Genomic DNA, 57671 nt, shown 5'->3' on the forward strand with positions numbered 1-57671 from the left:
GCGGAACCTGGTGATCCCGCCGGCCTGGCGGGAGGTGTGGATCTCGCCGCACCACAACGGGCACATCCAGGCCACCGGGATCGACGGCGCCGGCCGCAAGCAGTATCTCTACCACCCGCAGTGGCGGCGCAACCGGGACGAGGCGAAGTTCGACCACGTGCTGGAGGTCGCCCACCGGCTCCCGGTGCTGCGCGAGCGGGTGGAGCAGGACCTGTCCGGCCACGGGCTGAACCGGGACCGGGTGCTCGCCACGGTCGCCCGCCTGCTCGACATGGGCATGTTCCGGGTCGGCAGCGACCAGTACGCGGTCGGCGACGACGCCACCTTCGGCGTCTCCACGCTGCGCCCGGAGCACGCCCGCAGCCGGCGGGGCTGCGTGGTGTTCGAGTTCCCCGCCAAGGGCGGCATCGACCAGGTGCGGCGGATCGAGGATCCGGAGCTGTGCCGAGTGCTGATCAACCTGCGCCGCCGGCGCCGGCGGGCCGAGCGGCTGTTCGGCTACTGGGACGGCCGGGACTGGCGGGACGTGCGCAGCGACGAGGTCAACGAGTACCTGCGCGCCGCCAGCGGCGGTGAGATGACCGCGAAGGACTTCCGCACCTGGCACGCCACCGTGCTGGCGGCCACCGAGCTCGCCACCCGCGGGCCCGCCCGTTCCGTCACGGCCCGCAGGCGGGCGGTGGCGGCGGTGATGCGCGAGGTCGCCGAGCTGCTCGGCAACACCGCGACCGTGGCCCGTACCTCCTATGTGGACCCCCGGGTGGTCGACCTGTTCCACGACGGGGTGGTCGCCCCGGTGGAACCGGGCACGCCCCGGGCGGAGGTGGAGCGACGGGTGCTGGAACTGCTGGAGGACGCCTGACCGGCCCCGCCGACGGTCCTGGGGGGAGAGCGACGGGGCCGGAGCCGGTGACCGACGCACGGGGATCGCCGCGTCGCGCGGCTGGGGACGCGGACGGACGGCACCGGGCGGTCGCCCGCGACGGTGGGTCGCGGACGCCTCGCCACGGCCCCCGTTACGTGTGGGCCCGCCGCGGTGGTCCCGCTTGCCGGCCCGCCCCAGTATCGGTGGGCGTCGGCGGAACCGAGTTGACAGTGCATGCCGGGAGGTTGACGATCCGTGCCGTTGCGGGCGGTGCATCCGGGTAAGCGCCCCGGCGGGCGGTACGGGTCAGTCCCCCCCCCGGTGCGGCACCAGCCGTGGGCCGGTCGGGCCGGCCCGTCTCCTGTCACCGGCTCTCCCGGAAGGCGCGCGGGCTGGTGCCGTACGCGGCGCGGAAGGCGCGGCTGAAGTGGGTCTTGTCGCGGAAGCCCCAACGCGCGCCGATGGCCTGGACGGTCTGGTCGCGCAGGAGCGGGTCGGCGAGGTCGCGGCGGCAGCGTTCGAGGCGGCGTCGGCGGATGACGCCGCTGACGGATTCGTCCTGGTCGGCGAAGAGGCGGTGCAGGGTGCGCAGGGCGACGTGGTGGGCGTCGGCGACGGACTGGGGGGACAGGTCCGGGTCGCCGAGATGGCGCTCGACGAAGTCGCGTACCTGGGTGAGCAGGGCCTGCCGGCGCATCTCGGCGGGGAGGGCGGCCTCGGCGTCGAGGTGGCGGGCGAGCAGCAGGGAGACCAGGGTGAGGGTGACGTCGGCGAGGTGCGGGGCGTCGGTGGCGCGGAACTGCTCGGGATTCCGGGTGATCTGGTGCAGGTGCTGGGCGAGCAGCGCGCCGGGCCCCTGCGTGCCCGAGATCCGCACCGCCGAGAGCCGGTCGACCTTGTCGGCGTCCAGCGGCAGCAACGCCCGGGAGATGACCACGGTGGCCGAGGCGGCGTCCTCCCGGCCGTGTTGCCGGCTGGCGTGCATGATGTCGTGCGGCCGACCCCAGTCGATGAGCGCGAAGTCACCGCTGCCCATCGCGGTGTCCCGGCGACGGGCGCTGATCGCGCTGGTGCCGGCGACCGTCAGCGGGATCTGGTAGACCTCCGGGTCGGCCTGGCGGATCAGCCGGGCGGTCCGCCGCCCGATCAGGGACTGGTAGCGGAACCGGGTCAGCTGGATCCCACCGCCCAGGTCGACCAGCCGGGCGCGGCCCCGGAAATCGGCCGCGTGGTCGCTGGCGAACGCGATCGGCGCGGAGACCCGTGCCGACATGTCGACCCAGAAGGGCCACCGCTCCGCTGGCGGCAGTTCCGCCGTGTCCACCGTCTCGGCCCGCAGTGTGCCCATCACCGACCTCCCCGTGTGGTGCCCGTGCCGGGTTGACGAGGCGGCCGGCCGCCTCTCATCGCCGGTCGGCGCGTCCATCGCCCACCTCCTCGTCCGTGGCAGGGCTCCATTGTCGACACGGAGAGCGGTCGGGCCGCCACCGGAGCCCCGCTACGGTCTTCCGGGCTAGTGCGCCGTCCTTCAGGGGAGAACCCGGGCGCGACCCGTCAGCGACATCGGCGGGCGTTGAGCCGGGCGGCTTGGCGCGTCAGGTGGTCTCGTTCGGCGAGGTTGGGTGCCTTCTGGGCTGCCTCGGCGTACAGGCGTGCCGCTGTCGTCAGGTCGCCGTCGCGCTCGTGGAGGTGCGCCGCCACCGCGGTGTGGCGGGGTAGTGAGTCGTTCAGCGCCGCGAGGGCCGCCAAGCCGGCGCGTGGTCCGTCGGCCTCGCCGACGGCCACTGCACGGTTGAGGCGGACGACCGGGCTGTCGGTCAGGCGCGTGAGTTCGTCGTACCACTCGACGATCTGCACCCAGTCGGTCTCCTCGGCGGTGGGCGCGTCGGCGTGGAGTGCCGCGATCGCGGCCTGGGCCTGGAACTCGCCCAGCCGGTCGCGGGCGAGGGCCGTCTGCAGGATCTCGACGCCCTCGGCGATCGACTTGGTGTCCCACCGGTGGCGGTCCTGCTCGGCGAGCGGCACCAGGCTGCCGTCGGGTGCGGTCCGGGCGGCGCGCCGGGCGTGGTGGAGCAGCATGAGGGCGAGCAGCCCCGCCACCTCGGGGTGGTCGATCGCGGTCGCGAGTTGCCGGGTGAGCCGGATGGCCTCGGCGGCGAGGTCGACGTCGCCGGAGTAGCCCTCGTTGAAGACCAGATAGAGGACGCGCAGCACGGTGGCGACGCCGCCGGGCTGGTCCAGCCGCACGCCGGAGACGGTGCGCTTGGCCCGGCTGATGCGCTGCGCCATGGTCGCCTCGGGCACCAGGTATGCCTGGGCGATCTGGCGGGTGGTCAGCCCGCCGACGGCGCGCAGCGTGAGCGCGACCGCGGACGACGGTGTCAGCGACGGGTGGGCACACAGGAAGTAGAGCTGGAGCGTGTCGTCCATCGCGGGCACGGGCGCGGACGCCGGCTCCTCGTCGACGAGGTCCTCACGCCGGCGGCGGGCGGCGTCCGCCCGGGTCGCGTCGAGGAACCGGCGCCAGGCCACGGTGACCAGCCAGCCCTTCGGGTCCTGCGGCGGGTCGGCCGGCCAGACGCGGACCGCCTCGACCAGCGCGTCCTGCAGGGCGTCCTCGGCCGCCGCGAAGTCCGCTCCGCGGCGGCCGAGGATCCCGAGCACGCTCGGCGTGAGGCTCCGGAGCAGGACCTCGAACACCGGCGAGGTCATTCCGTGATGGTGGGCGGCGCGGCCAGGAAGGGACGCACCTCGAGCCACTCGTGGATCGGCTTCCCACCCGCCCCGGGGGCGGCCGACAGGTCCCCGGCCAGCGCGACGGCGCGCTCGTAGCTGTCGACGTCGATCACCATCCAGCCGGCGATGAGGTCCTTGGTCTCGGCGAACGGGCCGTCGGTGACCGGCGGGCGGCCCTCGCCGTCGTACCGGACGAACGTCCCCTCGGGGGCGAGCGCCTGACCGTCGACGAACTCGCCGGTCTCCTCGAGCCGGGCCGCGAAGTCGCTCATGTACTGCATGTGGGCCGAGATCTCCTCCGGCGTCCACCGGTCCATGGGCACGTCGTTGACCGCAGCCGGAGCGCCGCGGTAGTGCTTGAGCAGCAAATACTTGGCCATCGTGTTTCTCCTCGATGCTGGTGCGACCCATTTTGGTCGCGTTCACCTCGGGGACGGAGCCAGTCCCGAGATCTCGACATCGCCGTCCGGATCTTTGCGGGTCCGTAGCTGAACCCGTCGGGAAGCTCCTGGCGCCGGTTGGGCGTCGGCGATGGCGGTGATCGTCTGTTCGAGGTGGTCCGGGGTGAAGGCGGTGGCGAGCCAGGTGTCGAGCGGGTCGATGAGGGCTGTCGAACCGGCCGGTCAGCGCATCAGCCGGGCTTGATCGCGTGGATGCGTTCCACGCTGCCGGCTTTGAGTCGTTCGACCTCGACGATGTCGAAGCCGACCGCTCGTACCAGGGGTAGTTGGCGGCGGGTGAAGTGTTCGCCGGCGGAGGGGACGGTGATCCGTTCGAGCAGCCACTGGGCGGCGTAGACGGGCGGCCAGGTGCTGGCGATGTGGTCGAGCAGGAGCAAGCGTCCGCCGGGGACCAGAACGCGGTGCATCTCACGGATGGCGGCGGCCGGATCGGGGATCGTGCACAGCGACAGGGCGCAGACGGCCGTGTCGAAGGAGCCGCCGGCGAAAGGCATGCGCTCGGCGTCGCCTTCGTGCAGGTCGACGGCGCGGCCGAGGTCGATGGCCTGTTGCCGGGCGATGGTGAGCATGGCGGGGCTGAGCTCGATCCCGGTGATCGTAGCGCCGGGCGGGTAGTGGGGCAGGTTGCGGCCGGTGCCGACGGCCACGTCGAGGATCCGGCCACGGGCGCGGGCACCGAGCCATTCCCGGCCGCCCCCGAACTGGAGCTTCTCCAAGAGGGCGATCTGCCTGTCGTAGCTGGGTGCGGCCTTGTCCCAGACCCGCCGTGCCTTGGCGGTCTGATCTGATGCGGCGGTCACGGTACCTCCAGCGGGCAGGAAGCGGAGCCGGTCAGGGCGCGATCCGGTACGTGGGCGTGGACGACGAGGCCGCCGTTCTCTCGAGGGGTGATGGTCAGTGTGCCGTTGTGGCGTTCGGTGATGCGCTTCATGATGGCCAGGCCCAGCCCGTAGCCCGGGTTCTGCTCTTGTGCGAGCCGAGTGGTTCTGCCGTGGTTGAAGGGCGCGGTGAGATCGTCGATCGTGTCGGGGTCGATGGACTCCCCGGTGTTCGAGATGGTGATGTCGATGCCGCTGGCGCGGGCCAGGGTCTGGATGTTGACCTGGCCTTTGTCGATGTTGTGTCGCACGGCGTTGATGATGGCGTTGCGAAGGAACTGTTCGATCAGCGTCTTGTCCGCGATGAGCGGCCTGTCTGTTGTTTCGACGGTAATGTCCAGGCCGCGGGTGGCGATCAGCCCGTCGAGGTCGGTCAGGGCTTCGCGGATCGCCGCAGCCAAGTCGACCGGCTCTGGTTTCCCCAGCTGGGAAGTCTCGGCGCGGGCGAGATCCAAGAGGGCGTTGAGGATGGTCTCGCTGCGCTTGGTCGCGGTGAGCGCACGGGTGACGGCTGGTTCGAGTTGGGTTGGCACTCGTCCCTGTTCGAGGGGGATCTCGAGGGCCGTGCGGGCCGTGGCGACTGGGGTACGGAGTTCGTGGGATGCGTTGGCGATGAACTCGCGTTGCCGGGCGAAGGAATCCTCGAGCCGGTCAAGCATCTGGTCGATCGTGTCGCCGAGTTCTTTGATCTCGTCGGTCGGGCCGGGCAGATTCAGTCGTGCGTCGAGTTGGTGTTGGGTGATGGAGCGAGCGGATGAGGTGATGTTGGCGATCCGGGTGAGGGCGGCGCGGGAGAGCCTGGATGCGGCGAAAGCGGCGAAGACGGCGAAGACGGCGAGGATTCCCAGGCACCACCACACGAGGCCGGCGAGTATGTCGTCGCGGAGCGTGATCTGGGTCCGGTCGATGACTCCTTGGATTCCCCCCGTTGGCAGCCCGTCGGGGTATGTGACGGAACCCGGTTCGAGTAGCGGGTCGCCGCTCTGCCAAGCCACCACCGTGCCGTCGGTGCCGATGAACTCATTGACCCCGCCGTGCTGAGCGGTGTCGAACAGGTGAGCCACAGCGAGATAGACGACGGCGAGCAGGACGATTCCGGCGGTGAGAAACGCTGCGGTGAAGGTCACGGTGAGTCGGGTGCGGAAGCTGTGCAGACGGGGCGTCCGTCTACTCATGACGGGTCCTCGATTCGATAGCCGCGCCCATGCTCAGCGACGATCAGATCCGGTGTGCCGAGCTTACGGCGGAGGGAGTAGACGGCCATCTTCACGGCGGCGCGTTCGGTGTCGTAGTCCTCGTCCCAGGCATGGTCGATGAGTTGCCGATAGGTCACGAGACCTCCGTTTGCGACAACAAGGGCTTCGAGTACCGCGTACTCCTTGGTGCTGAGTCGCACCGGTATTCCACGTCGGGTCACCTTCTGCCCAGCGGTGTCCACGATGAGGTCCGCAACGCTGCGGGAGGTGTCGCCGGGGTCGAGTCGGCGGGCGAGGGCGTTGATGCGGGCGGTCAGCTCACGGTAGGCGAAGGGCTTCGTCAGGTAGTCGTCCGCCCCGAGGTCCAGGCCCTCGACGCGGTCGTCAAGTCCGGCGGCGGCGGTCAGCATGAGAATGCGCACGGGGTGGCGCATGGCCGACAGGGTCCGGCAGACGGTGTCACCGTCGAGGACGGGCAGGTTGCGGTCCAGCACCATCACCTCCGGATCGCTGAGCTGAATCCGGCTGAGCGCGGTCGCACCGTCGTGAGCGACGTCGACCGTGTACCCGTCGGCGCGTAGCCCCTCGGCCAGGCTCGTGGCGAGGTCGATCTCGTCTTCCACGATCAGCACTCTCATCACCCCATTGTCCGGCCCGGACGGTAAGGAAACGGTCAGGAACGCGCTGACCGTTCGCTGACCGCCGACCGTCTAGAACTTCTCCTGACCGATCCCGCGACACCGGGATGCAACCCGTCAGTGAGGACGAACCATGTTCAGCAACGACCACCGGCCAGCGGCGACGAGGCTGTTCGTCGTGGGCGCCGCGCTTGCCGCGGCTCTCACCCTTGCCGGCTGCACGTCCACGCCCAAGGTGCCCTCCGCCGGCGACGCACCCGTGGGCACGGGTGATGCGAAGGCGGCGGCGCAAGCGTATGCGGACTGTTTGCGCGCCGAAGGGGTGCAGAACGTGATGGTCGGACCGGACGGCTATGTCGGACCCGGTATTTCGATTGATTCCGCTCAGGAGAGCAGCAGCCCCGGCGCGGTCGAGTTCGACGCGGCAGCGGCCGAACTCTCCGCGGCTGCCGAGAAGGTCTGCCGTGCGAAGGTGCCCCAGTACGAGCCGCCACGGAACGGCGACGCGATCGACCCGGCCCTGGCGGAGGCGTCCCGTGCGTTCGCGAAGTGTGCCAGGGAGAACGGCATCGCGGCCTTTCCGGACCCGGAAGGTGCGTCCGCAGAGATGGCAGTGCCGGCCGGGACGACGAAGGAACAGTTCTTCGCCATGTTCGCGGCCTGCAAGAAGACGATCGTACCGGCCGGTGACAAGAAGGGTACGTTCGTTGCCCCGAACTTCACGGGCGCGTTCGACGCGGCCTGGAGCGAAGAACTGTACTCCCGCATCATCGATGGCACGAACTCCTAGGCGAGGCGAGCAGTGCGAAGCCGTACCCGCGTCGCCGCCGCAGCCGTCGTCCTGGTGCTCGGTGCGGTGGCTGCCGCCTACGTATGGCAGCCCTGGCGCAGGGACGCCGCCGTACCGGGCCCGAAGGTGAACACCCAGCCGATCGTGCGAGAGGCACTGACGTCGAACACGATCCTGAATGCGCAGCTCAGCTACGGCGACCCGGACACTCTCATCGGTGGCGGCGGTGGCATCCTCACGGTGCTGCCGCCCCCCGGGAAGGTGGTCAAGGTTGGTCAACGCGTCTACGAGACGGACGGGCGGCCCGTCGTGCTCCTGAAAGGCGCCCGGCCATTCTGGCGCGAGCTCAGAACCGGAGTCACCCCGGGCGAGGACGTGCGCCAACTCGAACGGAATCTCGTCAAGCTGGGCTCCAGTGTGGGCCTCACCGTGGACGACACGTTCACCCGGTCCACCGCCCTGGCGATCAAACGCTGGCAGGACTCTCTCCGCGTGAAGCGCACCGGTGTGTTCGCCCCAGGCGATGCCGTCGTCACCCGGGCGAATGCGATCCGTGTCGAGACCATTCACGTGAAGCTCGGGGCATCCGCCAACGGCGACATCCTCGACTACACCGACACCACCGTCCACGCAGTCGCCAACCTCAGCATCGCGCAGGCCGGATCGTTGCTGCCCGGGAAACCGGTGACCGTGGTCCTGCCCGATGGGTCGACCATCGGCGCTCAGATCACCCAGATCCAGAAGAACCGCGGGTCCGACAAGGACGGAAAACGACTACCGGACCGTGCGGTCATCGAATTCGCCGACCAGTCCTCGGTCTCAAGGATCGGCCTCTCCGCGGTGCGGGTCACCATCCCCAGTGACACCGTCGACGGCGCCATCGTCGTACCGGTCACCGCGCTCCTCGCCCTGGCCGACGGCGGGTACGGCGTCGAAGTGCCCCGGAACGGTAAGCGGGTCCTCGTACCCGTGAAGGTGGGGCTGGTCGCCGATTCCCGGCTACAGATCACCGGGGACGTCAAGGAAGGGGAGGAGGTGGTGGCACCATGACCGAATTCGTCCTCTCCGTCGAGGAGGTGTCCAAGACGTATCCGACAGACCCGCCGACGCACGCAATCAGCGCAGCCAACCTGACGGTGCGTGCCGGAGAGTTGGTCGCGATCGTGGGACCGTCCGGGTCGGGCAAGTCCACTCTGCTCTCGATCATGGGCACCCTCGAGGACCCCACCAGCGGAACGGTGCGTCTGCGGGGCTACCCGGTCGCTCGGCTCGGCGATGCGCAGCGCGCGGCACTGCGGGCCCGACACATCGGTTTTGTCTTCCAACAGTTCCACCTCATCCCCACCCTCACGGCCGAGAAGAATGTCGCGACCGGGCTGCTCTACACCGGCGCCGGACACGCCGAACGCCTCCGTCAGGCCCGGGACGCTCTCGAAGCCGTCGGACTGGCCCACCGAACCCGGTACCGGCCCGGGCAGCTTTCCGGAGGTGAGAAGCAGCGCGTCGCGATTGCCCGCGCACTCGTCAAGCGGCCGAGCATCGTGTTCGCCGACGAACCCACCGGTGCCCTCGACACGGCCACCGGGGAGAACATCATCCGTCACCTCAGTGAGATTGCCGGCTCCGGAACGGCGGTCATCGTCATCACCCACGACCACGCCATTGCCGACACGATGCCGCGCCGTGTCCGACTGCGCGACGGCCGCATCACCACCGATACCGGGGCGCCCACCGCATGAGCATCGCTGACCTTCATCCGATCCGGATCCGCATCCGCGACCTGCTCGACGACGCCACCGCCGGAACCTGGGCAAGGCCGCTGCGCACCGTCCTGTCGTCCATCGGGATTGCGATCGGCATCGCCGCACTCGTCGCCATCACCGGCGTCGCCGGCTCCAACAAGGCCCAGTATCTGAACGAACTCGATGGCATGGGCGCCAACCTGCTCACCGTCGAGCCCGGGAGGGACACGGACGACAAGACCGTACCGCTGCCCGCCACGGCGCTGGAGATGATCGAACGCATCGGCCCCGTCACGAATGCCGCCGCGGTATATGCCGTACCCGAGACGGTGCGCGCCTATCGCACCGATCGCGTCCCGATCAACCAGACCAGGGGGCTGCTCGTCCAGGCCGCGGGCCCCGGTCTTCCGGCAGCGATCGACGCCGACCTGGCCTGGGGGCAGTGGTTCAGCAACGCCAGCCGCATCCTCCCGACCGTCGTGCTCGGATCACAAGCCGCCACGACGCTCGGCATCGCCCACCCCGGACAGCGCATCTGGGTCGCCGACCAATGGCACTCTGTCATCGGTGTTCTGCGCCCGGTCGTCCTCGCAGACGGTATCGACCACGCTGTCTTCCTCGGCGATGACTGGGCCGAAGACGTCATCTGGCCACAATTCACCGACACGACCGGCGCTACACCGGGCAGCATCGCCATGATCTACGTCAACACCCACCCCGGCACCGCCGCTCAGGTGCGTCCCGTACTCGCCGGTACCGCTAATCCCGCCGCACCCCAGTACGTCGGAGTGTCCCAGCTCTCCGACTATGCCGACATGCGCGAACTTGCCGACACCAGCCTCAGCAACCTCGCCACGGCCCTTGCCGCAATCGCACTCCTGATCGGTGGGGTCGGCATCGCCAACACCATGATCGTCGCCGTCATCGAACGTCGCGGCGAAATCGGACTCCGGCTCGCCCTCGGAGCGCGACGCACACATATCGCCGCTCAGTTCATCTTCGAAGCGCTTACCCTCGCCGCCATCGGCGCGACCATCGGCATCAGCACCGGCATCCTGGTCACCATCGGCTATGCCGCAGTCAACGCGCAAGCCGCAGCTCTTCCCATCATCGCGATCGTCGCCGCACCCGCACTCGCTCTCACTGTCGGGATCGTCGCCGGGGCCTACCCCGCCTGGCGAGCCACCCGGCTGGCACCCAACGAAGCACTCCGCACAGCCTGACGGGGCGGCAAGCGGGCTCAGTCCGGCCGCCCCCGGTGCGGGGACGGCCGGCGTGACGCCCCGGGATCAGTCGTTGAGAACCTGGGAGAGCCGGTCGCGGAACCGCCGCTCGGAGTCGCTCACCTGGTCGCCGCCGAGGCCGAGGATGCCGCCGCTGGACGCCGCGCCCACCACGTGCTCGGTGATCTTCATAAGCCAGTGCTTGTAGGCGCCAGCCTCGCCCTCGTCGACCTTGGTGGCCAGCAGCCGGGCCGCCGAGGCCGCCCGGTTCAGCACGTCCTCGATCATCGCCCGCGGGTCGGCCGGCACGATCACCGGCAGCTCCTCGCCGGCCTCCGGGTCGCCCACCCGGGACACGATCTCGCCGGCCACGGCGGCGACCAGGGGACTGGCCGACTCCCGGCCGGCGGCGATGGTCTCCAGGCCCGCGGCGTTCTCGGCCATGGTGCGACGGGCGCTGTCGTGCTCGGCGACGCTCGCCGCGGCGAGAACCGCCTGCGGCAGGCCGGCCAGCAGCCCCCACTCCTCGTCGGAGAAACCGAACCCGGTGTACGCCGGCTGCTCGATCACGTCCACGCTCCTCTCATCCTGGTCTCACTCGGCTCGACTGCCACCGCACCCCGGTCGCCGGGGCCCGGCTCAGGCTAGTCGAGGGTCAACAGCCCTTGTTCGGACACCACGCGCACCGACAGCGTCTTGTAGCCGACCTCTTCGAAGAGCACCGTCATCCGGTCGTCCTCGTAACTGAGCACCATGCCCGGCCCCCACTCCGGGTGCCGCACCTGGCTGTGCACCGGGAACGGCCCGCTGGCACCGTCGTCGGCGACGCTCGTGCCGGCCAGGCAGTTGTCGCAGTGCCCGCACACCTTCGTCATCTGCTCGCCGAAGTACGCCAGTAGCGTCTGCCCCCGACAGCCGGTGGTCTCGGCGAAGGCCCGCATCATGTCGGTCCGGGACCGGGTCACGGTCTGCTGGCGTTCCGCCTCGGCCCGCGCGGCCTCGCCGGCCTCGGCCGGCGCGGGGGAGTACCGGGGCGCGCCGATCCGCTGCTTCGACCGCGGCTCGGCGGCGCCGATCTGCTCCAGCAGGGCGAGGTACTGCCCGAGCTTGCGCGGCCCCAGGCCGGTCAGCTCCCGCAGCTCCTTCTTCGTGGCCGGCTTCTTGCGCAGCAGGGCGGCCAGGTCGCGCAGCTCGGTGGCGTCCGGCAGGCCGCCGGAGAAGAAGCGTTGCAGGCCGACGTCCTCGGCCTGCCAGAGCAGCAGCACCCGGGCCGGCTCACCGTCACGTCCGGCCCGGCCGATCTCCTGGAAGTAGCTGTCCGGCGAGTCGGGCAGGGCCATGTGCACCACCCAGGCGATGTTGGGCTTGTCGATGCCCATGCCGAACGCGGAGGTGGCCACCATGATCGGCACCTGGTCGGCGAGGAACGCCCTGTGCAGCTCGCCGCGCGCCCCGGCGGGCATGCCGCCGTGGTAGTACTGCGTCGGGTAGCCGGCGTCCGTGAGCCGGCCGGCCAGCTCCTCGGCCGCGCGCCGGGTCGGCACGTAGATGATCCCGGGCCGCCTGTCCTCGCTCAGCAGCGCGATCAGCCGCCGCCACCGGTAGTCCTCGGTGGGGCAGTGCCCCACCTCGAGGAAGAGGTTCGGCCGGTCCAGCCCGGATACCACCACCTCGGCGTCGCGCAGCCGCAGCCGGGCGATGATGTCGTCGCGGACCGGCGGCGAGGCGGTGGCGGTCAGCGCGACCACCGGCGGCCGGCCGATGCCGTCGATGAGGTGGCCCAGCGCCAGGTAGTCGGGGCGGAAGTCGTGCCCCCACGCCGAGATGCAGTGCGCCTCGTCGATCGCCACGAGCGCCGGCTTGAGTGACTTCACCTCCGCCATCCGGTCCGGGTTGGCGAGCTGCTCCGGGGTGATGAACAGGAACTCCGCCCGGCCCTCGCGGATCTCGGCGATCGCCTCCGCCTGCTGGGCGGCGGTCTCGTCGGAGCTGATCCGCACCGCCCGTAGCTCCGGTCGCTGGCGCTCGTTGAGCGCCGCGATCTGGTCCTGCTGGAGGGCGAGCAGTGGGGAGATCACCACGGTCGGGCCGGGGATCAGACTGGCCGGGATCTGGTAGATCGCCGACTTGCCGGCACCGGTGGGCAGCACCACCAGGGCGTCGCGTCGCTTCATCACCGCGCGCATGGCGGCGAGCTGGTTGGGCCGCAGGGCGGTCCAACCGAACAGGCTGCGCGCCGCGCGGCGCAGCGTCATCGAGTGCGTTGACAGTTTCATCGAGGGCCGGAGGTACCCGACGCGATCAGCGGCGAAACCCCACGGCAGGAGCGTGTCGGCCCGTAGGGCTACGACCGGCGACCGCGGGGGTCAGCGTCGGCGGAACATCGCCCGGATGGCGGCGAGCAGGAGCAGGCCGCCGACGACCAGGCCGAGCAGCCGAACACCGGGTACGTCGGCCGCGCTGGTCGCGTCGGCGAGGGGCGGCAGTGGCATGTGGGAACTCTCCCACGTGGGGCAGCTCCGCGCCACGGATTAACAGTAAGGTTTATTGACTATTAGTGGTGCCCGGTGTGACCATGGCAAGCACCGCCGCAGCCCGCGGCCGGGTCCGAACGGGAAAGACGGGGGTACGGCAGCCGCATGAGCAGCACACCGACGGGAAAATTGGCGAGCCTGGCGGCCGCTGTCCTGCAACCGGGATTCGTCGGCACCACCCCACCGCCCTGGGTCTGCCGGTGGCTCGGCGAAGGGCTCGGCTCGGTGGTCCTCTTCGCCCGCAACATCGTCGACCTCGACCAGGTCGCCGCGCTCACCGCGGCACTGCGCGCGGAGCGGCCCGACGTGGTGGTCGGCATCGACGAGGAGGCCGGCGACGTCACCCGGATCGAGTCCGGACGAGGCAGCTCCCGCCCCGGCAACTTCGCCCTCGGCGCGGTCGACGACCCGGAGCTGACCCACGAGGTGGCCCGCGACCTCGGCCGCGAGCTGGCCTCGGTCGGCGTCACCCTCAACTACGCCCCGGACGCCGACGTCAACTCCAACCCGGCCAACCCGGTCATCGGGGTCCGTGCCTTCGGGGCCGATCCGGCCCTGGTCGCCCGGCACACCTCCGCCTGGATCCGGGGGTTGCAGTCCAGCGGGGTGGCGGCCTGCGCCAAGCACTTCCCCGGCCACGGCGACACCCGCGTCGACTCGCACCACGACCTGCCCCGCATCGGCGGCACCCGGCAACAGCTCGACGCCGCCGAGCTGGTCCCGTTCCGGGCCGCCGTGGCGGCCGGGGTGCGGGCGGTGATGACCGGCCACCTGCTCGTCCCGGCGCTGGACCCGGAACTGCCGGCCACGCTCAGCCCGCGCATCCTCACCGGCCTGCTCCGCGACGAGCTCGGCTTCACCGGCGTGGTGGTCACCGACGCGGTGGAGATGCGCGCGGTCGCCGACCGGTACGGCTTCGCCGGGTCGGCCGTGCGTGCCCTTGCCGCCGGCGCGGACGCGATCTGCGTCGGCGGGGAGCGGGCCGACGAGGAAGCCGCCCGCGAGCTGCGCGACGGGATCGTCGCTGCCGTCGTGGCCGGTGAGCTGCCCGAGGAGCGGCTGGCCGAGGCGGCCCAGCGGGTCGGCCAGCTGGCGAGCTGGACGACGACGGCCCAGGCCGCCGGTCCGGCCCGCTCCGGCGTCGTGATCGGCGGCTCCCTGGTCGGGCTGGCCGCCGCCCGCCGGGCGGTCCGGGTGACCGCGCGCACCGGCGCCGAGGGGGCGCTGCCCCTGGTCACCGCCCCGCACGTGGTCGAGTTCGAGCCGCCGCGCAACATCGCGATCGGCCAGGAGACCCCGTGGGGGATCGCCGCCCCCCTCGCCGGCCTGCTCACCGGCACCACCTCGGTACGCCTCGGCGAGGCCGACCTGCCCGCCGACCCGACCGCCGGGGCGGCCGGCCGGCCGCTCGTGCTGGTCGTCCGTGACCTGCACCGGCACGACTGGATGCGGGCCGCCGTGCGGCGGGCCATCGCCGCCCGCCCCGACGCGGTGGTGGTCGAACTGGGCGTCCCCGCGCTGGTCGCCGGGGCGGTGCACGTGGCCACCCACGGCGCTACCCGGGCCGCCGCCCGCGCCGCCGCCGAGCTGCTCGCCGGCACCCTCGCCGCGCCGCTGGCCGGCCTCGGGAAGCCCATCGCCGGTTGACGGCCGGTCGCCGGCTGACGGCCCGTCGCCCGGCGGCCCGTCGCCCGGCGGCCCCATGGCTCGACGCGGCGGGGGCGGGCCGGTCGGGCGCGCCCGCCTGCTCAGGCGGAGATGACCAGGTCCGCGTACTCCGGGTGGCGCTCGATGAACGCGGCCATGAACGGGCACCTGGGCGACACCCGGCCGCCGCGCTCGCGGACCTGGTCCAGGGTGGCCCGCATCAGCGCGGATCCGACCCCCTTGTTCTGGAACCCGGGGTCGACCTCGGTGTGGGTGAAGACCAGCACCTCGCCCCGGGGCAGGTACGCGGTGAACCCGGCGAGCGCGTCGTCGACCAGGATCTCGAAGCGGCGGCGGGCGGGGTTGTCCTCGACCAGGATGCTCACCCGGCCATTCTGCCCCGGGCCCGGGGCAGCTGGTCCCGTTCGGCCAGCAACCGGTCCACCTTCGTCGGTCGGCAACCGGGGTGCGAAGGCGTTGATCAGGGGCGATTGCGTGCCGGGCGGGCGTTCGCGCGGATCTCGTACCCTTGATCGGGTGACGAACCGACCCGGTACCCCCCCGTTCACCCCCGCCCGCCGGGCCGTCGGCCTGCTGGCCGGCCTGGCGCTCGGCGTCGCCCTGCTCGCCGGCTGCAGCAGCGAGGGCGCCTCCACCGACTGCGGCCTGGACGCCTGCACGGTCACCTTCGACCGTGGCGTCGAGGCCAGCGCCACCATCCTCGGCGTCGAGGCCAAACTGGTCGGCGCCCAGGGCGACCAGGTGACCGTCGAGGTCGCCGGCGAACAGCTGTCGCTGACCGTCGGCCAGCAGGCCACCGAGGTCGGCGGCTTCGCTGTCACGCTGGACAGCGTCACCGACCAGGAGGTCAAGATCCGCGTCTCGCGTAATCCCGGCAGCTAGCAACGCCGCGGCGGTGGTGGCCGACGTTTGGGAATCTCCGCAATCGGAGATTGTGGCGCCATGTCACTTACCCGGAACGCCGAAGCCACCGCCTCGCAGGCCGCGAACAGCCGGTGGCTCGAACTACTCGCCCGGGCCGGCTTCATCGGCTACGGCGTCGTGCACCTGCTGATCGCCTGGCTCGCCCTGCAGATTGCCTTCGGCAGCTCGGGCGGCAAGAGCGGCGACCAGTCCGGTGCGCTGAGCACCCTGGCCGAGAAGCCGATGGGTAAGTTCCTCTGCGTCGCCATCGCCGTCGGCATGCTCGCCATGGCGATCTGGCAGGCGCTGGAGGCGGCCGTCGGCCACCAGGCCGAGCGCGGCAAGGAGCAGCTCTTCGAGCGGATCGCCTCCGTCGCCCGCACCCTGGTCTACCTCTACTTCGCCTGGACCGCCTGGAAGGTCTTCTCGAACGCCGGCTCCAGCAACGCCGACCAGTCGGAGGCGTTGACCGGCAAGCTGATGACCTCCACCGGCGGCCGCTGGCTGGTCGGCCTGGCCGGCCTGGTGCTCGCCGCCATCGGCATCGGCCTGGTGATCTACGGGTGGAAGGAAAAGTTCGAGAAGCGCCTGAAGACCGGCGAGATGAACGCCCACACCCGCACCCTGGCCCGCCGGCTCGGCATGGCCGGCTACATCGCCAAGGGCGTCGCGTACGGCATCGCCGGCCTGCTGGTCGTGGTGGCCGCCGTCAACTACGACCCGGAGAAGGCTCGCGGCCTCGACGCCGCGCTGCGCACGCTGCGCGACCAGTCCTACGGCCCGGTGCTGCTCGTCCTGGTCGCCCTCGGCATCGCCTGCTACGGCGTCTACTGCTTCCTCCAGTCCCGGTACCGCAAGGTCTGACCTGGTCGGATCGGGAAACAGCGGGCACCATTGGGCCTTTGCCCGGATCCAGGGTGCCCGCTGGAGGGAGAAAGATACCTGTGCAGAGCTACCTCACGACGGTCGTCGCCGCGCTGGCCGCGGCGGCGATCGCCCTTTTCCTGGTCGAGGTGGTGCACCGCGCGACCCGGCGATTCGGCCGGCGCTCGCTGCTGATGACCGAGCTGACCGATCACACGCACCGCTCGCTCCAGGTCGCCGCGACCGTCCTCGCCGGGCAGTCCGCCGTCCGGCTCTCCACCGGCTACGCCGTCGGCACGCAGTGGCGGCAGGTGGTGCTGCACATGCTGGTGCTCGCCGTCATCGCCGCCGGGGCCTGGCTGGTCGCCTCGCTGCTGGTGGCGTTCGAGGACGTGGCGCTGGCCCGGTTCCGGGTCGACGTGCCGAACAACCGGCACGCCCGCCGGGTGCGTACCCAGGTGGTGATGCTGCGCCGGCTGACCATCGCGGTGATCGTGATCCTGACCGTCGGCGTGATGCTGATGACCTTCCCCAGCGTCCGGGGCATCGGGGCCGGCGTGCTGACCTCCGCCGGCGTGGTCGGCGTGGTCGCCGCGTTGGCCGCGCAGAGCCTGCTCGGCAACGTCTTCGCCGGGCTCCAGCTCGCCTTCAGCGACGCGGTACGCCTGGACGACGTGGTGGTGGTCGAGGGGGAGTGGGGCCGGATCGAGGAGCTGACCCTCAGCTACGTGGTCGTGCAGATCTGGGACGACCGCCGGCTGATCCTGCCCACCTCGTACTTCACCAGCAAGCCCTTCCAGAACTGGACCCGGACCGAGGCGGCGGTGCTGGGCACCGCCGAGTTCGACGTCGACTGGTCGGTCAACGTGCAGGCGATGCGCGAGGAACTGCGCCGGCTGGCGGAGAGCAGCGACCTGTGGGACGGCCGGGTGTGCGTACTCCAGGTGACCGACGCCACCGGTGGCCTGGTCAAGGTCCGTGCCCTGGTCAGCGCGGCGGACGCCGGCAGTCTGTGGGACCTGCGCTGCCTGGTGCGCGAGCACCTGGTCGGCTGGGTCCGCGACCACCGCCCGACCGCCCTGCCCCGGATGCGCGCCGAGGTCGGCGACTCCTCCGGCGCCCTGCCCTGGCAGTCGGTGCAGCCCCGGCGCCCGGTCCGCCGGCCGGCCGACACCGACGTCCCCGACGACGCCCGGGTCTTCGGCGGCAGCGACGACGGCGCGGCCCGCAGCGAAGCCTTTGTCGGCCCCGACGACACCCCCGCCCCAACCCTCACCCCGACCCCCACCCACACCCGCTGAATGCGGTGATCAAGAGGTTTGCGTTGGCTCGGACCGCAGATCCCGACGCAGACCTCTTGATCACCGTGGGCGGGCGTGGGCCGGCGGGTTTGGGTTTGGGGCGGCGGGTTTTGGGGACTGGTGCGCGGGGTGGTCGGTTACTGGCTGCACCGCGCAGGATTGACGGGCGGCGGCTCCGGGCATACAGCGCGGTGATGATGAAAGGAGGACAGCATGGCTGACGTCGCGAATCACCGCACGTCTCGGACCGGGAGCGAGCCGTCCACCGCGGAACTGGTGCAGCGGGCCACGGAGCAGGTTTCGCGCCTTGTCCGGGACGAGCTCGCGCTGGCCCGGGCGGAACTGACGCAGAAGGGCAAGCACGCCGGCATCGGGATCGGCCTGTTCGGCGGCGGCGGGGCACTGGCGCTCTACGGGCTCGGCGCACTGATCGCCGCCGTGATTTTGCTACTGGCGCTGGTCATGCCCGCGTGGCTGGGCGCGCTGATCGTGGCGGTGGTGCTCTTCCTGCTGGCCGGGATCCTCGCACTGGTCGGCAAGAAGCAGGTCAGCCAGGCGGTTCCGCCGGTTCCGGCGGCGACGGTACGCAGCGTCCGGGCGGACGTGGACACCGTGACCGCCGCGGTGCGGGACAGGGGACGGGCATGACGGGCAATGGGGCCGGCGACACCGAGGGGCTCCGCGAGGAGATCCGGCGGACCAGGGTGGAGCTGGGCGAGACGATGGAGGCGCTGGCCGCCAAGGCCGACGTCAAGGCCCGCCTGAGGTCCTCCGCCGAGCAGGCGAAGGGCCGGATGCGGGAGCAGGCCGCGCAGACGGTGGCCCGGGTGCGGGAGCAGGCGGCGCAGGGCGCCGGAGTGGCCCGGGAGGGGGCGTCCACCGCCGGTGCGGGGCTGCGCGGCCCGGTGCCGTGGGCGGCCGTCGCCGCCGGCGCGGTGGCTACGATGATCGTGTTGTTGATCGTTCGGGGGAGGAACAGGTGAGCAGGGGCATCGGCAAGGCCGCGTACAAGCCGGTGGGGGTGCTGCTCGGCGTGGCCGCCGGCACGGTCGCGGGCGCGATCTTCCGGCAGGTCTGGAAGGCGACCGCAGGCGACGGCGAGGCCCCGAGCGCCACCGACGAGGACCGTGGCTGGGGCGAGATCCTGGCCGCCGCCGCCCTCCAGGGCGCGATCTTCGCGGTGGTCCGGGCCGCCGTGGACCGGGGCGGGGCGGCCGGCGTGCGCCGGCTGACCGGCCGCTGGCCCGACTGACCCGCCAGCACCATGGAAAAGGGCCCTTTCCGGTACGCGGGAAAGGGCCCTTTCGCTCGGGGCGCGACCCGTCCGGGCCGGAATTCGGGCGTCCTTCGGGTCACCTCTCTGAGGATCTCTTCGGGTACGCTGTGCGAAGTTTTCGTTACGTGGATCGCTGTCCCACGCTGTTGCGAGAAGGCGTGGGTTGAGAAAAGTCTCCTGCACAGGAGGCCGCCTCAGGCGCCGCTGCTCGAAAACGGCCAATCGGCCGCACGGCGTGCTCGGCCGCCAGTTTTAGAAGGAGATTCACATGGCGCAGGGAACCGTGAAGTGGTTCAACGCAGACAAGGGCTTCGGCTTCATCACCGTCGACGGCGGGGGTGCTGACGTCTTCGTCCACTTCTCGGCCATCCAGTCCAGCGGCTACCGTTCGCTGGAGGAGAACCAGCGGGTGGAGTTCGAGATCGCCCAGGGTCAGAAGGGCCCGCAGGCTGAGCAGGTCCGCCCGATCTGAGCAGCCGTGGCCGGCGTGCCGGCCGAGGCCGGGTGATCCGCTCCGGATCACAGTGGAACCCCGCGTCCTGTCCGGGATGCGGGGTTTTCCGTTGCCCCGGGACCCATGCCCTCGGTGGGGGAGCGGTCAGGGCCGGCGGCGGCTGCGCAGGCCGCGCCAGATCGTCACGAGTCCGATCAGGACCAGCAGCGGGCCGATCAGCGCCCAGATCCGCCGGTCGGTCATGACGCTGCCGCCGACGTAGCCGAGGCCCTGCACCGTCCAGACGGCACCCACGACCATGGCGAGCAGGCCGAGGGTGAGCGGAAGCCACCCCTTCATCGCATTCCTCCTTTGCCGGCCGGCCGGGCCCGTCCAGCATGCGCGTCGTCGCCGAGGTGGGCGAGCACCGTCGGCCCCGGGCGGGTCACCACCGGTCGTGCACCTGCGGCCGGACCAGCTCGTCGTAGGTGTTCCGCACGACGGCCAGCTCCTCGGTGGACAGCGGCGGCAGGCCGGCGGTGGCGGCGGCCAGCGCGTCGGCCTCGTCGACCCGACCCCAGTCCGCGCCGAGCTGCCAGGTGCCGAGGCCGACCACGCCGACGGACCGCCCGAGCCGGGGGAGGGTGCGCTGCTGCATGCCCCGAGCCTAGTGATCGGCTTGCCCGGTCGTGCGGCGGGCCGTACGGTTCAACAAGACGAACGTACGGTTTGGGAGGCGACATGTGGGACCCGGCGACGTACCTGCGCTACGACGACGAGCGGGGGCGGCCCTTCCACGACCTGGTCGCCCGGGTCCCGGCCGGGCGGCCCCGCGCCGTCGTCGACCTCGGCTGCGGTCCCGGCACGCTCACCGCCACCCTGGCCGCCCGCTGGCCGGGTGCCCGGATCGCCGGCCTCGACTCGTCGGCGGAGATGATCGACCGGGCCGCCGCCCTGGGCGCACCGGTCGACTTCGCGGTCGGCGACGTGCGCGACTGGCGCCCCGCCCCCGACGTCGACGTGGTGGTCAGCAACGCGGTGCTCCAGTGGGTGCCGGGGCACCGGGAACTGCTGACCCGCTGGGCCGGCGAGCTGCCCGCCGGGGCCTGGCTCGCCGTGCAGGTGCCGGGAAACTTCGAGGCGCCGTCGCACCGGGCGCTGCGGGAGGTGGCCGGGGCGGGGCCGTGGGCCGCCGAGCTGACCCCGCTGCTGCGCGAGGCCCCGGTAGACGAGCCGGTCGGCTACGCCAGGCTGCTGACCGACGCTGGCTGCGCGGTCGACGCCTGGGAGACCACCTACGTGCATCAGCTCCCGGCCCCGGCGCACGCCGAGCACCCGGTGCTGACCTGGATGGAAGGCACCGCGCTGCGCCCGATCCGGGCGGCGCTCGACGACGCGGGGTGGACCGACTTCCGCGCCGAGCTGGGGGCGCACCTCGTGGCGGCCTACCCGGCCCGGCGGAATCTGGTGTACTTCCCCTTCCGCCGGCTCTTCGTCGTCGCCCGGACCGACGCCAGCGCAAGGGAGAAATCGTGATCGATCTGTCCACCTTCATCGCCGGACTGCCCAAGGTGGAGCTGCACGTGCACCACGTCGGCTCGGCGTCGCCGCGGATCGTGGCCGAGCTGGCCGCCCGGCACGCCGGACGCAGCCCGGTACCGGCTGACCCGGACGCCCTCGCCGACTACTTCGCCTTCCGGGACTTCGCCCACTTCATCGAGGTCTACCTCAGCGTCGTGGACCTGATCCGTGACCCCGAGGACGTCTGGATCCTCACCCACGAGGTCGCCCGCGAGCTGGCCCGCCAGCAGGTCAGGTACGCCGAGCTGACCGTCACCCCCTACTCGCACGTGCGCCGGGGCATCCCCGCGCCCGCGTTCTGTGAGGCGATCGAGGACGCCCGGAAGCGGGCCGAGGCCGACTTCGGTATCGCGCTGCGCTGGTGCTTCGACATCCCGGGCGAGGCGGGGCTGCCGGCCGCCGAGGAGACCCTGCGGATCTGTCTGGAGGAAAGCCCCGACGGGCTGATCAGCTTCGGCCTGGGTGGCCCCGAGATCGGGGTGCCCCGACCGCAGTTCAAGCCGTACTTCGACCGGGCCCGGGCGGCCGGGCTGCACTCGGTGCCGCACGCCGGGGAGACCACCGGCCCGCAGACTGTCTGGGACGCGCTGCGCGACCTCGGCGCGGAGCGGATCGGCCACGGCATCTCCGCCGCCGAGGATCCGGACCTGCTCGCCCACCTCGCGGAGCGGCGGATCGCCCTGGAGGTCTGCCCGACCTCCAACCTGCGCACCCGGGCGGTCGCCTCCCTCGACGAGCACCCGCTGCCCCGACTCGTCGAGGCGGGTGTGCTGGTCACCATCAACTCCGACGACCCGCCGATGTTCGGCACCACCCTCGACGACGAGTACGCGGTGGCCGCCCGGCTGCTCGGGCTCGGTCCCGAGGGAGTGGCCGCGCTGGCCACCGACGCGGTGACCGCCGCGTTCCTCGAGCCGGGGGAGAAGTCGCGGCTCACCGCCGAGATCGACGGCTACCTGGCGGCGGCGACCCGCTGACCTGCCGGGGCCGCCGCCTGGCGGTCGGTGCCCGGGTCGCGGGGCCGGCGCGCGCGGCGGGAGTCGGTTGTGGGGGGACCGGACTCCCGCCGCGTGCACGGACTCCACCGGCCAGGGGGTGGATCCGGGGGCGGCCGGTGGAACTGGTGGGTTCGCTCCCCGATCCTGTCAGGTCGCGCCCGGCCCGTCGGTGCCGTTAATCCGAATCTAAGAAAGACTTGTGTCTGCCCACAGGCTGCGGGACGGTCAGCCGTCCGTGGGGCGTTGCCGGGGCCAGCGGCGGCCCCCGCTCTTCTGCTCCCGCGCTTCCCGGGCCATCCGGCCGACCAGGCCGAAGCGGCTGACCTGCCGCGGGGTGGCCTCCGGGTCGGCCAGCAGCATCACCACGCTGGCCCCGCCCAGCCGGGCCCGGTCGATGCTCACCGACCCGTTGGCCTGCAGGGCCACCCGCTTGGCGATGTCCAGGCCGAGCCCCGTGGAGCCCTGGTCGCTGGTTCCCCGCCGCAGCGCCCGGTCCGGGTTGGCGATGCCCGGGCCGGCGTCGTCGATGCGGATCGCCACGTATCCGTCCCGGCGGGAGACCGCGAGCTCGAACGCGGTGCCCTGCGGGGTGTAGCGGAACACGTTGCCGATCACCGCGTCGAGGGCGGCGGCCAGCTCGGCCCGGGGCACGGGCGCCGGGATGCGCAGCTGCGCCCCGCTGACCCGGTGCGGCCGGTTCTGGTCCCCCGCGAGGGCCGACCAGAACACCATCCGGTCCCGGACCACCTCGCTGACGTCGCACATCGCCGGGCCGGCCTCGTGGGCGACCGTCTTGCGGGTCGTCTTGATCAGCACGTCGATCTCGCCCTCGAGGGTCACGATGGCCTGCCGGATCCGCCGGATGGTGCGCCGCCGGTCCAGCTCCGCCTCCGTGAACGAGCCCACGCTGGTGTCGTCGGAGTCCAGCCCCTCGGCGTCCAGCCGCAGCACCGTCAGCGGCGTGCGCAGCCGGTGCGACAGGTCCGCCACCAGTTCCCGCTCGTCGGTGCGCGCCGCCGCCATCCGGTCCGCCATCCGGTTGAACGCGTAGCCGGCCTCGGCCAGCTCGCGCGGGCCGCTCGGCTCGACGTGTACCCCGAGGTCGCCGTCGCCCACCGCGAGAGCGGCCTTCACCAGCCCCCGGGTCGAGTCGACCGCGCGGGCGGCTACCCGGTCCACCACCAGCACGGCGGCCCCGACCAGGGCCACCGCCACCGCGGCCAGTAGCAGCCAGCGGCCCCCGGAGCCCTCCTCGAGCGCGGAGTCCGGCACGAACACCTCGACCACGACCACCGTGTCGCCGAGCACCACCGGATCCAGCCGGAGCACCCCGCCGGGCACGTCGACGATCACCGAGCGCCGGTCCGCGGTGGCCCTGGCCACCGCCGCCGCGTCGGCCCGGCCGGCCGGCGCGGCGCCGTCCAGCCCGTGCACCACCGGCCGGGTCGCCGGGTCCGCGCCGCTGGCCTCCACCGCGCGCCGCACCGCCGCCGGCTCGGTGCTGACCGCGAGCGCGCCGGTGACCAGCGCGCCGCGCCGGGCGGCGTCGGCGAGGGCCTCCTGACGGGTCTGCTCGCCGAGGCTGATGCCGAGGGGGACCAGGAACGCCAGCGCGACGAGCGCGCACATGCCGGCCGTGAGCCAGGCCAGCGCGACCCTCAGTCCGGGGCCACCAACCGGAAGCCGACCCCCCGCACGGTGCGCAGGTAGCGCGGCTTCGCCGCGGACTCGCCCATTTTGCGACGCAGCCAGTACAGGTGAACGTCGATGGTCTGGTCCTCGCCGACCGATGGCTGGTGCCATACCTCCTCCAAGAGTTCCCGGCGGGAAACCACCCGCCCCGGTCGGGCGGCGAGATACGCCAGCAGGTCGAATTCCTTGCGGGTCAGCGCGAGCGCCATCCCGTCGAGCAGGGCGCTGCGCTCGCCGACGTCCACCCGCAGGCCGCCGACGGTGTGCACGGCCGGCTGCACCGTCCGGCTGGCCCGGCCGGCCCGGCGCAGCACCGTGGTGATCCGGGCGTCCAGGTGCGCGCCGGTGAACGGCTTGACCATGTAGTCGTCGGCGCCCGCCCGCAGCAGCCGCACCACCGACTGCTCGTCGTCGCGGGCGGTGGCGATGATGATCGGCACGTCGGTGATGCCGCGCAGCATCCGCAGCGCGTCCGAACCGTCCAGGTCCGGCAGGCCGAGGTCGAGCACCACCAGGTCGGGGGTCTCCGCGGCCACCCGGCGCAGTGCGTCCAGCGCCGTGCCGACGGCGTGCACGGCGTGCCCCCGGTCGGCGAGGGACCGCAGCATCGCGCCGCGTACGACGTGGTCGTCTTCGACCAGGAGCACCGTGGCCACGTCAGCACCGTACTCGGCAGGGCAAGTGGACGCGTTGCGGCGCACCCGCGAACCGGGCAAGCTGGTACGACCATGTCCTTCACGCTCTTCCCGGACACCCGGCTGGCGCTCGCCCGGGACAGCCTCGCCGGGCTCTCCGTCGGCGACGCCCTCGGCTCCCAGTTCTTCGTGCCGGGTCACCGGCCCGGGGACCTCGCCGCCGGCCGGCTCCCCGCGCCGCCCTGGCAGTGGACCGACGACACCGAGATGGCGTGCTCCGTGCTGGCCGAGCTGGCCGGCGCAGGGGAGGTCGACCGGGACCGGCTGGCGCTGGCGTTCGCGCACCGGTGCGAGCCGTACCGCGGCTACGGCCCCGGGGCGGTGACCATCCTGCGCCTGATCCGCACCGGCACGCCGTGGCCCGTCGCCGCGGCCTCCGCGTTCGACGGGCAGGGCTCGTGCGGCAACGGCGCGGCGATGCGGGTCGGGCCGCTCGGTGCGTGGTTCGCCGATTCGACCCGGCGGGCCGCGGCCCAGGCCCGGGCGTCCGCCGAGGTCACCCACGCCCACCCGGAGGGGATCGCCGGCGCGGTGGCGGTGGCGGTGGCCGCCGCCCTGGCCGCCCGGGCCCGCCTCGACGGGGACCGCCCGCCGCCGTCGCGGCTGCTCGCCGCGGTGGCCGCCGCCCTCGACCCGGGCAGCCAGGTGCACCAGGGGGTACGCCGGGCCGCCGCCCTGCTGGACCGCCCGGTGGCCGCCGCCGCCGACGCGCTCGGCAACGGCTCCCGGGTGACGGCGCAGGACACCGTCCCGTTCACGCTCTGGGTCGCCGCCACGCGCCTGGACGACTACCCGGCCGCGGTCCGGGCGTGCGTCGAGGCGGGCGGGGACGTGGACACCACGGCGGCGATCGTCGGTGCGGTGGTGGCCGCCCACACCGGCGTCGGCTCGCCGGGCGGGGTGCCCGCCGACTGGCTCGCCGCCCGCGAGCCGCTGCCCGACTGGGCGGGCTGACCACCCCGCCCGGCCCGGTCGCGGAACGCCCACACCCCGTGTCCGGGCCGCCGAGGTGGCCGCCACCGCCCCGGGCGGCCCCGCCGACGGCCCTGCGGGCCCCGCCGACGGCCCCGGGCGGAAGGCGTCGGGACGGAGCGCCGCCTTCACCGAATGCGACAAGAAGGGGCCCCTTGGTGCCCGCTAGCATCAGCGGGGGCGGTCGCTCGGCCGCGTTCGTCGTCAGCTGAAGGAGTCACCGTGTCCGCACCCCGTACCCCCGTCGTGGCCGACCCCGTCGTCGTCGCCGCCGGGACGACGGCGGCCGACGCGGTGGCCGCGGCCGGCCTGCCGGCCAGCGGCCCCAAGGCGGTCGTCGTGGTCCGCGACCCGCAGGGCCAGCTCCGCGACCTGGACTGGGCGCCGGCCGAGGACGTCACCGTCGAGCCGGTCGGCCTCGACACCCCGGACGGGCTGAACGTGCTGCGCCACTCGACCGCGCACGTGCTCGCCCAGGCCGTGCAGGACGTGTTCCCGGAGGCGAAACTCGGCATCGGCCCGCCGATCGAGAACGGCTTCTACTACGACTTCGCCGTGGACAAGCCGTTCCAGCCCGACGACCTGGCCAAGCTCGAGAAGCGGATGCAGGAGATCGTCAAGTCCGGTCAGCGGTTCCGGCGGCGACGGTTCGACAGCCTGGACGAGGCGAAGGCCGAGCTGGCCGCCGAGCCGTTCAAGCTGGAGCTGATCGACGTCAAGGGCGAGGGGCTGGACTCGTCCGAGGTGATGGAGGTGGGCGGCGGCGAGCTGACCATCTACGACAACCTCGCGGCCAAGGAGGACAAGGTCTGCTGGTCGGACCTGTGCCGGGGCCCGCACCTGCCGAACACCCGGCTGATCGGGGCGTTCAAGCTGATGCGCTCGGCCGCCGCGTACTGGCGGGGGAGCGAGAAGAACCCGCAGCTCCAGCGGGTGTACGGCACCGCGTGGCCGACCCGGGACGAGCTCAAGGCGTACCTGAAGCTGCTGGAGGAGGCCGCCCGGCGCGACCACCGCAAGCTCGGCGCGGACCTGGACCTGTTCAGCTTCCCCGACGAGATCGGCTCCGGCCTGGCGGTCTTCCACCCCAAGGGCGGCATCATCCGCCGGGAGATGGAGAACTACTCGCGCCGCCGGCACGAGGCGGCGGGGTACGAGTTCGTCAACACCCCGCACATCACCAAGGCGCAGCTCTTCGAGACCTCCGGCCACCTGCCCTACTACGCCGACACCATGTTCCCGCCCATGCAGCTCGAGGGCGCGGACTACTACCTCAAGGCGATGAACTGCCCGATGCACAACCTGATCTTCAGGTCGCGCGGGCGGTCCTACCGGGAGCTGCCGCTGCGGCTGTTCGAGTTCGGCACGGTGTACCGGTACGAGAAGTCCGGCGTGGTGCACGGCCTGACCCGGGTGCGCGGGCTGACCCAGGACGACTCGCACATCTACTGCACCCGGGAGCAGATGCCCGGCGAGCTGTCGACCCTGCTCACCTTCGTGCTGGACCTGCTGCGCGACTACGGCCTGGACGACTTCTACCTGGAGCTGTCCACCCGGGACGACTCGCCGAAGTTCATCGGCGACGACGCCGACTGGGCCGAGGCGACGGAGGCATTGCGCACCGCCGCCGAGGCGTCCGGGCTGGACCTGGTGCCCGACCCGGGCGGTGCGGCCTTCTACGGCCCGAAGATCTCGGTGCAGGCCCGGGACGCGATCGGCCGGACCTGGCAGATGTCGACGATCCAGGTCGACTTCAACCAGCCGGCCCGGTTCGGGCTGGAGTACCAGGCCGCCGACGGCACCCGCAAGCAGCCGGTGATGATCCACCGGGCGTTGTTCGGCTCGATCGAGCGGTTCTTCGGGGTGCTCACCGAGCACTACGCGGGGGCGTTCCCGGCCTGGCTGGCCCCGGTGCAGGTGGTGGGCATCCCGATCCGTGAGGACCACACCGACTACCTGCACGGGTTCGTCGCGGCGCTGCGCGCCGAGGGCATCCGGGCCCAGGTGGACGCGGGCGACGACCGGATGCAGAAGAAGATCCGCACCGCCCAGCAGCAGAAGATCCCGTTCATGGTGATCGCCGGCGACGACGACGTGGCCGCCGGGACCGTGTCGTTCCGGTACCGGGACGGCTCGCAGCGCAACGGCGTGCCGATGGCCGAGGCGGTGGCCCACGTGCTCGACGTGGTCACCTCCCGGTCGAACACCGGCCCGTCGGCTCCCGACCCGGCCTGACACGCCAGGTGGGGCTCCCCTCGCCGCCGAGGCGACGAGGGGAGCCCCACCTGGGCCGGGCCGTAGTGTCGGCGCCGGTCGATCAGATGCCGCAGCTCGACGCCGACCAGCCGCCGGCCGCCCCGACGTGCGTGTGGGTGCTGTGGCCCGGGTAGCCGGGGCCGAGGATGTTCCCGAAGCCGTGGTAGCGGGCCTGCTGGGCCATCCGGCAGAACGACGGGGAACCGACCAGGTCCACCCCGTCGCCGTACAGGTGCCGGCTGTTGGACGTCCCGCCGACCGCGTTGTTGCAGGCGACGCTGCGGAAGCCGCTGCTGATTTGGATGGACACGTCCCCGAGGGCGTGCCGCATGGCCTGGAGCTTCCACATCGAGACGAGCGCGTTGAACTTGGCGGTGCTCGCCGCGACCGCCCCGCCGGCCCAGGTGCTGTTGCACCGGTTCAGCTCGGCGTAGGTGAAGTTGATCGGCGTGCAGTCGTCGTCCTGGAGCGCGTACAGCTTGGCGAAGGTCAGCGGGCCGGCGGCGCCGTCGGCCGCCAGGCCGTACGCCTGCTGGAAGCGGATCAGCGCCGCGCGTGTCGCCGGGCCGAACACGCCGTCGAGGCCGATCTGCGAGTTGTAGCCGGGGTAGCCGGCGATCCGGATCTGGAGCTGGCGGACGTCCTCGCCGGTCGAGCCCTGGACGAGCGTCCGGCCCCAGTTGTAGCAGCCGTCGGCCTGTGCGGCACCGGTGGTCACGGTCAGGCCCACCAGGGTGGTGGCGGCGGCGAGCGCGCAGGCGGCAAGAACTCTGCCGATCCGGCGGAAGGCGGTCTTCACAGGGTGACTCCCATCGACGAATATCAGTTTCGATTGGAATGGAAGCTTCATTCACCATCATCTCTACGTCAAGAACTTTCACACCCCTATTCGTCCCGGTGAGGCCCCATCGCACCCCCAGGTAGCCCCGAGCGGATCCCCCACTCCGGCACTGGGGCGGGGTCGGGCGGGAACGTAGGATCGGTGGCGTGACAGGGGAGGAACGGCACAGGGACAGCGGCATGGCCGACGGGTTGGAGCGGCTCTGGACTCCGCACCGGATGGCCTACGTCTCCGGTGGGGACCGGCCCGAGGGTGGGTACGAGAAGCCCGCTGGCTGCCCGTTCTGTCGGGCGCCGGGGCTGCCGCCGGAGGAGAGCCTGGTGGTGGCCCGGGGCGAGCACGTGTTCGCGGTGCTCAACCTCTACCCCTACAACCCGGGGCACCTGCTGGTCTGCCCCTACCGGCACGTGGCCGACTACACCGACCTGGCCCTGCCGGAGACCGCCGAGCTGGCGGCGTTCACCCAGACCGCGATGCGGGTGGTGCGCGCGGTCAGCAACGCGCACGGATTCAACCTGGGCATGAACCAGGGCGGGGTGGCCGGTGCCGGGATCGCCGCGCACCTGCACCAGCACGTGGTGCCCCGCTGGGGCGGCGACGCCAACTTCATGCCGGTGATCGGGCGGACCAAGGTCCTGCCACAGTTGCTCACCGACACCCGCGAGCTGTTCACCCGCGCCTGGCCGAGCTGACCCTACGTAGTCGACCGCCTTCTTTCGGCCAACCCGCTGCCCTCGACCGGGCCCGGGGTGGCACGATCTGGCGATGGCAGTGACGACACGGACATTGGGTCGCAGCGGCATCGAGGTCAGCGCCCTCGGCATGGGGTGCTGGGCGATCGGTGGCCCCTGGGCCGAGGGTGTCCAGCCGTTGGGCTGGGGCGCGGTCGACGACGAGGAGTCCGTCCGTGCGGTGCGCCGCGCGCTCGACCTCGGGGTCACCCTCTTCGACACCGCCGACACGTACGGGGCCGGGCACGGCGAGCGGGTCCTCGGCCGGGCCCTCGCCGGCCGGCGCGACGAGGCCGTGATCGCCACCAAGTGGGGCTACACGTTCGACGAGGACGCCCGCCAGGCCACCGGGGAGGACCCCTCGCCGGAGTACCTGCGCCGGGCGGTCACCGACTCCCTGCGCCGGCTGGACACCGACCGCATCGACCTCTACCAGCTGCACCTGGGCGACCTGCCGGTGCCGAGGGCCGAGGCGCTGCTCGGCGTCTGCGAGGACCTCGTCGCCGACGGCCTGGTCCGGGCGTACGGGTGGAGCACCGACCGGGTCGACCGGGCCACCTGGCTCGGGCAGGGCGCCCGGCACGCCACCGCCGTGCAGCACACGCTGTCGGTGCTGCGGGACGCCCCCGAGTTACTCGCCGTCTGCGACAAGTACGACCTGGCCAGCGTCAACCGCAGTCCGCTGGGGATGGGCCTGCTCACCGGCAAGTACGGCGCCGGCTCCACGCTGCCCCGCGACGACGTGCGGGGGGCCACGGCGAACTGGCTGGAGTGGTTCCGCAGCGGCCGACCCGCCCCGGAGTGGCTGCGCCGGGTCGGCGCGGTCCGGGCGGCGCTCACCGCCGACGGGCGCACCCTGGCCCAGGGCGCCCTGGGCTGGATCTGGGCGCGCAGCGACCGAACGGTCCCGATCCCCGGCTGCCGCACCGTCGCCCAGGTCGAGGAGAACGCCGCCGCACTGGCCCTCGGCCCGCTCACCCCCGACCACTTCGCCGAGGTGGAACGCCAGCTGGCGGCCCTCCGCACAGCCGCCCTCAGCTCCGCCGACCGCCCCCGCTGGCCCATGCCCCCCACCCCCTCCGCCCGCCCCTGACCCCCCTTCCCCCACCCTCCCCCCGCCCTCCCTCGCGCCCACCCATCTCCGTCGATCTTGCAGTTGTGGCCCTCGGAACGAGGCTTCTGCCCCAATTGCCGGGGCCGTAACTGCAAGATCGCGGGGGTGCGGGGGTGCGGGGGTGCGGGTGGGGTCAGGGGGTGGGGGGGTGTTCGTTGCGGGTCTGGTCGGACAGGTGGGTGGGCATCGGGTCGTGGCGGGTGAAGTGGCGGCGGAAGGTGCCGGTGCCGGAGGTCAGGGCGCGCAGCTCGATCGCGTACCGGAGCAGCTCGATGGCCGGGACCTCGGCCCGGACCACGGTGCGGCCGTCGGCGTCCGGGTCCGACTCGGTGCCGAGCACCCGGCCGCGCCGGCCGGAGAGGTCGCCCAGCACCGCCCCGACGGTGTGGTCCGGCACCCGGACGGCCACCTCGTCCACCGGCTCCAGCAGGGTCGGCTGGCCCTTTTCGGCGGCGTGGCGCAGCGCCAGCGCCCCGGCGGTCTGGAACGCCGCGTCGGAGGAGTCGACGCTGTGCGCCTTGCCGTCGACGAGGGTCACCCGCAGGTCCACCACCGGGTACCCGGCGACCAGGCCGCGCTCCAGCTGGGCCCGCACGCCCTTCTCCACCGACGGGACGTAGTTGTGCGGCACCGCCCCGCCGACCACCCGGTCGACGAACTCGAAGCCGGCCCCCCGGGGCAGCGGCTCCACCTCGATGTCGCAGACGGCGTACTGGCCGTGGCCGCCGGACTGCTTGACGTGCCGGCCGTGCCCGGTGGCCGGGGCGGCGAGGGTCTCCCGCAGCGCCACCCGGACCGGCTCGGTGTCCAGCTCGACGCCGCCACCGCGCAGCCGGTCGAGCACCACGTCGGCGTGTGCCTCGCCCATGCACCACAGGACGAGCTGGTGGGTCTCCGGGTTGCGTTCCAGCCGCAGCGTCGGGTCCGCGGCGACCAGCCGGGCCAGGTTGCGGGACAGGGTGTCCTCGTCGGCCCGGCTGCGCGCGGCGACCGCCACCGGCAGCAGCGGCTCGGGCATCTCCCACGGGGCCACCAGCAGCGGGTCGTCCTTGGCGGAGATCGTGTCGCCGGTCTCCGCGCTGCCCGACTTGGTGATCGCGCAGATGTCGCCGGCCACGCAGACCGGCACCTCGCGCAGGGTCGCCCCCAGCGGCGTGTGGAGGTGCCCGACCCGCTCGTCCGCGTCGTGGTCGGGGTGCCCCCGCTCGGCCAGGCCGTGGCCGGCTACGTGCATCGTCCGGTCGGGGCGCAGGGTGCCGGAGAAGACCCGGACCAGGGAGACCCGGCCGACGTGCCGGTCCACCGTCGTGCGGACCACCTCGGCGACGAGCGGGCCGTCCGGGTCGCAGGTCAGCGGCGGCCGGGGGGAGCCGTCCACGCCGGTGACGGCGGGCAACTCGTGCTCCAGCGGCGACGGGAATGCCGATACGAGGCCGTCGAGCAGCACGTCCAGCCCGACGCCGGTCGCCGCGCAGACCGGCACCACCGGGTGGAAGTGCCCCCGGGCGACCGCCTTCTCCAGGTCGGCGACCAGCACCTGCGTGTCGATCTCCTCGCCGGCGAGGTAGCGGTCCATGAGGGACTCGTCCTCGCTCTCGGCGATGATCCCCTCGATCAGCTCGTTGCGGGACTCGGCGATCGCCGGCAGGTGCTCCGGGTCAGGCTCGCGCACCTGGGCCGGCAGCCCGGCGGTGTAGTCGAAGACCCGGCGGGTGACCAGGCCGAGCAGTCCGACGACGGACTCGCCGTCGTCGCCGAGCATCGTGAGGTGCAGCGGGACCACGTTGTCGCCGAAGACCCGTTGGCACAGCGCCACGGCCTCGTCGAAGTCCGCGCGGGGGTGGTCCAGCCGGGTCACCGCGACCGCCCGGGGCATGCCCACCGCGGCGCACTCCTCCCAGAGCGCGGCGGTGGCGGCGTCCATCCCGTCGACGGCGGAGACCACGAACAGCGCGGCGTCGGCGGCCCGCAGGCCGGCGCGCAGCTCGCCGACGAAGTCCGCGTACCCCGGGGTGTCCAACAGGTTGATCTTGACGCCGTCGTGCACCAGCGGGGCGCAGGCCAGGCTCACCGAGCGCTGTTGGCGCACGGCGGCCGGGTCGTGGTCGCAGACCGTGGTGCCGTCGGTGACCGTGCCGGCCCGCCCGATCGTGCCGGCCGCCGCGAGCAGCGCCTCGACCAGGGTCGTCTTGCCCGCCCCGGAGTGCCCGACGAGCACCACGTTGCGAATACTGGCGGGCTCGGTCACCACCGGCACTCCGCCGGTGACCCCCTTGTCCTGATTCCTCTGCGCCATGGGGCGCACCTCCCTCAGCCGGTGGTTGGTGGCGACCGCCGCGCGCGACGGGGAAGCGGCCCGGTGCGGAAACTCCGCGGCGCCATCCTCCGGTGATCTGCCGTGCGGCGGGTACGGGACGGTCGGTCGGGTGAGCTGGCTCACCCTCAGGCTCGATCTCACACCCCTCGGAGGGCCGGCACAAGCCCTCCCCGGGCGGGTTGGCGACCGTGGCGTGCCCTCGCCGAGGGCCGGCCGTTATCGTGGGACCGCCATGGCGAAGATCTTCCAAGTGTCGGTCCGGGCGGGGATGACCCGCGTCGTTGAGCCGATCGCGCGCGGCCTGCTCCGAGCGGGCGTGTCCCCCAATGCTGTCACCGTCACCGGCACCCTCGGGGTGCTGGCCGGTGCGCTCGGCTTCGGCGCCCGCGGCCATCTGGTCGCCGGTGCCCTCATCGTGACGTTCTTCGCGCTGACCGACCTGCTCGACGGGACGATGGCCCGGATGAGCGGCGGCTCGACGAGGTTCGGGGCGTTCCTCGACTCGAGCATGGACCGGGTCGCCGACAGCGCCGTCTTCGGCGCGGTCGCGTACTGGCTGGCCACCGAGGGTGACCACGCCGGGGTCGCCGCCGCGCTGCTCTGCCTGGCCGCCGGCGGCCTGGTCTCCTACGTCAAGGCCCGCGCCGAGGGGCTCGGGATGACCTGCAACGTGGGCATTGCCGAGCGGACCGAGCGGCTGCTCATCGTCGGCGTGGGCGGCCTGCTCACCGGCTTCGGCGTCCCGTACGCCCTGCAGATCGCGCTCTGGCTGCTGGCCGCCGTCTCGATCTTCACCGTGGGCCAGCGGATCGCCCACGTGTACCGGCAGGCCCGCGAGGCAGCCCCGGACGGGTCGCAGGGGTGAACCTGACCGAGCTCGGCTACGTCGCCGGCTGGCGTCTGGTCCGCGCGCTGCCCCGGCCCGTGGTGGCTGCGGCCTTCCGGGCGGGCGCCGACCGCGCCCACCGCTCCGGCGGCGGGGGTACGACCCGACTGCGCGCCAACCTGCGCCGGGTGGTCGGCCCCGAGCTGCCCGAGGCCGAGCTGGACGACCTGCTCCGGCGCGGCCTGCGCTCCTACGCCCGCTACTGGATGGAGACGTTCCGGCTGCCGGCGCTGAGCCGGGAACAGCTCCTCGCCGGGTTCCGGCTCGCCCCCGAGGGGGTCGACCGGCTCGCCGCCGACGTGGCCGCCGGCCGGGGCGCGGTGGTGGCGCTGCCGCACGCCGGCAACTGGGACGCCGCCGGGGCCTGGGTGGCGGCCACCGGCTGGCCGATCACCACGGTCGCCGAGCGGCTCAAGCCCGAGGGCATCTACCAGCGTTTCCTCGCCTTCCGGCGGGGGCTGGGCATGGAGATCCTGCCCACCCACGGCGGCGAGCGGCCCGCGTTCGACGTGCTGGTGGACCGGCTGCGCGCCGGCGCGGTGGTGCCGCTGCTGGCCGACCGGGACCTTTCCGCCCGGGGGATCGAGGTTGACTTCTTCGGCGCGCGGACCCGGCTGCCGGCCGGCCCGGCGCTGCTGGCCCTGCGCACCGGGGCGCCGCTCTACGTCGCCTCATTATGGTACGAACCGGACGCGGCGTGCGCCTCGATCGAGGGCCCGCTGCCCCTGCCCGAGGAGGACAGCGGGCCGCTGGACCAGCGGGTCCGGGCGCTGACCCAGCGGATTGCCGACGGTCTGGCGGCGGGCATCGCCCGGCATCCGGAAGACTGGCACATGTTGCAACGGATGTGGCTGGACCAGCGCGGCACCGGCGACGGCGGACAGCCCCGACCCGTCTCCACGCCGCCGGCCGTCACCGGACCGGTCTGAGGCGGAGGGCGCTCACATGCGGATCGGCATCGTGTGCCCGTACTCCTTCGACGTGCCCGGCGGGGTGCAGAACCACGTGATGGACCTGGCCGAGGCGCTGATCGGGCTCGGGCACGAGGTGAGCGTCCTGGCCCCCGCCGACGAGGACTCCCCGCTCCCGCCGTACGTGGTGTCGGCGGGCCGGGCCGTGCCGCTGCCGTACAACGGGTCGGTGGCCCGGATCGCGTTCGGCCCGGTCTCCACCACCCGGGTCCGGCGGTGGATCGCCCGGAGCGATTTCGACGTGCTGCACGTGCACGAGCCGCTGACGCTGAGCCTGTCGATGGTCGCCGTGCTCTCCGCGAAGGGGCCGGTGGTGGCCACCTTCCACACCGCGATGACCCGGTCCCGGGTGCTCGCCGCCGCGCAGGGCCTGCTGCAGATCGTGCTGGAGCGGATCACCGCCCGGATCGCGGTCAGCGCCCTGGCCCGCAAGGTGCAGGTCGAGCACATGGACGGCGGCGCGGTGGAGATCCCCAACGGGGTCACCGTGGCCAAGTTCAGCCACGCGACACCGCTGCCCGGCTGGCCGGGGGAGTGCGACCTGGCCGAGGGCGGCACGCTCGGCTTCCTCGGCCGGTTCACCGAGGCCCGCAAGGGCTTCCCGATCCTGTGCGACGCGTTCGTCGAGTTGGCCCGCTCCCGCCCGGGCCTGCGGCTGCTGGTCGCCGGGCCGGGCGATCCGGACGACCTGTTCGACCAGTTCCCCGCCGAGCTGCGCGACCGGGTCACCTTCCTCGGCCTGGTCTCCGAGGAGGACAAGGCGCGCATGCTGCGCAGCGTCCACCTCTACGTGGCCCCGAACACCGGCGGGGAGTCTTTCGGGATGATCCTCACCGAGGCCCTCGCCGCCGGCACCACGGTGGTGGCCAGCGACCTGGACGCGTTCCGCCGGGTGCTCGACGGCGGCCGGGCCGGGCTGCTCTTCCCCACCGGGGACGCGGTGGCGCTGCGGGCGGCCCTGGCCGGGCTGCTGGACGACCCGGCGCGGCGGGCCGCGCTGACCGAGTGCGGGGACCAGGTGGTGGCGCACTTCGACTGGCCGGTCGTCGCCCGCCGGGTGCTGGAGGTGTACGCGGCGGCGATCGAGGCGACCGACGGGCGGGTGATCGACCAGGAGTGGGCGGGGCTGGGCTGACCGCCGTGACCGTGGGTGCCGGTGGGACGCAGGTGTCGGGGCGGGTCGCGCTCCGGCCGGAGGCGAACGGAGCAGCACTACGATGCCGGGCATGTGGTGGTGGTTGGGCGGGATTCTCGTCGTGGGGCTGCTCGCGGCGTACCTGACCTGGACCGTCGGCCGGGTCGAGCGGCTGCGCCTGCGCGCGGAGGCCGCGGCCCGGGCCCTGGAGGCGCACCTGCTGCGCCGGGCCGCCGCCGCCGCGGTGCTGGCCGAGCGGCGCTACGGCGTGGAGCTGTACGCGGCGGCCCGGATCGCGCTGGACGCCGAGCCGGAGGAGCGCGAGGCCGCGGAGAACGACCTCACCCGGCAGCTGCGGGCGGTGCGGCTGGACCCGGCCGACCCGGACTGCGAGACGGTGATCGCCGCGAGCCGGCGGCTCGCCCTGGCCCGTCAGGTGCACACCGACCTGGTCCGGGACGCCCGCGCGGCGCGGGGACGGCGGCTGGTGCGGCTGTTGCGGATGGGCCGCCGGCACCCGTGGCCGCGCTACTTCGACATCGACGACCCGACCCTCGCGCTCCCCGCCGACGTGCCCGCCTGAGCGGCGTCTGCCGCAGCCCGGGCCCGTCGGCCAGCGGCCGGGCCGGGGTGATGACGGCCACAGAGCAGGCCACCCGGGGTCTGATTGGCTGTCGGACCGGCGTTGACCCCGTCGTAGCATTCAGCTGAGCCACCCCCCGAGCACGCCGAGGAGCGATAACCCGTGCCCGAAACCATCTCCCCGAACGCCAGCGCCACCCCCGTCGTCGGCACCGCCCGCGTCAAGCGCGGCATGGCCGAGATGCTCAAGGGCGGCGTGATCATGGACGTGGTCACCGCCGAGCAGGCCAAGATCGCCGAGGACGCCGGAGCTGTCGCGGTGATGGCCCTGGAACGGGTGCCCGCCGACATCCGCGCCCAGGGCGGGGTGTCCCGGATGAGCGACCCCGACATGATCGACAGCATCATCAACGCCGTCTCGATCCCCGTGATGGCCAAGGCCCGGATCGGCCACTTCGTCGAGGCCCGGATCCTCCAGTCGCTCGGCGTGGACTACGTCGACGAGTCCGAGGTGCTCACCCCGGCCGACTACGCCAACCACATCGACAAGTGGGCGTTCACCGTCCCCTTCGTGTGCGGGGCGACCAACCTGGGCGAGGCGCTGCGCCGGATCACCGAGGGCGCGGCCATGATCCGCTCCAAGGGCGAGGCCGGCACCGGTGACGTCTCCAACGCCACCATGCACATGCGCAAGATCCGTCAGGAGATCGCCCGGCTCAGCTCGCTGCCGGCCGACGAGCTGTTCGTCGCGGCCAAGGAGCTCCAGGCCCCGTACGACCTGGTCAAGGAGGTCGCCGAGACCGGCAAGCTCCCGGTGGTGCTGTTCACCGCCGGCGGCATCGCCACCCCGGCCGACGCCGCGATGATGATGCAGCTCGGCGCCGAGGGCGTCTTCGTCGGCTCCGGCATCTTCAAGTCCGGCAACCCGGCCCAGCGGGCCGCCGCGATCGTCAAGGCCACCACCTTCCACGACGACCCGGACGTGCTGGCCAAGGTCTCCCGGGGCCTCGGCGAGGCGATGGTCGGCATCAGCGTCGACGAGATCCCGCAGCCGCACCGCCTGGCCGAGCGCGGCTGGTGACCTGAGAGGAGGGCCCCTGCTCGCCGCTCAGGCAGAGCAGGGGCCCTCTTTCTGACATCCGAGAGGAGTGAACGTGACGGCACCGGTCATCGGTGTGCTCGCCCTGCAGGGTGACGTCCGCGAGCACGTGGGCGCGCTGGCCGGGGTCGGGGCGGACGCCCGCCCGGTCCGCCGCCCAGGCGAGCTGGACGCGGTCGACGGGCTGGTCATCCCCGGGGGCGAGTCCACCACGATCAGCAAGCTCGTCGACATCTTCGAGATGCGGGAGCCGATCGACAAGCGGATCGCCGCCGGAATGCCGGTCTACGGCTCCTGCGCCGGCATGATCATGCTGGCCACCGAGGTGCTCGACGGCCGCCCCGACCAGCGCGGCTTCGCCGGCATCGAGATGACGGTGCGGCGCAACGCGTTCGGCCGGCAGGTCGACTCGTTCGAGGCGCCGGTGGAGATCGCCGGGGTCGGGGGCGAGCCGTTCCACGCGGTCTTCATCCGGGCACCCTGGGTCGAGCGGGTCGGCCCGGACGTCGAGGTGCTGGGTCGGGTCACCGACAGCCCCGCCGCGGACCGGATCGTCGCGGTCCGGCAGGGCAACCTGGTGGCCACCTCCTTCCACCCGGAGCTGACCGGCGACCTGCGCCTGCACCGCTACTTCGTGGACCTGGTCCGCGCCGCGGCGTGACCCCGCGTACCGGGCGCCGGCGGGCGGCGTCCGGTACGCGGGGCAGGGCGGCTGGCGTACGGCGGGCCGGCCCGCGGTGGTGCCGCGCGCTCAGTGGTGCCGGGGGTTGGGGCGCGCCCAGCCGTGCAGCACCGGGTCGGTGAGGTGGTTGAACCTGGTCATCCGGGTCGGCCACTCGCTCTTGAAGGCGACCACCTGTTCCTCCGGCGAGAGTTGCAGCAGTTCCCCGACGTTGCAGCCGAGCCGGTGGGACAGGTCGCGGGCGGCGCCGAAGTTGGCCGGTCCGAAGACCTGCAACACCCCCGAGTTGTTGATCATTGTCTCGCCAGCCACGTCGTAGAGGCTGGTGAGCTGGGCCAGGTCCTGCCAGAAGGTCCAGGTCCGCAGCCCGTACCCGCGCAGCAGGGTGATGGCGTCCTGCAACAGCGAGAACCGGCCCAACTGGGCCGCCTCGTCGATGAGGAAGAGCAGCCGGGACTGGTTCATCGACCGGCTGTTCATCACGTAGTAGAGCAGGCATCCGACCCAGGCGCGGAGCAGCCGCTGGTGGGTGCGCAGCTTGTGCGGGGGGATCACCACGTAGATCGAGATCCGCCGGGCCGGGTCGACCAGATCGGTGAGGCGGAAGCTCGTGGTGTCCGTGGCCTCGACCGTGCGTTGGGAGCTGAACGGCGCCAACTGCTGGGCCGCGGTGGCCAGGATGCCGGAGAAGGTCTTGTCGGCGTCCATGCTCACCAGCATCTCGAACTCCTGCCGGGTGCCGGGCGGCATGTGCTTGCCCCGGTTCTCCAGCGCCACCGCCAGCCGGTAGCGCAGGTCGGTGTCGAACAACTGGGCGCGCAGCTCGTGCAGGGAGTTGCGGCGGTCGGGCTGGCCGGTCATCAGGTCGGCGGTCAGCCCGGCGATCAGCAGTTGGGCCATCTCGTCCCAGAACGGGTCGGTGAGCGAGCGCACCCCACCCATCAGGATGTCGGACAACACCCGGCCGAAGTCCTCCGCCTCCTCGGCGGCGTCGTCGTCGCGGCGCAACACGTCGAACACGTCGAACGGGTTCAACGAGCCCCGCGCGTCCCGACCGCTGTGACTGGCCCCGAACGGATCCAGCAGGACGATCTCGTTGCCGAGGACGGATCGCCGGTGTTCGTGCGTGACGTCGTAGTTCTCGCCCTTGGGATCGAACACCACGACCGACCCCTCGTACGTCAGCAGGTTGGGGATGATCACGTCCCGCCCCTTGCCGGCCCCGGTGGGCGCGACGGTCATCAGGTGGCTGTCGTCGTCCGAGGCGACCACCGCGCCCAGCGCGGCGTCCTCGACGATGTGCTCCTCACCGACGCCCTGCCGGATCCGCGCACTGGTGACGCTCGGCCGGCGCTGGGCGAAGCGGCTCTTGACCTGCAGCTCCGGTTCGAGGTGGCGGACCGCGGCACGCCCGAGGATCAGCTTCGACACGGGGCTCCTCCTAGCGGGGACGACGGGTGACCCGGGCGGGCAGGAAGCCGGTCATGGTGCCGCTGCCCGAGCCGGCCGAGACGATCAGGTTGAGGGACTTGTCGTGCTGGTGGCCGAGGACGTCGAAGTAGCGGACCTCCACCACCAGGGAGCCCTGCTCGGGGATGCGCGGCGGATGGGTGAACCGCAACCGCTGCTCGACGTCGGTCGCCGGCTGCACCACGTCGGCCTTGGGACCGGCCAGCTCGGTGAAGCGCAGCGCGGCCCGGTCGAGCCTTATCCCGGCGATGTGCAGGCCGAGCATCGGTCCGGCCCCGACATTGCGGAGCCGGACGGAGAGCACGATCAGATCCTGACTGCGCCAGGTCAGCCGGGAGTCCTGGATCATCGCCACCGGCACCACCGAGGTCTCCAACTGCTGGCCGGCGATCCGGGCCTCCTGCGCGGAGGCCCGGTTGTTCTGCCAGGAGAGCGCCAGTGCGACGACGCTGAACGTCAGGGAGACCCCCAGCCCGACGACCTGGAGGAGGTTGACGGTGTCCTGGGTCACGGCATCGCCCCGACCGCGCAGGAGAAGTTCCAGTCCTTGAAGAAGTCGGCCATGAAACCCTTGACCACCCGGTCGCGGAAGAAGTCGCGATAGGGGACCTCGTAGTTCTCCAGCAGGAAGTCCGGGCGGGGCGCCAGCCGGGAGCCGGGTTCCGAGTCGTCCCCGTCGATGGTTTCCGCGATGCAGTGGAAGTCGAGCCAGATCCCCCGGTAGCCCTGGTTGCCCGGTGCCTGGATGTCGTAGATCTCGCGCAGGTGCACACCGGGGGCGGCCTCCCGGAAGTTGGATATCTTGAGGTCCAGTCGGCCGGTGCGCAGCGAACTGGCGGCGTCCCGGCCGGCGAGCACGGGCCGGAACCGGCCGTCCTCGTCGGGACGGCGGGCGAGCAGCGGGCCGATCAGCTCGTGGCTGCTCACTGGTTTCTGCGCGCGCACCGGGATGAAGTCGTAGACGATCAGCGAGAAGCGGTAGCCGGCCCGCAGCGGTTGCAGGTCGAAGTCCGAGTCCAGCACCTCGGTCAGGTCGATGGCGATCCGGGACACCAGGCCCTGGATGTACGGCATCAGGAGCCGGTACCAGTTGTGGAACAGCCGCAGTGACGATCCGGAGCGGCTGAGGGTAATCCGTAGATCCCGGTGGATGTCGATGCGGAAACCGAATGAGGGTTCCTTGTAGACCACGCCGACGTTGCCGTCGGACCAGTCGAGCCGCAGGGTGTCGACCTCGTACAGTTCGGAGGCCTCCAGAACCTCGGCCACCGCGCGGTAGAGGCGGGCGCCCACGATGCGTTTCAGCGCATCGGGCAACTGCAGGTCGTGCGCTGCGGGCAGTTCGACGATAAGGGAGAAACCGTTCAGGGCGTCCACCCCGTCGGCGCCGATCATCGTCAGTCCGGTGGTGAATTCGTCGAAGGTTTCGAGCACAGGCCCTCCCGGTCCGGGTTGACGGCGAACGCAGGTTATCGATCGGTGAACCGCGATTGCAGGGGTGGAGAAGGTTGCCGAAAGCGACCCGTTGTCGGGTTAGGCTGGCCGTTCGGCGGAAGATCCGGTCGGGAGGTCGGAAATCGGCAGGTCAGCGGGGGTGCGGTAGGGCGGTGCGGCGTACCGTCGCGGCGTGGTCCGCAGGTGGCCTTCCGGTGGAGGCTCGCGTGAGTGTCGGATGCCCGTCACCGCAGCGCCGGGGCCGTCGGACGCGGCGGGGCCGGCCGTGGTGGCGGGTGTGACGCCGCCAGGTGCGGCCTCGGTAGGATTACCGGCGGTTCGGCAGGGCCGCCGCGCGCCGCAGCCCTCCACGCGGGGCCGCCCGGCCCGGCCGGTGGCATGCGGTGCCCGGTGGCGGTGTGGAGTTGGCGCGGGCAGTCGACGCAGGCGTGATCAACAGACGGAGGTAGCAGATGTCCGGCCACTCAAAGTGGGCGACCACCAAGCACAAGAAGGCCGTGATCGACGCCAAGCGCGGCAAGATGTTCGCCAAGCTGATCAAGAACGTCGAGGTCGCGGCCCGCATCGGCGGCGGCGACCCGGCCGGCAACCCCACCCTCTACGACGCCATCCAGAAGGCGAAGAAGAACTCCGTACCCAACGACAACATCGATCGGGCGGTCAAGCGCGGCTCCGGCCTGGAGGCCGGCGGCGCAGACTGGCAGACGATCATGTACGAGGGGTACGGCACGAACGGCGTGGCGATGCTCATCGAGTGCCTGACGGACAACCGTAACCGGGCCGCGACCGAGGTGCGCACCGCGTTGACCCGCAACGGCGGATCGCTCGCCGACGCCGGGTCGGTGTCCTACATGTTCTCCCGCAAGGGCGTGGTGATCGTGCCCAAGGCCGGCACCACCGAGGACGACGTGATGATGGCGGTCCTCGATGCCGGGGCGGAGGAGGTCAACGACCTCGGCGAGGCGTACGAGGTGGTCTCCGAGCCGACCGACCTGATCGCCGTGCGCACCGCCCTGCAGGATGTCGGCATCGAGTACGAGTCGGCCGAGTCCTCCCTCATCCCCAGCATGAACGTGCCGCTGGACGAGGAGGGCGCTCGCAAGATCTTCAAGCTGATCGACGTCCTGGAGGACTGCGACGACGTGCAGAACGTCTACGCGAACTTCGACGTTTCCGACGAGGTGATGGCCGCGGTCGGCTGAGCCGTGGCGATTGGGCGGGAGCGGCGGTTCGCGCCGGGCGACGTGGTCGTCCGGCGCGAGATCCTGCGCGGCGAGGTCTGGTTCGCCGCCCCGACCGTCTGCGTGCGGGATTCGCCGGACCTGCTCGCCCTCTACCTGCCCACCGGGGCCGAGTTCGGCTTCCCCGAGCGCGGGAGCTTCCCCTGCGGGCGGCATCCCTGGCAGGTCGCCGGGCAGCGCGCGTGGCGCGGGCCCGGCAAGCTGATGCTGCACCGCCCCGGCGAGGCGCACTCCGTCGACGTGTTCTGGGCCGAACCGGGGCGGTCGTTCGCCGGCTGGTACTTCAACCTTCAGGACCCGCTGCGGCGTACCCCGATCGGGGTGGACACCCTCGACCACGAGCTGGACCTGTGGTGGGCGGCGGACGCCGACCGGTACGAGTTCAAGGACGTCGAGATGTTCGCCCAGCGCCTCGTCGAGGGGCGCTATCCGGGCATGGCGGCGGCCATCCGCGCGGAGGGGGACCGGATCGCGGCCCTGCTCGACGCGGGGGAGCGCTGGTGGGACCCGGCGTGGGCGCGGTGGCGTCCCGACCCGGCCTGGCCGGTGCCGACGCTGCCCGCCGGGTGGGACACCGTCCCCTGCTGACCCGGGCCGCGCGGCCCCCGGCCCACCGTTACGACCCGGATGGCCGCCCGTCGTACCCGCTCCGAATTCGTCGCGGCGGCCCGGCCCGCCCGTGACGACGTGCCGGGCCGGGGCGGCGGGGCCGGTCAGCCGGCGCGTCGGGCCTTGACGCCGGAGTCGATCAGGTCCCAGACCAGGACCACCACCGTCGTGATGATCGCGATGAGGGTGATCGACTGCCGGTTGCCCTCGTCCTGGAGCCAGGCGAAGCGCTCGACCAGGTCCGGGTTGAGCAGCCGGTCGTCCGCCAGCAGCCAGACCACGGGCACCGAGAACGCCAGGTCCAGCGCGGCCTTCACCGCGACCAGCGGCCAGGTCCAGCGCCCGACGCGGTACTTGACCAGCTCGAAGACCACGCCGGCCAGCAGCACGGCCATCAGCACCGGCAGCCACGACCGCCACAGCGCCGGGTCGAGCAGCGGGATGCGCTCGCCGTCGATCTTCGCCCACGACCAGAAGTGCTGCCAGGGCAGGAAGGCCGCGGTGAACAGCAACAGGGCGACGGACGCGGCGATGTCGGTCAGGGTCATGTCCTGCTTCGCCGGCACCTCGGGCAGTTGGTCGACCGTCCACGCCGGCAGCTTCAGCGACGGGTCGGCGCGCTCGATGATCGCGAAGGTCAGGGTCACCCAGAACGTGACCTGGATCGCGACCTCGAAGGCGGTGCCGAACCCGGAGGTGATCGCGGGGACCAGGTCCTTCCCGGTGGCTGCCTGGGCCACCCCGACGATCGTGCCCACCAGTGCCGGGACGAAGGTGAGCAGCAGCCGCAGCAGTCGTTGCCAGTGCAGGTAGTAGGTGGGGCCGATGAGCTGCAACCGACGGTCGGCGTACCGGGCGGCGAGCCGGTCGGGGTTTCCGAGCTCGTTGAGCACCTCGCGCTCGGCGGTGGCGGCGTCCCGCCCGGCGTCCGTCCGACCCTCGATCATGTCCTCGATCGAGCCGCGCAGCTCGGTGGCGATTTCCTCCCGCCGCGGGGCGGGCACCGCGCGCAGGGTTGCGGCGAGGTAGCGGTCGGTCAGGGAACTCATCGGTTCACTCCTTCGATCAGGCCGGTCACGGAGGTCTGTACGGCGGCGAGGTCGTCGAGGAGGCGGCGCAGTACCTGCTCGCCGTCTGCGCTGGTCCGGTAGAACTTGCGCGGCCGGCTCTCCTGGGTGTTCCACTCGCTGGTCAGCAGGCCCTGCTCCGCCAGCCGCCGCAGCAGCGGATAGAGGGTGTTCGCGTCCACCGGGAACCCGTGCGCCGTAAGACGTTGCAGCAGCGCGTAGCCGTAGTCGGGCTGGCGCAGGGCGACCAGGCTCGCCACGACCACGGTGCCGCGCCGCAGTTCCTGGAGGTGTGTACGGAGGAGCTCCTCACTGGCCATGTGTCACACCATACTGTGTGCCACACAGTGTTGTCCAGGGTTGAGTCGTCCGGCCTGCGCGACGGGGGCAAGGGTGGATAGGGAATCCGCTTTGATCAATTGACTGAAGTCATGTCCTGCTGCTGCGCGGAACTGTCGGCAGGATTTCCACTCCCTTGCCTTTGGGCCGACAGTCGGCGCAATGTGCACGACTGTCTCGCGTGTGCAGGGCGGCCGTCCTTCAACGCTGGGCATCATCGCCATCACCCGTCGTGTTCGTCGACAGTGGATAGAAGCGTCTCCTGTGACGTTCGGTGGTCGTCAAGCGCGTTTTGGCTGATCACGACGTTCAAGCTCGTCACCCAACGCAACCCTCGGTTGATGCATTGACACTGACCGTGTTTGTTCCCTAGTTTCATGCCACTTTCATCCACGGGGGAGGGCGACGTGCGACGTCGTAGTTTGATGAGTTGCGTCCGAAGACGCGCACTGTGTCCTGTCTCGAAAGGCCTGGCCTCCCGAGCCGGGCAGCTGGGCGGTGCCCCGCCCCCCGCGTCGGTGTCGGTGTCGATCGTCGGCCGCGCCACTGACCGCCACGACCTGACCTGGTCCCGATCTGATCGCGGGCGGCCGGTCAAGGCCGCCCAGGGTGTGCTGCCGGTGCCGCGGACCTGGGCAACCACGTCAAAGGCGCCAACGACATGGGTCAGGTCCGGCAGGGCGTCCTGACCGACTCGGAGATCCTCGGCATCGCCAGCGAGGTGTAGTCCACCCTCCCACCGGGAGCAGCCCGGCGGTAGCAGAGCCCGCTGTCGCGCCGGCCATCCGAACCTCCTCAGGTCCATCTGAGGCATCACCCCCCTTTCCGCATCAGCAGGAGGTCACACGTGCGTCCCCGTACCTGGACACGTTCTTCGAGATGGTGGGCCGGCGGTGTGGCCGCCGTGCTGGCGGTCGCCGCCGGCGCGGCGACCGCCCCGGTCGAGACGGTGCCCGCCGCGGCGGCCGCGCCCGCTCCCGCGCAGGCGGACAGCCTGACCGAAGCCGAGGCCCTCGCGGCGGCGAAGCGGCTGGGCTCGCCCGTCGAGGTGACGAGCCTCAGGGCCGAGAGTTCCCGGGTCGTCGCGGATCCGCACGGCGGCCTGGTCCTGGAGTCCTACCCGGTACCGAGGTGGACGAAGGACCGCGACGGCAGCGGGTGGCGGAAGATCGACACCCGGCTGCAGAAGCACGCGGACGGCAGTGTCGCGCCGATCGCGACCCTGGCCGATGTGACCTTCTCCGGCGGTGGCCCGGCGTCGGGTGTACGCCTGCCGGTGGACGGCGGGCAGGTGGCACTGTCCTGGCCCGGCGTGTTGCCGGCTCCGCGGATCGACGGTGACACCGCGGTCTACGACTCGGTGCTGCCGGAGGTGGACCTGCGGCTACGGGCGCTGGCTGACGGCTTCACGTGGGCGCTGGTGGTGAAGTCCGCCGCTGCGGCGGCGAACCCGGCGCTCGACGAGCTGCGGTTCGGCCTGGAGACCACCGGGTCTCTGGTGAGGCGCACCCGCACCGGTGGCGGGTTCGAGGTGGTCGGCAGCTCGGGTACTCCGGTGCTGTCTGCGGGCGGCGCGCTGATGTGGGACTCGTCCGGACTGACCTCGGCGGCCCAAGCGGCGAAGAGCCAGGCCGTGTCAGCGTTCGCGGCGCAGGAGAAGCGGGAGGCGGTGCGGTCCGCGCCGGACCGCGCGCGCAAGGTGGAGCTGTCGGCCGCAGTGCAGGGCGGGGACCTGGTGGTCCGACCGGACCTGGCGCTGCTGCGTGGCAAGGAAACCACCTACCCGGTGGTGATCGACCCGTGGACCACCATCAACAAGATCCGGTGGGGTTACGCCAACTCGACCAACGCCACCCGGGACGACGGCATCGTCCGGGTGGGCAACAACATCGACGGCTCCGGTGTCTACCGGTCATACTTCTCCTTCGGGCTGACGACCCTGTCCGGCAAGACGATCCGCACCGCCAAGTTCCTGACCGAGATGACGCACTCGTGGTCGTGCACCTCGACGCCGGTGAACCTGTGGCGTACGGCGGACCTGACCACCACCGGTAAGCAGACTTGGTCCGGGCCGAGCTTCTCCACCTGGCTGGAGGAGCGGTCCGGGCACGCGCACAAGCCGTCCGGCGGCGCGGGTTGCGGCGACGACCCGCAGCCGGACCTGCCGATGGAGTTCTCCAGCACCAACCTGAAGAACGACATCATCGCCAACCGTGGCCAGTCCATCTACACCCTGGCCCTGTCGACTCGGCAGTCCGACGGGACCTCCGAGTCGACGGACTCCTGGTGGAAGAAGTTCGACGCGGCGCAGACGAAGCTGTCGATCGAGTACAACACCAACCCGACCACGCCCACGGCCGCCCAACTGTCGACGCACGCCGGCTACACCGCGCCCGCGCAGGCGTGTGCCACCGGGACGTCCCGGCCCATGGTGCGAGCGGACTACCCGTGGCTGAAGGCGACGCTGAGCGATCCCGACGGCAGCAACGGCGGCTCCCTGTCCGGCACGTTCACCCTCCAGAAGCTGGTGAACTCGGTGTGGACGACGGTGACCGGTTGGCCCAAGGTCGACTCCGGGGTGGCACCGGGCGCCAAGGCCGAGGCGCAGCTGACCACGAAGACGGTCAACGGCGACACCTACCGCTGGCAGGTGCAGACCAAGGACACCCTGGGGGGCGCGTCGGGCCTGTCGCCGTGGTGCGAGTTCTACGTGGACTACTCCGCCCCCGCGTTCACCCCGATGGTGGCCGCGACGGACGGGCTCTACCTGGAGTCGCCGCCGCTGGGCACCAACCAGGACATGCGCGGCTCGGCCGGTTACTCCGGGAAGTTCACCTTCTCGGCCAACGGCGCCACCGACGTGTACTCCTACGTCTACCAGATCGCCGGCGGGCCGGAGATGACCGTCAACGCGGCCACCCTCGGCGGATCGGCAGCGGTCTGGGTCACCCCGAACTCGATCGGCGAGAACGTCCTGACGGTGCGCAGCCGGGACCAGGCCGGCAACACCTCCGCCCCGTACGACTACGTCTTCCTCGCCGACAACTACTCCGGCCCGAAGGCGCACTGGGCCATCGACGAGGGAACCGGCACCACCTTCACCAACAAGGTCAGCGGCGGCGCGTCGGCCACCCTCAGCCCGAGTCCCTACTGGGCGGATTCCCGGCTGATCGGCACGCACAAGAGCAGGGGGAAGGACTGGGCGGTCAAGTTCGACGGCACCGACGACCAGGCCGTAACGGCCGGTCCGGTCGTCGACACCGCCCGCAGCTTCTCCTTCGCGGCGTGGGTCCGCGCCGACGCCGTGGGCGGCATCGTGGTGTCCCAGCCCGGTACCAACAAGAGTCCCTTCGAGCTGCAGTACTTCCCGACGAAGCAGCGCTGGTGCTTCGTCAGCTACGCCTCCGACGTGGTTAGCGGAACCGCTACCTCGACGCCTGCCTGTACGCCGGACCCGGTCCAGGTCGGCGTCTGGGTCCACCTGGCCGGGGTCTACGACGCCGGCTCCAGCACCCCGCTGAGCCTGTACGTGAACGGCATCCGCAAGGGAACCGGCTCGCTCGGCGCGCCGGCCTGGTCCTCGACCGGCCCGCTGACCATCGGTCGGGGTCGCAACGGCACGCCCGCCGGCGCCTTCAACGGCCCGATCAGTGAGGTGCGGGTCTGGGACCGGGTCATCGACCCGGACGTCGACCTCATGCCCATCGTCGAGCCGGTCCTCGTCGGCCAGTGGGACATGGAGGAGTACGACTACGAGGACCCGCGCCAGGAGGGTGACGCCTCGGGCTACCAGCACCTGCTGAACCTCAGCCCGATGCCGACGGTCGACTGGTCCGACCTCGCGGGCTACGACTCCAGCGGACTGCGATTCGACGGGGTCTCCGGCTACACCCAGACCGACGCGCCGGTGCTGCGAACCGACCAGTCGTACACGGTGTCGGCCTGGGCCCGCTGGACCGGAGGCACCGGCGCCCGCACCGTCATCGCGCAGGACGGCAACGCGGTCTCCGGCTTCTTCCTGGCCTGCCGCAGCGACACGACCGGCACCAAATGGTCGGTGATGAACCGGAGCAGCGACTCGGCGTCCAGCGGAGCGCGGTACGCCATCGGCGGCAACTGCGTGGCGAACATGTGGACCCACCTCACTGTCGTGCAGGACGTCTCCGCGCAGACGCTCAGCCTCTACATCAACGGTGCCCTCGCGGCGACCATCACCGCTGCCGCCCCGTGGAACGCCACAGGTCCCCTCACCGTGGGCCGGGCCAAATGGAACGCACCGACGGACTGGTTCACCGGTGACGTCGACCGGGTGCGGGTCTGGCAGGGCGCGCTGAGCGCTGCCGACGTGCAGGCGGTCTTCGCGGGGGCCTGAACCCCACCGCCTACCGGCCGGTCCGGTCACCACCACCAGGTGGCGGCCGGCCCGGCCCGGCGCACCGCCACAACCCCGTGTGCGGTGCGCGAACACCTTTCCAAATGAAAGGAACTACGTGAGAACGGTCAGAACCAGCCGGTCCCACCGCCGTGGGCGGCGCGTGCCGGCGTTCGGCACCACGGGGCACAGGGGCCGCAGGCTCCTCGCCGCCGGTCTGCTCGCGGTGCTCGCGGGCACGACCGGTGGTCAGGTGCCCGCCCAGGCGCAGCAGGCCGCCCAGGTCAAGCGGCTGGAGGCGCAACGCTACGAGTCCGTACCCGTCCAGCGGGTCAAGCCCACCAAACCCGGACCCGAGCCCGAGGAAGCCGCGGCCAAGGTCCGGCGTCCGGCGCCGGTCTGGCCGGCGGCAGGGTCCGCCGAGGTCAGCCTGACGACCACCGCCGCGGGCGCGCGGTCGGTGGCCGGTGCGGGGGTACGGGCCGGCACGCTGCCGGTGACCGTACGTCCGGTGGCCTCGGCCTCGGCGCGGACGGCCACTGCGGTACCCGGCAAGGTGCGGGTGGAGGTGCTGCCGAAGGCGAAGGCCGAGGCGGCGGGGATCAACGGTGTGCTGCTGCGGGTGGGGCGTACCGACGGGGTCGCCTCGGCAGGGCAGGTCGAGGTCGGTGTGGACTACGCGGCGTTCGCCTCGGCGTACGGGGCGGACTGGTCCTCGCGGCTGCGGCTGGTGCGGGTGCCGGAATGCGCGCTGAACACGCCGGGCGCCAAGGGCTGCGAGCTGGTGCCGTTGGCGTCGCGCAACGAGGCGCGGACCCGGACGGTGTCGGCGCCGGTGGCGGTGGCACCGATCCGTGCCGCGGTGTCGAGGACGGACGCGAAGCGGCTGGGGCTGCCCTCGACGGCGGCGCTGGCCGGCACGTTGGTCGCGGTGACCAGCGGCCCGTCGGGCGGGGCGGGCGACTTCACCGCCTCCAGCCTCGCGCCCTCCTCCTCGTGGAGCCACGGCGGCGCGACCGGAGGCTTTCAGTGGTCGTACCCGATGCGGATGCCTGCCGGTCCGGGTGGACCGGCGCCCGGCCTGGGCCTCGGCTATTCCTCGCAGGCAGTGGATGGCCGGCAGGCGGCGACGAACAACCAGCCGGGCGCTTACGGCGAGGGCTTCGACTACTCGCCGGGCTTCGTCGAGCGGCAGTACAAGAGCTGTGCCGACGACATGGGTGGCACGGCGAACAACACCACCAAGACCGGTGACCTCTGCTGGGGCACGGAGAACGCGATGCTCTCCCTCAACGGCTCGTCCGTCGAGCTGTTGAAGGGTAGCGACGGGAAGTGGCACCCGCGTCGGGAGGACGGGTCGAAGGTCGAGCTGTTGACCTCGCCGGCCTACAGCAACGGTGACAACGACAACGAGTACTGGAAGGTCACCACCACTGACGGTACCCAGTACTGGTTCGGCCGGCACCAGCTGCCGGGCTGGTCCACCGGCCGTCCGGTGACCAACTCGGTGCTGACTGTTCCTGTTTTCGGCAACAACCCGGGTGAACCCTGCAACGCCAGCACCTTTGCCGCATCCGATTGCGGCGGCGGCAAGAAGCAGGCGTGGCGGTGGAACCTGGACTACGTCCAGGACATCCACGGCAACACCATGTCGCTGTGGTGGTCGAAGGAGACCAGCCACTACGCGAAGAACATGACCTACGCGACTCCGGTCACGTACGACCGGGCCGGCTACCTGACCCGGATCGACTATGGCAGCGACAACCGGGACAACAACGAGTATGCGGCCGGCAGCCCGTACATTGAGAATGTCCCGGCTCGGGTGGACTTCACACATGCCGACCGCTGCCTGGCGAACTGCACCACCAAGAACGCCACCACCTGGCCGGACACCCCCTGGGACCAGGAGTGCACCGCCACCACCAACCCCTGCCTGAACGTTTCCCCGACGTTCTGGTCGGCGAAGCGGACCACGGTCATCGCCACGAAGGTGTGGAAGGCGGTGACGTCGTCCTACCAGGCGGCGGACTCGTGGACCTTCCGGCAGAGTTTTCCCGATCCCGGTGACGGCAGCCGGGCCGGACTCTGGCTGGAGGGGATCACCCACCGTGGCCTGAACGGCACCACGGTCACGGCACCCGAGGTGACCTTCTCGGGCATCCAGATGCAGAACCGGGTCGATTCCTCGGGCAGCGACTGGGCCCTGGCGATGAACTGGTGGCGGGTCAACTCCATCAGGCTCGAGACAGGTGGCGAGATCTTCGTGACCTACAGCCCGCGCCAGTGCGTCGTGGGCAGCGTCATGCCGAGCTCCACCGCGCTGGACAGCAACACGCTGCGTTGCTACCCGGTCAAGTGGACGCCGCAGGGCTACACCGACCCGGTCACCGACTACTTCCACAAGTACGTGGTGACCGAGGTCCAGCAGATCGACCACCTCGGCGGCGCTCGTCCGCTGCGCACCGCCTATGAGTACGTCAACACCGGCAACCAGCCGTTGTGGCATTACGACGAGGACACCGGGCTCGCTCCCGACGAGCGCAAGAGCTGGTCGCAGTGGCGGGGCTACCCGACGGTCATCACCTACAACGGTGAAGGCGCCGAGCGGACCAAGAGCGAGACGCTCTACTTTCGCGGCATGTACGGCGACAAGCTCGCGGCCGGCGGCACCCGTACGACCCAGGTCCAGGGCCTCGAGGGCGGGGCGACCAACGACTACGACCAATACGCCGGCACTCCCCGCGAGACGGTCAACTGGTTAGGATCGACGATTCTGTCAGCCACCCTCAACGAGATGTGGCGTTCCGACCCGCCGACGGCTACGCGTGCCGGCACGCCGATCGCCGAGGCTCGGTACTCCCGCGTCCGCGTGGCCCGAACCCGGATGACCACGGACACCGGGGTGCGCCGGAGCGCGTCGACCACCACCTTCGACAGCTACGGTATGCCCACGTTGCAGGAGGACAGCGGTGACGACAGTAGCGCCGGCGATGAGCGGTGCACGCAGACCGAGTATGTGCGGAACACCGGCAACTGGTTGTTGACGCCGACCAAGCGGATCAACGGCTGGGTGGGCACCTGCGCCAGCAGCCCCACCAGCGAGGACCAGATCACCGGCGACACCAAGTTCAGCTACGACTCCTTGGTCTACGGCACGGCACCGACCAAGGGTTTGCTGACCAACACGGAGAAGCTCAAGAGTTTCACCAGCGGGACGCGCCTCTACCAGCAGATGGCAACGGCGAAGTACGACTCAGTGGGCCGGATGGTCGAAACCACAGACGTCGCCGGGGAGAAGACGGCCAAGGCATACACCCCGGCGGCCGGCGGCCCGGTGACGCAGGTGGTCACCACCACGCCATTGCTGTGGACTGAGACTGTCAACTTGGACCCGGTATCCGGTCTCCCGGTAATGAACACCGACGTCAATGGCCGGGTCACGGAATACACGTACGACGCCATGGGGCGGAACCTCGCGGTGTGGAGGCCGGGTCGGTCGAAGGCGACGTTCCCATCCGATCCGTCGACCAGTTACACCTACACGCTGTCAAAGACGGCCCCGTCGTCCATCGCCACCAAGGCGCTGAACGCGAGGGGTGCCTACGACACGTCGTACGCTCTGCTGGATGCGCTGAGCCGGCCCCGTCAGACCCAGGAGGTGGCGTACGGCGGCGGTCGAATCCTGACCGACACCTTCTACGACGCGGCCGGCCGGATCTATAAGGCCAACTCCGCTTACTACAACAGCGGGACAGCTGGCACGACTCTCTACTCGGGCCCCGACGCCGACGTCCCCAGCCAGACCCGTACGCTCTACGACGCGGCAGGACGACAGACCCACTCGCTGTTGCTCACCTCCGTGGCCAGCGTCCAAACCGAAAAGGCCCGCACCTCCACCACCTACCATGGTGACCATGTCACGGTGGAGCCACCGGTGGGACAATCCGCGACCACTATCTGGACTGACGCGCAGGGGCGAACGGAAAAGCTCTGGCAGTACCACAGTCGAACTGCCGCCGGCACGTACGACGAGACGACCTACACGTACCACCCGATCGGTCAACTGGCCACGGTCACAGACGCCTCGGGCAACAACTGGTCGTATGACTATGACCTCCAGGGCCGGCCGATCTCATCGGCCGATCCCGACAAGGGCGCTTCAACGCTGCAGTACAACGCGACGGGGGACCTGGAGAGGACCACCGACTCCCGGCCCGACACTCCGGACCTCTGGTATAACTACGATCGGCTCGGTCGCCTGCTCAACGTACGAGAGGGCAGCCTGACCGGGGCGAAGCGACTCGAGTACACCTATGACCTCCCGGTCAAGGGCGCGACCAGGTCTGCCTCGCGATGGATCGGCGCAGATGAGTACAAGTCCGAGACCATCACGGTCGACGCGCAGTACCGACCGACGCAGACCAAGCTCACTTTGCCGACCTCGCAAGCTGGCTTCTGCGGCATCGGTGCCACCACCTGCAGCTTCATCTCCAAGGCCAGCTTCCGGGTCGACGGCTCACCCAACACCATGACCCTGCCGGCGGCCGGAGGGCTCAGCCAGGAGATCCTCACCTACGAGTACGACTCGACGTACGCGATGGCGGACAAGCTGGCCACCGACTACGGGGACGCCAGCTACTACGCCATCCAGTCGGGCTACACCAACCTGTTCGAGCTGAGCACCCTCACCAGGGCCACCGCGTTGACCGGGGCGAAGTTCGTGCAGACGACCGACCGGTACGACGATGGCACCGGCCGGGTGAAGAGCAGCGCGATCATCCGCTCCACGTCACCGTCGTACATCGCGAACACCTTCTACGACTACGACGCCAGCGGAAACATTCTCAAGATCGATGACAACTCCGGGGCCCGGCCGCAGGACACCCAGTGCTTCACGTACGACCACCAACGCCGGCTCACCGAGGCTTGGACGCCTTCCTCCTACGACTGCGGCACCAAGCCGCAGGTCAACACGGATGTGGGCGGCCCGGCACCGTACTGGCAGCAGTGGTCATTCGGCGCACCGGACGACCCTAAGGGCCGGATCGGCAACCGGTTGACCCAGACCGAGCGGGGCACCTCGACCGGCACGGTGACCACGAGCTACTCCTACCCCGTGGCGGGGGCCGTCCAGCCACACCGGCTCGACGGGTGGAGCAGGACCGATAGCACCGGCACCACGACGGCGTCGTATACCTATGACGCCGCCGGCAACATGAAGACCCGCCCCGGGCCCAACGGCCAGCAGAACATGGCCTGGGATGCCGAGGGGCACCTGGCCACGCTGACCGACAGCAACGGCGCCAACTCCTACATCTACGACGCTGGTGGCAACCGGCTCATCGCCACCGATCCCGCCGGCAGCACGCTTTTCCTGGGCGACCAGGAGGTACGCAAGAACGCCAGCACCGGCCAGGTCGATGCGACCCGGTACTACTCGTTCAACGGCGAAGCCATCGCCCAGCGCACGGTCACCGGGATTAGTTGGCTGGCCAGCGATCACCAGGGCACCTCGCAGGTCAGTGTCGGCACTGATACCAACCAGACCATCGCCCAGCGCCGACAGACGCCGTATGGGGCCCCACGGGGTGGCGCGGTCTCCTGGCCGAACAAGCAGGGTTTTTTGGGCGGTTACCAGGACCCGACCGGGCTCACCCACCTGGGCGCCAGGGAGTACGACCCCACAATCGGCCGCTTTATCTCGGTGGATCCGATTAACGACCCCGGCAACCCACAGCAGTTGCCGGCGTACACATACGCTGCCAACAACCCGATCACCTACAGTGACCCGAGCGGCGAGATTATTCCGGAATACGGGAATCCGGCTGCCAACGGACTCGACGTCTGCGCATTTCTGAATGTCGGCGGCTACGCGTGCCAGAACATGATGGAAGGAACGACCGGACAGGGCGAGGGCGAGGACACTCGCCCCGCCAGCGGCAGCGGCTTCCCGAAGAAGAGCGGCTCCCAGAAGGCGCACGAGAGTCTCGAAGCCTGTGGCTTGTTCATCGCCGGCTTGGGTGCGGTGTGTGACGGGATTAACGCTGGCATCTATATCAAGGAAGGCAACTGGAAAGAGGCCGCCCTTTCCGGGGTGTCGTCGATTCCGGTCGTCGACTGGGCCTGCAAGATCAAATCGTTCTGCAAGCAGGCCATCGGCTGGGTCGGCGACAAGGCGAAGGCTCTCGTCGGTAAAGCGCCGCTCGGAAAGGCTCCGGCGATCAACCCGGCGGCCGAGGCCCGCGAGATGAATGCGCTCAAGCAGGAAATCCGCCAGGCTGCGAAGAACCCGCCGCCCCCGAAAACGCCGAAGCCGCCGACGAAGGAGACAGGGCCGGGGAATAAGGGAAAGACCGGCGGGGAGAACGGCGGTGGAGCCCCGAGGTCACGTGACGGTTGCCCGACCCACAGTTTCGACCCGGCTACGCCGGTCCTCATGGCGGACGGTACCGAGCGCCCGATCGCCGAGGTGCGCGTCGGTGACGAGGTCCTCTCCCAGGATCCGGAAACGGGGGACTCCAGCGCCGAGGCCGTTGAGCGATTGCACGTCAACCAGGATGAGGAACTCACGGATCTCGTCATCCGAAATAAGGATGGCAAGTTCGGCACACTGCGGACCACACAGCACCACCCGGTCTGGAGCGAAAGTCGGAAAGAGTGGACCGACGCGGGTGACCTTCGGCCGGCCGAGTGGCTGAAGACGCCGACCGGGGATGCGGCGATAGTAGCCAGGATTCAAAACTTCCTCGGTCACAAGACCATGCGCGATCTCACCGTCTCCAACGTCCACACGTACTTCGTGGTCGTCGGGAAGATACCGGTCCTGGTTCACAACTGCGGGGCCAGCCACAAGACCCTGCCGAGCAGGAATGCTGCGTTCAGGGATGCGAAACGCGATCTCGGTATCCCCATGAGCCAACAGCCGGAGGCAGTCCGATCAGTGCCGATGACGGCCCCTCGTGGCGGTAGTCAGATCATGAACGAGAGCTATCAGCCGGTGATGACTCGGGAGTACATTTTCGTGCGGGGTGGAGGTGAACGAGTGGTCATCCAGGACCATTCCTTCGGGCACCGCTTCGGAGAGGGCGGAGTCGGTGATCAGGGCCCGCACCTGAATGTCCGGCCGTGGGACAATGTCCGGACTGGTAAGGTCCCAGGCGCTGCCGAACACTATGAGTACTAGCGGGTGGATATGAGTTGGTTGGACCTGGTGACCAACCCGCAGGGGTTGCGGGAGATTTTTCGAGGGGACGTGCCCTCCCTTGACGCAGTCGATGTGCATGATTTTTTGATCGACCGTGAGGGGCCGACACTGAGGATCAGGCTGGATCTCCGTACGTTTCCCGCCGACCCCCCTGTCAAGTGGCGGCGTAGCGGATTCAACACCGTGCAGGTCGAACTCCTGTTCGGCGGGATCAGTAACCTGTCGCTGGAGGGTGTCTCGGTCGATATGGTTGCCGATGTGAACATCCGTCGTGACGTGAAGATAGCCCTTGCGATTACTTCCCCAACGGTGCGCGTGACTGCGACGTCGGCTTCGGTGACGATTTCGCGTATAGCGGGCTACGTCAACGGCGAGCGCTCGGGAACACGCCCCGGAACCGTTCAGTAAAACCCGCTGCAGGTCCGTTGCCAGGAGTCGGGTGTCGCCACAACCAACTGACGCCACTCGGCTTCTGGCTCCACTCGGATCCTGGCCCGCCGGCCAGGATCTGCTGAGGTCGGTCGGGGCGACCGCTGAAGGAGACGCGGGCCACGGCCGTCGGCGCGGACGGTGGAGCCGCCGAGATCACCTCGGTAGGGTGGGTGCCGGTCGACTCCGACCACCAAGATCCACATCGCCGGGGGGCGTCACGCATGGCTGATTCGTTCGCGCATCTGCACGTGCACACCGAGTACTCGATGCTCGACGGTGCGGCCCGGCTCAAGGACCTCTTCGCCGAGGCCAACCGGCTGGGCATGTCGGCGGTCGCGATGACCGACCACGGCAACATGCACGGCGCGAACGACTTCTACAAGCAGGCGATGGCCGCCGGGATCACCCCGGTCCTGGGCGTCGAGGCGTACGTTGCGCCCGAGTCGCGGTACCACAAGGCGCGGGTGAAGTGGGGCCGGCCGGAGCAGAAGAGCGACGACATCTCCGGCAACGGCGCGATCACCCACAAGACGATGTGGGCGGCCAACAAGACGGGCCTGCACAACCTGTTCACGCTCAACTCGCGCGCCTCCATGGAGGGTCACTACGTCAAGTGGCCCCGGATGGACATGGAGCTGATCGCCGAGCACGCCGAGGGGATCATGGCCACCACCGGCTGCCCCTCCGGCGCCGTGCAGACCCGGCTGCGGCTCGGCCAGTTCGACGAGGCGCTCAAGGTCGCCTCCGCGTACCAGGACATCTTCGGCAAGGAGAACTACTTCCTGGAGCTGATGGACCACGGGCTGAGCATCGAGCAGCGGGTCCGTGAGGGGCTCACCGAGATCGGGAAGACGCTCGGCATCCCCCCGGTGGTCACCAACGACTCGCATTACACCCACGAGGCCCAGGCCGAGGCGCACGACGTCCTGCTCTGCGTGCAGACCGGCAGCAACATCGCCGACCCGAACCGGTTCCGCTTCGAGGGCGGCGGCTACTTCATCAAGTCCGCCGACCAGATGCGCGCGGTGGACTCCTCGGAGCTGTGGTTGGAGGGCTGCCGGAACACCCTGCTGGTCGCGGAGAAGGTCGACCCGACGGGGATGTTCGAGTTCCACAACCTGATGCCGCGGTTCCCCGTTCCGGAGGGGGAGACCGAGGAGTCCTGGTTCCGCAAGGAGACCTTCGCCGGGCTGGCCCGCCGTTACCCCGGTGGCATCCCCGAGGGCCACGTCGTCCAGGCGGAGTACGAGCTGGGCGTCATCATCCAGATGGGCTTCCCGTCGTACTTCCTCGTGGTCGCCGACTTCATCCAGTGGGCGAAGAACCAGGGCATCGCGGTGGGCCCGGGCCGTGGCTCGGCCGCAGGCTCCCTCGTCGCGTACGCGCTGGGCATCACCGACCTGGACCCGATCCAGCACGGGC

General features: G+C 71.1%; 52 protein-coding genes (2 of these 52 cut by a window edge). 31 read left to right on the forward strand and 21 right to left on the reverse strand.

Annotated elements, in window-relative coordinates:
* Positions 1-862, forward strand: partial view of a DNA topoisomerase IB gene (locus ACQPZO_RS10760; RefSeq protein ID WP_433349327.1) — the 3' portion only. Its footprint begins 122 nt before the window's first position; only the last 862 of its 984 coding nucleotides appear in the window; its start codon lies off the left edge, out of view; its stop codon occupies positions 860-862.
* A gap of 367 nt (positions 863-1229) precedes the next feature.
* Here ACQPZO_RS10760 and ACQPZO_RS10765 read toward each other — a convergent pair whose 3' ends face one another.
* The 6 genes from ACQPZO_RS10765 to ACQPZO_RS10790 form a co-directional block, all read right to left on the reverse strand.
* A complete protein-coding gene (locus ACQPZO_RS10765; protein ID WP_433349329.1) occupies positions 1230-2213 on the reverse strand; it encodes a helix-turn-helix domain-containing protein in 984 nt (327 codons plus the stop codon).
* A 206-nt stretch (positions 2214-2419) separates the two neighbouring features.
* Positions 2420-3577, reverse strand: coding sequence for an RNA polymerase sigma factor (locus tag ACQPZO_RS10770; protein ID WP_433349331.1), 1158 nt, complete (start codon positions 3575-3577; stop codon positions 2420-2422).
* On the reverse strand, positions 3574-3981 hold the full coding sequence (locus ACQPZO_RS10775) for a YciI family protein (protein WP_433349333.1): 408 nt from the start codon (positions 3979-3981) through the stop codon (positions 3574-3576). The genes ACQPZO_RS10770 and ACQPZO_RS10775 overlap by 4 nt, the downstream gene beginning before the upstream one ends.
* 251 nt (positions 3982-4232) lie before the next feature.
* Positions 4233-4862, reverse strand: a complete 630-nt coding sequence (locus ACQPZO_RS10780) for a class I SAM-dependent methyltransferase (protein ID WP_433349335.1) — start codon at positions 4860-4862, stop codon at positions 4233-4235.
* Entirely contained in the window at positions 4859-6067 is a 1209-nt protein-coding gene (locus tag ACQPZO_RS10785; RefSeq protein WP_433349336.1) for a sensor histidine kinase, read from the reverse strand. Before ACQPZO_RS10785 ends, ACQPZO_RS10780 begins: the two co-directional genes overlap by 4 nt.
* Positions 6068-6111: 44 nt before the next feature.
* On the reverse strand, positions 6112-6774 hold the full coding sequence (locus ACQPZO_RS10790) for a response regulator transcription factor (RefSeq protein ID WP_433349338.1): 663 nt from the start codon (positions 6772-6774) through the stop codon (positions 6112-6114).
* Positions 6775-6907: 133 nt separating this feature from the next.
* Here ACQPZO_RS10790 and ACQPZO_RS10795 point away from each other — a divergent pair, with 133 nt between their 5' ends.
* From ACQPZO_RS10795 to ACQPZO_RS10810, 4 genes are read left to right on the forward strand one after another with little or no spacing between them, the layout of a single operon-like run.
* The gene (locus ACQPZO_RS10795; protein ID WP_433349340.1) at positions 6908-7564 is read left to right on the forward strand and encodes a hypothetical protein; all 657 of its coding nucleotides are present in this window, start codon (positions 6908-6910) and stop codon (positions 7562-7564) included.
* A 12-nt stretch (positions 7565-7576) separates the two neighbouring features.
* Positions 7577-8614 (forward strand): peptidoglycan-binding protein, encoded by a 1038-nt coding sequence (locus ACQPZO_RS10800; RefSeq protein ID WP_433349342.1) that lies wholly within the window; start codon positions 7577-7579, stop codon positions 8612-8614.
* Positions 8611-9303, forward strand: a complete 693-nt coding sequence (locus ACQPZO_RS10805) for an ABC transporter ATP-binding protein (RefSeq protein ID WP_433349344.1) — start codon at positions 8611-8613, stop codon at positions 9301-9303. Before ACQPZO_RS10800 ends, ACQPZO_RS10805 begins: the two co-directional genes overlap by 4 nt.
* A complete protein-coding gene (locus ACQPZO_RS10810) occupies positions 9300-10529 on the forward strand; it encodes an ABC transporter permease (protein ID WP_433349346.1) in 1230 nt (409 codons plus the stop codon). Before ACQPZO_RS10805 ends, ACQPZO_RS10810 begins: the two co-directional genes overlap by 4 nt.
* A gap of 66 nt (positions 10530-10595) precedes the next feature.
* Here ACQPZO_RS10810 and ACQPZO_RS10815 read toward each other — a convergent pair whose 3' ends face one another.
* The 3 genes from ACQPZO_RS10815 to ACQPZO_RS10825 form a co-directional block, all read right to left on the reverse strand.
* Positions 10596-11099 (reverse strand): hypothetical protein, encoded by a 504-nt coding sequence (locus tag ACQPZO_RS10815; RefSeq protein WP_433349348.1) that lies wholly within the window; start codon positions 11097-11099, stop codon positions 10596-10598.
* 74 nt (positions 11100-11173) lie between these two features.
* Positions 11174-12805, reverse strand: a complete 1632-nt coding sequence (locus ACQPZO_RS10820; protein WP_433349350.1) for a RecQ family ATP-dependent DNA helicase — start codon at positions 12803-12805, stop codon at positions 11174-11176.
* A gap of 90 nt (positions 12806-12895) precedes the next feature.
* Positions 12896-13021 (reverse strand): hypothetical protein, encoded by a 126-nt coding sequence (locus ACQPZO_RS10825; protein ID WP_256371533.1) that lies wholly within the window; start codon positions 13019-13021, stop codon positions 12896-12898.
* 147 nt (positions 13022-13168) lie between these two features.
* On the opposite strand from ACQPZO_RS10825, the gene ACQPZO_RS10830 reads away from it, so the two are divergent.
* The gene (locus ACQPZO_RS10830; protein ID WP_433349352.1) at positions 13169-14710 is read left to right on the forward strand and encodes a glycoside hydrolase family 3 protein; all 1542 of its coding nucleotides are present in this window, start codon (positions 13169-13171) and stop codon (positions 14708-14710) included.
* A 101-nt stretch (positions 14711-14811) separates the two neighbouring features.
* On the opposite strand, the gene ACQPZO_RS10835 is transcribed toward ACQPZO_RS10830, so the two are convergent.
* Positions 14812-15096, reverse strand: a complete 285-nt coding sequence (locus ACQPZO_RS10835; RefSeq protein WP_433349354.1) for a GNAT family N-acetyltransferase — start codon at positions 15094-15096, stop codon at positions 14812-14814.
* 151 nt (positions 15097-15247) lie between these two features.
* Here ACQPZO_RS10835 and ACQPZO_RS10840 point away from each other — a divergent pair, with 151 nt between their 5' ends.
* From ACQPZO_RS10840 to ACQPZO_RS10870, 7 genes are all read left to right on the forward strand, one after another.
* Positions 15248-15613 (forward strand): hypothetical protein, encoded by a 366-nt coding sequence (locus ACQPZO_RS10840; protein WP_433349356.1) that lies wholly within the window; start codon positions 15248-15250, stop codon positions 15611-15613.
* Between the two features lie 60 nt (positions 15614-15673).
* Complete coding sequence (locus tag ACQPZO_RS10845) at positions 15674-16498, forward strand: DUF1206 domain-containing protein (RefSeq protein ID WP_433349358.1); 825 nt, start codon at positions 15674-15676, stop codon at positions 16496-16498.
* Positions 16499-16578: 80 nt separating this feature from the next.
* Complete coding sequence (locus ACQPZO_RS10850; RefSeq protein ID WP_433349360.1) at positions 16579-17799, forward strand: mechanosensitive ion channel family protein; 1221 nt, start codon at positions 16579-16581, stop codon at positions 17797-17799.
* 213 nt (positions 17800-18012) lie between these two features.
* Positions 18013-18447, forward strand: a complete 435-nt coding sequence (locus ACQPZO_RS10855) for a phage holin family protein (RefSeq protein ID WP_433349362.1) — start codon at positions 18013-18015, stop codon at positions 18445-18447.
* Complete coding sequence (locus tag ACQPZO_RS10860; protein ID WP_387019003.1) at positions 18444-18782, forward strand: DUF3618 domain-containing protein; 339 nt, start codon at positions 18444-18446, stop codon at positions 18780-18782. The genes ACQPZO_RS10855 and ACQPZO_RS10860 overlap by 4 nt, the downstream gene beginning before the upstream one ends.
* The gene (locus ACQPZO_RS10865; RefSeq protein WP_161691336.1) at positions 18779-19051 is read left to right on the forward strand and encodes a DUF4235 domain-containing protein; all 273 of its coding nucleotides are present in this window, start codon (positions 18779-18781) and stop codon (positions 19049-19051) included. The genes ACQPZO_RS10860 and ACQPZO_RS10865 overlap by 4 nt, the downstream gene beginning before the upstream one ends.
* Before the next feature lie 292 nt (positions 19052-19343).
* Positions 19344-19547 (forward strand): cold-shock protein, encoded by a 204-nt coding sequence (locus tag ACQPZO_RS10870; protein WP_088962828.1) that lies wholly within the window; start codon positions 19344-19346, stop codon positions 19545-19547.
* Positions 19548-19673: 126 nt separating this feature from the next.
* Here the strand turns inward: ACQPZO_RS10870 and ACQPZO_RS10875 are convergent, their stop codons facing one another.
* Entirely contained in the window at positions 19674-19868 is a 195-nt protein-coding gene (locus ACQPZO_RS10875) for a hypothetical protein (RefSeq protein WP_433349364.1), read from the reverse strand.
* An 85-nt stretch (positions 19869-19953) separates the two neighbouring features.
* Entirely contained in the window at positions 19954-20166 is a 213-nt protein-coding gene (locus tag ACQPZO_RS10880) for a hypothetical protein (RefSeq protein WP_433349365.1), read from the reverse strand.
* Between the two features lie 83 nt (positions 20167-20249).
* On the opposite strand from ACQPZO_RS10880, the gene ACQPZO_RS10885 reads away from it, so the two are divergent.
* A complete protein-coding gene (locus ACQPZO_RS10885) occupies positions 20250-21044 on the forward strand; it encodes a trans-aconitate 2-methyltransferase (protein WP_433349367.1) in 795 nt (264 codons plus the stop codon).
* Positions 21041-22066, forward strand: a complete 1026-nt coding sequence (locus ACQPZO_RS10890) for an adenosine deaminase (protein WP_433349369.1) — start codon at positions 21041-21043, stop codon at positions 22064-22066. The genes ACQPZO_RS10885 and ACQPZO_RS10890 overlap by 4 nt, the downstream gene beginning before the upstream one ends.
* A gap of 246 nt (positions 22067-22312) precedes the next feature.
* Here the strand turns inward: ACQPZO_RS10890 and ACQPZO_RS10895 are convergent, their stop codons facing one another.
* Both ACQPZO_RS10895 and ACQPZO_RS10900 read right to left on the reverse strand, forming a co-directional pair.
* Positions 22313-23716: a HAMP domain-containing sensor histidine kinase gene (locus ACQPZO_RS10895; protein WP_433349371.1), complete on the reverse strand. Its 1404-nt coding sequence runs from the start codon at positions 23714-23716 to the stop codon at positions 22313-22315.
* Between the two features lie 29 nt (positions 23717-23745).
* Complete coding sequence (locus ACQPZO_RS10900) at positions 23746-24435, reverse strand: response regulator transcription factor (RefSeq protein ID WP_433349373.1); 690 nt, start codon at positions 24433-24435, stop codon at positions 23746-23748.
* Positions 24436-24507: 72 nt separating this feature from the next.
* Between ACQPZO_RS10900 and ACQPZO_RS10905 the strand changes: the two genes are divergently transcribed.
* On the forward strand, positions 24508-25428 hold the full coding sequence (locus tag ACQPZO_RS10905) for an ADP-ribosylglycohydrolase family protein (protein WP_433349374.1): 921 nt from the start codon (positions 24508-24510) through the stop codon (positions 25426-25428).
* Between the two features lie 240 nt (positions 25429-25668).
* Complete coding sequence (gene thrS / locus ACQPZO_RS10910) at positions 25669-27681, forward strand: threonine--tRNA ligase (RefSeq protein WP_433349376.1); 2013 nt, start codon at positions 25669-25671, stop codon at positions 27679-27681.
* A gap of 82 nt (positions 27682-27763) precedes the next feature.
* On the opposite strand, the gene ACQPZO_RS10915 is transcribed toward thrS, so the two are convergent.
* Positions 27764-28501, reverse strand: a complete 738-nt coding sequence (locus ACQPZO_RS10915; protein WP_433349378.1) for a D-Ala-D-Ala carboxypeptidase family metallohydrolase — start codon at positions 28499-28501, stop codon at positions 27764-27766.
* A gap of 221 nt (positions 28502-28722) precedes the next feature.
* On the opposite strand from ACQPZO_RS10915, the gene ACQPZO_RS10920 reads away from it, so the two are divergent.
* Entirely contained in the window at positions 28723-29235 is a 513-nt protein-coding gene (locus ACQPZO_RS10920; RefSeq protein WP_433350933.1) for an HIT family protein, read from the forward strand.
* A gap of 73 nt (positions 29236-29308) precedes the next feature.
* Positions 29309-30367, forward strand: coding sequence for an aldo/keto reductase (locus ACQPZO_RS10925; protein ID WP_433349380.1), 1059 nt, complete (start codon positions 29309-29311; stop codon positions 30365-30367).
* Positions 30368-30521: 154 nt separating this feature from the next.
* Here ACQPZO_RS10925 and ACQPZO_RS10930 read toward each other — a convergent pair whose 3' ends face one another.
* The gene (locus ACQPZO_RS10930) at positions 30522-32684 is read right to left on the reverse strand and encodes an elongation factor G-like protein EF-G2 (protein ID WP_433349382.1); all 2163 of its coding nucleotides are present in this window, start codon (positions 32682-32684) and stop codon (positions 30522-30524) included.
* A gap of 253 nt (positions 32685-32937) precedes the next feature.
* Here ACQPZO_RS10930 and pgsA point away from each other — a divergent pair, with 253 nt between their 5' ends.
* From pgsA to pdxT, 6 genes are all read left to right on the forward strand, one after another.
* Positions 32938-33570 carry a phosphatidylinositol phosphate synthase gene (pgsA, locus tag ACQPZO_RS10935; RefSeq protein WP_433349384.1) on the forward strand — a complete coding sequence of 211 codons (633 nt, stop codon included), beginning with the start codon at positions 32938-32940 and terminating at the stop codon, positions 33568-33570.
* Complete coding sequence (locus ACQPZO_RS10940; protein WP_433349386.1) at positions 33567-34520, forward strand: phosphatidylinositol mannoside acyltransferase; 954 nt, start codon at positions 33567-33569, stop codon at positions 34518-34520. The genes pgsA and ACQPZO_RS10940 overlap by 4 nt, the downstream gene beginning before the upstream one ends.
* Before the next feature lie 16 nt (positions 34521-34536).
* Positions 34537-35697: a glycosyltransferase family 4 protein gene (locus ACQPZO_RS10945; protein ID WP_433349388.1), complete on the forward strand. Its 1161-nt coding sequence runs from the start codon at positions 34537-34539 to the stop codon at positions 35695-35697.
* 82 nt (positions 35698-35779) lie between these two features.
* On the forward strand, positions 35780-36280 hold the full coding sequence (locus tag ACQPZO_RS10950) for a hypothetical protein (RefSeq protein ID WP_433349390.1): 501 nt from the start codon (positions 35780-35782) through the stop codon (positions 36278-36280).
* Between the two features lie 162 nt (positions 36281-36442).
* Positions 36443-37360: a pyridoxal 5'-phosphate synthase lyase subunit PdxS gene (pdxS, locus tag ACQPZO_RS10955; protein WP_387019040.1), complete on the forward strand. Its 918-nt coding sequence runs from the start codon at positions 36443-36445 to the stop codon at positions 37358-37360.
* A 73-nt stretch (positions 37361-37433) separates the two neighbouring features.
* A complete protein-coding gene (gene pdxT / locus ACQPZO_RS10960; protein WP_433349392.1) occupies positions 37434-38039 on the forward strand; it encodes a pyridoxal 5'-phosphate synthase glutaminase subunit PdxT in 606 nt (201 codons plus the stop codon).
* Positions 38040-38129: 90 nt separating this feature from the next.
* Here the strand turns inward: pdxT and ACQPZO_RS10965 are convergent, their stop codons facing one another.
* The 3 genes from ACQPZO_RS10965 to ACQPZO_RS10975 are packed head-to-tail and all read right to left on the reverse strand — an operon-like array spanning position 38130 to position 40964.
* Positions 38130-39491: a type IV secretory system conjugative DNA transfer family protein gene (locus ACQPZO_RS10965; protein WP_433349394.1), complete on the reverse strand. Its 1362-nt coding sequence runs from the start codon at positions 39489-39491 to the stop codon at positions 38130-38132.
* Positions 39492-39501: 10 nt separating this feature from the next.
* Entirely contained in the window at positions 39502-40041 is a 540-nt protein-coding gene (locus ACQPZO_RS10970; protein ID WP_433349396.1) for a hypothetical protein, read from the reverse strand.
* Positions 40038-40964: a hypothetical protein gene (locus ACQPZO_RS10975; protein WP_433349398.1), complete on the reverse strand. Its 927-nt coding sequence runs from the start codon at positions 40962-40964 to the stop codon at positions 40038-40040. Before ACQPZO_RS10975 ends, ACQPZO_RS10970 begins: the two co-directional genes overlap by 4 nt.
* Positions 40965-41437: 473 nt before the next feature.
* Here ACQPZO_RS10975 and ACQPZO_RS10980 point away from each other — a divergent pair, with 473 nt between their 5' ends.
* Both ACQPZO_RS10980 and ACQPZO_RS10985 read left to right on the forward strand, forming a co-directional pair.
* Entirely contained in the window at positions 41438-42187 is a 750-nt protein-coding gene (locus ACQPZO_RS10980; RefSeq protein ID WP_433349400.1) for a YebC/PmpR family DNA-binding transcriptional regulator, read from the forward strand.
* 3 nt (positions 42188-42190) lie between these two features.
* On the forward strand, positions 42191-42814 hold the full coding sequence (locus tag ACQPZO_RS10985) for a DUF402 domain-containing protein (RefSeq protein ID WP_433349402.1): 624 nt from the start codon (positions 42191-42193) through the stop codon (positions 42812-42814).
* 125 nt (positions 42815-42939) lie between these two features.
* On the opposite strand, the gene ACQPZO_RS10990 is transcribed toward ACQPZO_RS10985, so the two are convergent.
* Both ACQPZO_RS10990 and ACQPZO_RS10995 read right to left on the reverse strand, forming a co-directional pair.
* Positions 42940-43884, reverse strand: coding sequence for a permease prefix domain 1-containing protein (locus ACQPZO_RS10990; protein ID WP_433349404.1), 945 nt, complete (start codon positions 43882-43884; stop codon positions 42940-42942).
* A complete protein-coding gene (locus ACQPZO_RS10995) occupies positions 43881-44222 on the reverse strand; it encodes a PadR family transcriptional regulator (RefSeq protein WP_433349406.1) in 342 nt (113 codons plus the stop codon). Before ACQPZO_RS10995 ends, ACQPZO_RS10990 begins: the two co-directional genes overlap by 4 nt.
* Before the next feature lie 914 nt (positions 44223-45136).
* On the opposite strand from ACQPZO_RS10995, the gene ACQPZO_RS11000 reads away from it, so the two are divergent.
* The 4 genes from ACQPZO_RS11000 to dnaE all read left to right on the forward strand — a co-directional run.
* Positions 45137-48613: a LamG domain-containing protein gene (locus tag ACQPZO_RS11000; RefSeq protein ID WP_433349408.1), complete on the forward strand. Its 3477-nt coding sequence runs from the start codon at positions 45137-45139 to the stop codon at positions 48611-48613.
* A gap of 118 nt (positions 48614-48731) precedes the next feature.
* Entirely contained in the window at positions 48732-55796 is a 7065-nt protein-coding gene (locus tag ACQPZO_RS11005) for an HNH/endonuclease VII fold putative polymorphic toxin (protein ID WP_433349410.1), read from the forward strand.
* Between the two features lie 27 nt (positions 55797-55823).
* Positions 55824-56225 carry an Imm50 family immunity protein gene (locus ACQPZO_RS11010; RefSeq protein ID WP_433349412.1) on the forward strand — a complete coding sequence of 134 codons (402 nt, stop codon included), beginning with the start codon at positions 55824-55826 and terminating at the stop codon, positions 56223-56225.
* Between the two features lie 245 nt (positions 56226-56470).
* Positions 56471-57671, forward strand: partial view of a DNA polymerase III subunit alpha gene (gene dnaE, locus ACQPZO_RS11015; protein WP_433349414.1) — the start only. Its footprint extends 2333 nt past the window's final position; 1201 of the gene's 3534 nt are visible here — the first part of the coding sequence; its start codon is at positions 56471-56473; the stop codon falls past the right edge of the window.

Origin of the sequence: Micromonospora sp. CA-111912 (genome assembly GCF_050948415.1) — a bacterium.
Taxonomy (GTDB): Bacteria; Actinomycetota; Actinomycetes; order Mycobacteriales; family Micromonosporaceae; genus Micromonospora.

Bases quoted from the DNA above. Each gene is read 5' to 3' on its own strand.
- ACQPZO_RS10765 (WP_433349329.1), bottom strand. From the start codon at position 2,213: ATGGGCACACTGCGGGCCGAGACGGTGGACACGGCGGAACTGCCGCCA.
- ACQPZO_RS10770 (WP_433349331.1), bottom strand. From the start codon at position 3,577: ATGACCTCGCCGGTGTTCGAGGTCCTGCTCCGGAGCCTCACGCCGAGC.
- ACQPZO_RS10775 (WP_433349333.1), bottom strand. From the start codon at position 3,981: ATGGCCAAGTATTTGCTGCTCAAGCACTACCGCGGCGCTCCGGCTGCG.
- ACQPZO_RS10790 (WP_433349338.1), bottom strand. From the start codon at position 6,774: ATGAGAGTGCTGATCGTGGAAGACGAGATCGACCTCGCCACGAGCCTG.
- ACQPZO_RS10795 (WP_433349340.1), top strand. From the start codon at position 6,908: ATGTTCAGCAACGACCACCGGCCAGCGGCGACGAGGCTGTTCGTCGTG.
- ACQPZO_RS10805 (WP_433349344.1), top strand. From the start codon at position 8,611: ATGACCGAATTCGTCCTCTCCGTCGAGGAGGTGTCCAAGACGTATCCG.
- ACQPZO_RS10810 (WP_433349346.1), top strand. From the start codon at position 9,300: ATGAGCATCGCTGACCTTCATCCGATCCGGATCCGCATCCGCGACCTG.
- ACQPZO_RS10820 (WP_433349350.1), bottom strand. From the start codon at position 12,805: ATGAAACTGTCAACGCACTCGATGACGCTGCGCCGCGCGGCGCGCAGC.
- ACQPZO_RS10825 (WP_256371533.1), bottom strand. From the start codon at position 13,021: ATGCCACTGCCGCCCCTCGCCGACGCGACCAGCGCGGCCGACGTACCC.
- ACQPZO_RS10830 (WP_433349352.1), top strand. From the start codon at position 13,169: ATGAGCAGCACACCGACGGGAAAATTGGCGAGCCTGGCGGCCGCTGTC.
- ACQPZO_RS10845 (WP_433349358.1), top strand. From the start codon at position 15,674: ATGTCACTTACCCGGAACGCCGAAGCCACCGCCTCGCAGGCCGCGAAC.
- ACQPZO_RS10855 (WP_433349362.1), top strand. From the start codon at position 18,013: ATGGCTGACGTCGCGAATCACCGCACGTCTCGGACCGGGAGCGAGCCG.
- ACQPZO_RS10860 (WP_387019003.1), top strand. From the start codon at position 18,444: ATGACGGGCAATGGGGCCGGCGACACCGAGGGGCTCCGCGAGGAGATC.
- ACQPZO_RS10870 (WP_088962828.1), top strand. From the start codon at position 19,344: ATGGCGCAGGGAACCGTGAAGTGGTTCAACGCAGACAAGGGCTTCGGC.
- ACQPZO_RS10875 (WP_433349364.1), bottom strand. From the start codon at position 19,868: ATGAAGGGGTGGCTTCCGCTCACCCTCGGCCTGCTCGCCATGGTCGTG.
- ACQPZO_RS10880 (WP_433349365.1), bottom strand. From the start codon at position 20,166: ATGCAGCAGCGCACCCTCCCCCGGCTCGGGCGGTCCGTCGGCGTGGTC.
- ACQPZO_RS10885 (WP_433349367.1), top strand. From the start codon at position 20,250: ATGTGGGACCCGGCGACGTACCTGCGCTACGACGACGAGCGGGGGCGG.
- ACQPZO_RS10895 (WP_433349371.1), bottom strand. From the start codon at position 23,716: ATGTGCGCGCTCGTCGCGCTGGCGTTCCTGGTCCCCCTCGGCATCAGC.
- ACQPZO_RS10905 (WP_433349374.1), top strand. From the start codon at position 24,508: ATGTCCTTCACGCTCTTCCCGGACACCCGGCTGGCGCTCGCCCGGGAC.
- ACQPZO_RS10920 (WP_433350933.1), top strand. From the start codon at position 28,723: ATGGCCGACGGGTTGGAGCGGCTCTGGACTCCGCACCGGATGGCCTAC.
- ACQPZO_RS10925 (WP_433349380.1), top strand. From the start codon at position 29,309: ATGGCAGTGACGACACGGACATTGGGTCGCAGCGGCATCGAGGTCAGC.
- ACQPZO_RS10930 (WP_433349382.1), bottom strand. From the start codon at position 32,684: ATGGCGCAGAGGAATCAGGACAAGGGGGTCACCGGCGGAGTGCCGGTG.
- pgsA (WP_433349384.1), top strand. From the start codon at position 32,938: ATGGCGAAGATCTTCCAAGTGTCGGTCCGGGCGGGGATGACCCGCGTC.
- ACQPZO_RS10945 (WP_433349388.1), top strand. From the start codon at position 34,537: ATGCGGATCGGCATCGTGTGCCCGTACTCCTTCGACGTGCCCGGCGGG.
- ACQPZO_RS10950 (WP_433349390.1), top strand. From the start codon at position 35,780: ATGCCGGGCATGTGGTGGTGGTTGGGCGGGATTCTCGTCGTGGGGCTG.
- ACQPZO_RS10980 (WP_433349400.1), top strand. From the start codon at position 41,438: ATGTCCGGCCACTCAAAGTGGGCGACCACCAAGCACAAGAAGGCCGTG.
- ACQPZO_RS10990 (WP_433349404.1), bottom strand. From the start codon at position 43,884: ATGAGTTCCCTGACCGACCGCTACCTCGCCGCAACCCTGCGCGCGGTG.
- ACQPZO_RS10995 (WP_433349406.1), bottom strand. From the start codon at position 44,222: ATGGCCAGTGAGGAGCTCCTCCGTACACACCTCCAGGAACTGCGGCGC.